Source organism: Actinophytocola sp. NPDC049390, from assembly GCF_044466355.1.
Classification (GTDB): domain Bacteria; phylum Actinomycetota; class Actinomycetes; order Mycobacteriales; family Pseudonocardiaceae; genus Actinophytocola.
In genome coordinates this window covers 1-56379 of the sequence record NZ_JBITMQ010000022.1, presented here as the reverse complement: position 1 = coordinate 56379, position 56379 = coordinate 1, and the positions used below count along the sequence as shown (strand labels likewise).

Below are 56379 nucleotides of genomic sequence, written 5' to 3'. Positions count from 1 at the left end.
CGGTCGGGACGTCGGGCGTCCCGGTGGCCTGGAGCCGGCGCAGCAACGGCAAGCCGGCCACGATCTGTGCGGCCTCCCGCCTGCCCGCACGCATTGCCCGGCTGCATGCGTAGTCGCGCAGCAGGATCGCGCGGTCGTCGTCGCTGATCTCCGAGGAGATTCCCCGCGGAAAGGACATCCGCTCGATCAGCCGGGTCGCCCCGATCATGGCCAGCACCGACATGACGCGGAACGAGGCCGCGTTCACTCTCGCGAGCGTCGGGGACATGACCTCGGCGAGTGTCGCGTCGACGAAAACCAGGCCGGCGACGCGCTGCGGATGGTGGTGGGCGAAGGTCCGCAGGATCGGCCCGCCCCAGCTGTGCCCGACGAGGACGACGGGCTCGGTCTCGTCCAGCGCGTCGAGCAGGGCGGCCAGGTCGTCGGCGAGGTGTTCGAGTGAGCGGTCGTCGGTGGCGTCGTCGCTGCCGCCATAGCCGGCGCGGTCGTAGCTGACCGTGCGGGCCCGCTCGCTGACTTGCCGCTGGGTGTGCACCCACTCCGCGGCCGGCGCACTCATACCGGCCTCGAAGACGACGAGCGGACCGCGTGCGTCACCGGCCACAACCGCGCGAAGGCGCCGTCCGCCGGGAAGCTCCACGAGCCGTTCGGTCAGGCCCCGGCCTGGGGCGAGCCCCGGGGGCGTGCCGCGCGAGAAACCGTCTACTGCCATGACGCTCGACCTTTCACAGATACCAGCAGGGCGGGTGGGTGTCGGCCCACAGGCCGGCGCGTTCGAGCTGGGCGGCGAGCGCGAGCAGCCGGCCGTCGTGCCGTGCGCGGCCGACAAGCTGCACGCCGACGGGCAGCCCGTCGCGGTCCTGGTGCGACGGGAGCGCGACGGCCGGTGCGCCGGTGAAGTTCGCCCACGGCGTGTGACACGACCAGGCCAGCATCCGGTCGGGAACCTGCTCGATCCCGTCCGCGAGGTAGTGGCCGAGTGGCACGGCCGGACCGTTGGTCGTCGGCGTCAACGCGACGTCGAAGTCGGCGAGTGCGTCGAGGAAGGTACTGGCGTACTGCGCGAGAGTCGCCTGCCCGAGTTCGACGTCGACGGCGGATCGCGTCTCGCCCGCCGCGAGCAGATGGCGTGTGTACGGCATGAGCAGGTGCCGTCGCTCGGGCGGGATGAGAGCCGGGACCGAGGCCGCGGTGCGGGTCTCGAACCACTGGAAGATCGCCTGCCGCACCGACTCGGTGTAGCGGGCGGGGATCGCGATCTCCCGTACCTCGTGCCCGAGTTCGCGGAGCAGGGTCGCCGCGCGCTGGACGGCACGAACCGACTCCGGGTGCGAGTCGATCCCGTCCAGCCCGGTCTGGGTCCACATCGCGATCCGCAGCCCTCCGGGCGGCTGCTGCCCGATCGCGTCCGCGAAGCTCCGCGCGGGACGCCAGCCGTGGAGATCGCCCGGCCACGGCCGCGCCATGACGTCCAGCAGCAACGCCGCGTCGGACACCGTACGTGCGATCGGCGTCTCGATGCCGGGACTGAAGAAGGAGGTCGCCGGAGCCATGCTCACCAGGCCGCGGCTCGGCTTCACCGCGACGAGGTGGCAGCAGGCGGCCGGCGTACGGCCCGAACCGGCGCCGTCGCTGCCATGAGCTATCGGCAGCATCCCGGCCGCCACGGCGGTGGCCGCGCCGCCGCTGGAGCCACTCGAGTAACGGCTGGGGTCATACGGCGTGACCGCGGGGCGCGGGGTGACGTCGTTCTCGGTGAAGCAGGTGACGCCGAACTCCGGCACATTGGTCTTGCCGAGCACGACCGCGCCGGCCCGGCGCAGCAGGCCCACGGTCCATGAGTCCTCTGCCGGCACGTTGTCGGCGAGTGCGGCCGAACCCAACGTGGTTCGGATGCCCGCGGTCGGGTTGGTGTCCTTGATACCGATCGGCAGCCCGCGCAGCGGTGACCACTCGCCGCGCCCCAGCAGCTCGTCGGCACGGGCGGCTTCCTCGAGGGCGAGTTCCGGAGTGCGGGTGACGAACGCGCCGAGCTCGTCGTCGAGCTTGTCGATGCGGTTCAGGTAGTGCTGCGTCAGCTCGCGCGAGGAGATGTCCCGGTCGCGTAGCGCGCGCAGCTGCTCGGCCGCGGAGAGTTCGTGCGGCTCGGTCATCGGGTCACCCGCGTCCTGGTGAGCAGCCAGTGGGCCGACTGCGCGATCAGGTCGAGGTCCTCGGACGTGATCGGCCGCCGCGTGAGCATCTGACGGTGCATCAGTGGACCCTCCAGGAGGTCACCTGGCAGGTACGGGTTGACTGGCTCGGGGATCTCGCCGCGGTGCACGGCACGCTCGATCACCGCGGCCACGACACCCCGCCGCCGGCCGGCCATCGCCTGGAAGGCCGCTTCGGCCTCGGGGTCACGGCGCAGGTCCGCCAGCAGCCCGACCAGCCCGTCCATCCACGGCGCGGACCATGCCGTCGCCAGGCCGTCGACGATCGCCCGCAGGTCGAGGTAGAGCGAGCCGGTGTCCACCTCCGGGATCGGTGGCAGATGCTTGGCCAGCGCCGCGGTGACCGCCTGCGCCTTGGTCTGCCATCGCCGGTAGACGTCGCTGCGATGGGCGTTCGCGTCGGTCGCGATCCGCGCCAGGGTGAAGGCGTCGTAGCCCTCACTGGTCAACAGCAGCCACGCCGCGGAGAGCAGACGCTGCTCGAGTTCTGGATCGCGTGGACGTCCTGACATGACACCTTCCTACTTACGCTTCACGAGGAGCGATATTACGCTAGAGCGCTCTGCGGGAAGATGGCAAGCATCGCGGGCTAATACGCGGAGGTAAGTGTTGCGAGAAGGCTGCACGCGGTGTGGAACCTTGCCTGCTCATATCGCTACGTGATGCTGCTTAACGTTGTGCACGCGGCGATCGAGGTCGGGGCGATGCAGTAGGCCAGGTCCTCGCGGAGCTGGTGTCCGCCGGGCTGGTCGTGTCCCACGACGGTGACCGCTACGCCGTCCCGGACGACGTACGCGGAGTCGTCACCACGCGGATGGTCGGGGACCAGGGTTCTCGTGACGCGGAGCTCCGGCTCGCCGCCCATTACGGTCACGCCGCGATGGCCGCCGCCCGGCGGTTGTACCCGGACATGCTCGAACTCCTGGCAAGCACTCTGGAGTTGCGCTGGAGATCAAACTCGGTCGGCCAGCACCCCAGGGTCAACGAAGCTGTGGTTGGCGAGCTGTTGTTGATCTTGCTCTCCGCCCATGCCCGCCGCTGAGCACCCATCAGGCGACGGTGGACGGTCGGAGCCAGCGCGGAAGCGACCTGTAAAAAACAGAACCGCAGGTCAGCGCGTATGCTGACCTGCGGTCCCGTGGTACGCCGCCAGGGACTCGAACCCCGAACCCGCTGGTTAAGAGCCAGCTGCTCTGCCAGTTGAGCTAGCGGCGCGCGTGTCGGAGAGGATCTCTCCGGCGCGACGTGAAGAACGGTATCACGTGGTCTGGAGACCCCTGAAACCGGATTCCCCATTGATGCGGATGGCCTGCTCCAGGGCGTTGGACGCATCCGGCACACTGTGCATGACGATCACGGGCAAATGGGGCGGTGTGTGATGGGCTGGGGTGGTCGGCGGCGGGGGCCGCTGATGGGCGGGGTGCTGGGCCTCGCAGTGTTGATGATCACGTCTTGTACGACCGGTGCGGCCGAGTCCGCCCCCGCGACGGACAAGCCGACGACGTCGTCGAGTGCGAAACCGGCGCCGCCGAAGAAGCCGGTGAGGCTCGCGATCACGCCCGCCGACAAGGCCGCGGACGTGGTGCCGGGCAACCCGGTCACGATCGCGGCGGTGGACGGCATGCTCACGCAGGTGCGCGTGGTCAACGAGCAGGGTGAGCAGGTCAAGGGCCAGTTGTCGCCGGACAAGACGACGTGGCAGACGACCGAGCCGCTCGGGTTCGGCAGGACCTACACGGCGACCGCGTCGGGCAAGGGCTCCGACGAGAAGCGTGCGACGGTGAAGTCGGTGTTCACCACGGCCACGCCGCGGCTGAGGGCGGACGTGTCGATGAACCCGCTGGACGGGCAGACCGTGGGCGTGGGGCAGCCGCTGGCCTTCTACTTCGACGTGGACATCGAGAACAAGGCGGCGGTGGAGCGGGCCGTCCAGATCGCGACGACCCCGCGCACCGAGGGCGCGTTCTACTGGTTCTCCGACAGTGAGGTCCACTGGCGACCGAAGACGTACTGGGCGCCCGGGACGAAGATCACGATCAACGCGGCGATCTTCGGCAAGGACTTCGGCAACGGCGTGTTCGGCAACGAGAGCCGGGTGGTCAACGTCACCGTCGGAAAGGCCATCGTCGCCACGGCGGACGGCGGCACCCACAAGATGACGGTCACGGTGAACGGCAAGGTCGCGCGGACGATCCCGATCTCGATGGGCAAGCCGGGCCACGAGACCCCGTCGGGCACCTACGTGGTCATGAGCGAGCACACGAACTACACGATGGACTCGAGCACGTACGGCGTGCCGACGGACGCGGCGGAGGGCTACCGGACGACGGTGGCGGTGGCGAGCCGCATGTCGAACAGCGGCATCTTCTACCACTCGGCCCCCTGGTCGGTGGGCGACCAGGGCCACCGGAACGTGAGCCACGGCTGCATCAACATGACCACGGAGAACGCCGCCTGGCTGCAGGAGATCAGCCAGAAGGGCGACGTGATCGTCGTGAAGAACAGCGGCGGCCCGGTCCTGGAGTCATGGGACGGCCTGGGCGACTGGCAGATCCCGTGGCCCCAGTGGACGAAGGGCGGCAAACGCTAGCACCGACAACACCCCCCCGGGAGCCCCGCTTCCGGGGGGGGGGGGCGTGTGTCAAGGACGGCCACACCACACCACACCGTGGGGGCCACCAAACGGGGTCGTCCTGTTGAAAAGCCAGCCACGCAGTCAGGCCGAACCAACGGCACCGTGGGGGGTTTGGGGGGGCTCGGCCCCCCAACATGATGACGAACCCGCCCGGGAAGGTGGCCCCGAAGGGCCACCGAACAGGGTCATCCACGGGTGAGTGACGGGACTTGAACCCGCGACATCCTGGACCACAACCAGGTGCTCTACCAGCTGAGCTACACCCACCATCGCCGCCGCAGCGGGCAGCGCACATATCGTAACGTGCCCGGTGGACGGTCCGACAGCAGGTCAGGGCTTGCGGTTCATCAGGCCCTCTGCCACGGCTTTTGCCTGGTCGCTCGTCGGCCCGGGGGCCGGGACGAACGCGGTGCCCCGGTAGTACTCCAGCTCCCGGATCGACTCCCTGATGTCCGCGAGCGCGCGGTGGGTGAGGCCCTTGTCGGGCTGCGCGTAGTAGATCCGCGGGTACCAGCGCCTGCACAGCTCCTTGATGGAGGACACGTCGATCATCCGGTAGTGGAGGTGGGCGTCGAGGGCGGGCATGTCGCGGGCGATGAAGCCGCGGTCGGTGGCGATGGAGTTGCCGCACAGGGGTGCGGTGCGGGCGTCCGGGATGTGTTTGCGCACGTAGTCGAGTACCTGGGTCTCGGCTTCGGCGATCGAGACCGTCGACTGGCGCACCAGCGGGGTGAGGCCGGACGCGGCGTGCATCTCGCGCACGACGTCCGGCATGGCGTCCAGTGCCGCGTCGTCCGCGTGGATGACTATGTCGACGCCCTCGTCGACGATGTTGAGGTCCGAGTCGGTCACGAGCACCGCGATCTCGATCAGTGCGTCCTTGCTCAGGTCGAGGCCGGTCATCTCGCAGTCGATCCACACCAGGTTGTCCGTCACCCGAAGGAGCTTATCCCGGTACGCTGGTTTGATCTCGCAGCTTGCGGGGGTAAAGGCTTGGCGCGAGGCTTCCCGGTACGCGAGATCACCTAGTGGGGCGATGCGGATGGGCAAGGATGTCGAGCGGACCGAGTTCACCCGCGCCGACAGGCAGCGGTTCCGGGAGAAGGTGCGCCTGTGCCTGGACGTGTTCGCGCAGATGCTGAAGCAGTCGGCCTTCGACACCGACCGGCCGATGTCCGGGCTGGAGGTCGAGCTGAACCTGGTCGACGCGGCAGGCGACCCGGCGATGAGGAACGAGGACGTCCTGGCCGCGATCGCCGACCCGGACTTCCAGACCGAGCTGGGGCAGTTCAACATCGAGATCAACCTGGCCCCGCGTGAGCTGGGACCGGACGGGCTGTCCGGTTTCGAGGAGAGCCTGCGCGCGTCGCTGAACGCGGCGGAGGTCAAGGCCGGGACGGTCGACGCGAACATCGTGATGATCGGCATCCTGCCGACGTTGCAGCACGATCACATGAACGCGGACACCCTGTCGGCGAACCAGCGCTACAAGCTGCTCGACCAGCAGATCTTCGCCGCCCGCGGGGAGGACCTGGAGATCGACATCGCGGGTGAGGAGCGGCTGCGCACCCAGGCGGACACGATCGCGCCCGAGTCGGCCTGCACCAGCGTCCAGTACCACCTGCAGGTGGCGCCGGAGCGGTTCGCCGACTTCTGGAACGCGAGCCAGGTCGTCGCGGGCATCCAGGTCGCGCTGGGCGCCAACTCGCCGTACCTGTTCGGCAAGCAGCTGTGGGCGGAGAGCCGCATCGCGTTGTTCGAGCAGTCCACCGACACCCGGCCGGACGAGCTGAAGGCGCAGGGCGTGCGGCCGCGCGTGTGGTTCGGTGACCGGTGGATCACGTCGATCTTCGACCTGTTCGAGGAGAACGTGCGCTACTACTCGGCGCTGCTGCCGCTGTGCGACGACGAGGACCCGGCGCAGGTGCTGGCCGACGGCGGCGCGCCGCAGCTGAGTGAGTTGCGCCTGCACAACGGCACGATCTACCGCTGGAACCGGCCGATCTACGACGTGGTCGACGGCCGCCCGCACCTGCGGGTCGAGAACCGGGTGCTGCCCGCGGGCCCGACGGTCGTGGACGTGATGGCCAACGCGGCGCTCTACTTCGGGCTGGTCCGGGCGCTGGCCGACCAGGAGCGTCCACTGTGGACGCAGATGAGCTTCTCGGCGGCGGAGGAGAACTTCCACGCCGCCGCGAAGGGTGGGATCGGGGCCAGGGTGTACTGGCCGGGGATCGGCGACGTGCCGGTCACCGAGCTGGTGCTGCGCAGGCTGCTGCCGCTCGCGCACACCGGCCTCGACACGTGGGGCGTCGCGCCCGCCCAGCGGGACCGCCTGCTCGGCGTGATCGAACGGCGCTGCATCTCGGGGCGCAACGGTGCGACGTGGCAGGTCGACACCGTGCGCGCGCTGGAGGAGACCCGGTCGGTGACGCGTGAGCAGGCGTTGCGGGAGATGACCCGCCGCTACGCCACCCACATGCACACCAACGAACCCGTGCACACCTGGCCAGGGGTGTAGCCGAGGTGTCAGTTCTCCTGTGTCCTGGCCGCGTCGACGACCGCGTCGCGGAGCACCGCACGCAGCCGGCCGACGTCGAGCGGGTTGAGCACCGCCGTCTCGCCTGGTGGGGCTACGAGCACGATCCGGCCCTGCCGGACGAACACCGTCAGGTCACGTCTGCGGCCAGCAATGTCGCGACACGTGATCGACCACTCCTTATGGTTGGTCACATTCCCATCCTCCGGCCGTCGGCTGGTTCGCCGCTCAATTATTCGTTCGGCACAGAGACGTCGCGGCGACGGGGTCGTGACGCGCGTACACCATCTTTCATCGACGAAAGGCTTGACCGACCATGGCTGAACCGCGCCGCATCGTGATCGTGGGGACCGGGCTCGCCGGCGCCTCGGCGGCTGGTGCGTTGCGTGAGCAGGGCTTCGAGGGGGACGTGCTGCTCATCGGTGAGCAACGGCACCGGCCCTACGAGCTGCCCGCGCTGTCCAAGGGCATCATGCTCGGGGACACCGACGACCCGGACTGGGTCCACGACGAGTCGTTCTACGCCGAGAAGAACGTCGAGCTGCGCCTGCGCACCAAGGCCACCGCCGTCCACGTCGGTGACCGGACCATCGACGTCGGCGGCGCGACCGAGCCGTGGGACCGGCTGGTGCTGGCCACCGGCTCCACGCCGCGACGCCTGCGGGTGCCGGGCGCGGACTACCCGAACATCCGCCGTCTGCGCCGCCTCGACGACGCCCGCGACCTGCGGGCCGAGCTGACCGAGGGCAAGCGCGTGGTGATCATCGGCGCGGGCTGGATCGGCTGCGAGGTCGCGGCCGCGGCACGCAAGCACGGCGCGGCGGTCACCGTCATCGACCCGCTGCCGCTGCCGCTGCACCGCGTCCTCGGCGACACGGTCGGCGCGGTGTTCCGCAAGATGCACGAGACCGAGGGCGTCACGTTCCACCTCGGTGTCGGGGTCGCCGAGTACACCGGCGCGGACGGGATCGCCACCGGCGTCCGGCTGGAGGACGGCACCGAGGTGCCCGGTGACGTGCTGCTGCTGGCGGTCGGCGCGCGGCCGAGGACCGAGCTGGCACACGAGGCCGGGCTGGCGCTGTCCGAGGGCGCGGGCGTCGACGTCGACGCGACGCTCCGCACCTCCGCGCCGGACGTGTACGCGGTGGGCGACATCGCCGCGCACTTCCACCCCAGGCTGGGGCAGCGGATCCGCGTCGAGCACTGGGCCAACGCGAAGGACCAGGGCGCGCACGTCGCGAAGAACCTGCTCGGCGCGGGTGAGCCGTACACGGCGAGCCCGTACTTCTTCTCCGACCAGTACGACCTCGGCATGGAGTTCCGCGGCCTCGCCGACCCGTTCGCCGACGAGCTGGTGGTGCGCGGCGACCTGGAAGGGCGCGAGTTCATCGCGTTCTGGCTGCGCGACGGCGCGGTGCAGGCGGCCATGAACGTCAACATGTGGGACGACGGCGACGCGCTGCAGGCACTCGTGGACGCCCGGGCGCGGGTCGAGCCCGCGAAGCTGGTTGACGCCGATCTGGCGAGCCTGATGGGGTAGCCGCCGGGGAGGACGCATGGCGGACGGCTCGATCGACGCGGTCTTCGTGCGGGCGGAACGGCTGGCCGACGAGGGCAGGCCACGAGCGGCGATCGCCGTGCTGGAGTCCGCGCTGGAGACCTGCCCCGGCAACGCGACCGCGTGGTGCCGGCTGTCCGCCGCGTACCTGGAGGTCGACGAGGCACGCGAGGCGCTGGCGGCGGCCAAGCGTGCCATGGCGCTGGGCGAGCCGGCGTGGGCGAACCGGCTCGCGAGCCTCGCGCTCGTCGAGCTGGGCCGGTACGAGGAGGCCGTGGTCTCCGCCGGTGAGGCCGTCCGCCGCGCCCCAGACGACTGGCGTGGGCTGGTGACGCTGTCCGAGGCACTCGCCCACGCCGAACCGGAGCAGGCGGTGCGTGCCGCGCGCTCGGCGGTGGCGCTGGCGCCCGAGGAGGCCCGCGCACACGAGGTGCTCGGCGACGCCGCCATGCTCGCCCACGACTGGATGCTCGCCGAGCAGGCCTACCGCGACGCGCTGCGGCTCGACCCGGGCAACACCGAGGTCGCGGTCAAGATCGAGCGGCTCGAGTTCCGCCCCGCCGACGACGCCCGCCGGCGCAGGCAGCCGGTCCGGTCCCGGGGCGAGCCGGGGTTCGAGCGGGTGCAGCGGGTGGCGTGGTACCTGGCGCTGCGGCGGTCGGCGGTGTGGCAGGCGGTGGCGGCGGTCGTGCTGGTGTTCGCGTCGCTGGCGTGGGTGGGGCTGGGGGCGCTGCTGTTCGTCGGGGTGCTGGCGTGGCGGGGGTACGCGACGCTGCCGCTGGGGGCGCGGGCCCGTGCGGGGGTGCTGTGGCAGCGGGCGCCGCTCGTGGTCGTCGGCGGGGCGGCGCTCGCCGTGTCGTACGCGGCGCTGCTCGTGTGGACGGTGGCCGCCGCGCTCGGTGGCGTGTTCGTTCCCGTGCTGGTCGTGGCGTTCTGTGGGGCCGTGGTCGCAGTCGCGAACAGTTGGTTGGGGCTGTGGCGGATGTGGCGGCGCAGTCGTTAGTGTTCGCCGGAACCGCGCGGGTCCGGGGCGCGTCGGTGTGACAAGGCATCTTTTCCGAACGAGGGGACGATTATGACCCGCCTCGGCGCCATCCTGGCCTTCTTCGGGTTCGGTTCGGTGGTACTGCACCTCATGGGCCGTCAGTTCCGTGTCCTGATGTGGACGGAGGAGTGGCAGCCGTTCCTCGGGCTCGGCCTCGGCGCGCTCGGTGTCGTGTTCCTGCTCATCCCGACACTGATGAACAAGGACAAGCCCGCGGAGCCCTCGCCGGGATACGGCCCGCCGCCCGCTGCGCCCGCCGGTCCGCCTCCCGCCGGTTACGGTCCGCCGCCCGCGAGCCCGCCAGGTGGACTTCCGCAGCAGCCCGGCTACGGCCCGCCGCCTGCCAACCCGGCCGGTGGGTTCCCGCAGCAGGCCACGCCCGCGGGGCCGCCCGGCGGCTACCCGCCGCCGATCCCGCGGCAGGGCCCGCAGTTCGGCCCGCGGCCACCACAGGGCCCGCCGCCGCCGCGCGGGCCGGGTCAGGACTTCGGACCACAGGGCGGGCCGCCGTTCGGTCCGCATGGCCGGTAGGCCACAACCATCACGATTTCCTAGGAGCGGCAGCGTGGCTGGTCAGTACGGCGCTTACCAGAACGAGATCTTCTGTGTCCGGGTCCGCCCCGTCCAGGATTTTGCCGCTCTGGTAGCCTGCTGACCTGCGGAAACGCATCGCATCAGTTCTCGCCGGTTCTCATCACTGGTGGACGTGCAACGACCTGGAGATGGCCGGGACTTGATCTTCGTCCTGCCCGTCGGTTAGCGCCGGGTCGTCGGTGTCAGGCGTGGGCGTGTCTCATCGACGGGGCCGACGCGAGGGACGAGCGCCCAGCCGATGTCGAGAGTCAGTCGTTGTCGTATGTAGTGCGGCAGAGATGCCCTGGGCACGACGGTTTTCTACGTGTGTTTCGATCACCAGGGGACGCAACGAAGCCCTCTGAACACGAAAAACAACCGATGTCAGAGGGCTTCGTACGACCGTCGGGCTGGCACGATTTGAGCCTGCGACGAGCGACTCAATCAGGAGAGAACGAGATCGGAGTGTTGTAGCGCGTCACGATCCACCTCACTGGTCGAGACGTTGACATCGTGATCGACGAAGTCGGCCACCAGCTTGAGGCGGCCTCCAAGGGCAAGAACGTACCGACTCAAGGTGTCGACTTCCATCTGTCCGACATCGCCACTCTCAAGCTGGCTGACACGAGGTTGGCTGATACCCATACGCTTCGCGACTTCACCCTGGGAAAGCTTGAGCTCCTGACGGAGTTGGGCGAGTCGAAACCCGAGTACGTACGCCTGAGTCCGAGTGCGAGCCTCGACACGAGCCGCGTCGACATCTCGCCCGTTGTCCTTGTCGCGCCGAGCCTTCTCGGCCTTGACGTCCTTCCACGAACGGGTCATGTCTCAGCCCTCCTTCTCGTCACCTTCGAGGCGTGCCAGATGCTGGCTATAACGCTCATCGGCCAAGGGGATGTTCCGCTGGTACCAACCCGTCCAATCACCGGCTTTGTCACCTGCAGTCAACAGGATCGCCTGGCGCTGGGGGTCAAAAACGAACAAGATCCGCACTTCGGAGCCACCTGCGGAAGCAGGCCGCAGCTCCTTCATGTTGTGATAGGCAGACCCTTTGATCCTGTCGACAAGGGGGCGACCCAACGTCGGGCCGGTGGCCGCAAGCATGTCGATCGCCTCCTCGATCAGATCGGCGGTCTGGGGCTCTTCCTCTGTCAACCCCAAGAGCCACGCATCAACACTGTCGTGCAGCTCGATCTCCCACTGACCCACGCTGCAACAATAACCTTAACCTTATAATCTGCTAAACACCAGGGATGACTCCGTCACATTCAGACGTGTCGCTACAGGTCAACTACTCAAAGTGATGGGCGCCCGCGCGGGCGAGGAAGGCGATTGATCGCGTACTGGGTAGCGACGACGACTCGGTGACCATGGAAGATGGGCGCGCATCGGGGCATGAGTCGGACGGCCTGGAGACGGCCTGAGGCGGTTGGGAGCGGCAAAGTGGCTGGTCAGTACGGTTCTTACCAGAACGAGATCTACCTGCAGGGACTCGGCGACCAGGTGCCGCCGTTCACCACGGACGGGACTCGGCTCGAGGCGGCCGCGCGGGAGAAGCTCGACGACGGGCCGTACGGGTACGTCGCCGGTGGTGCCGGGTCCGGGGCGACGATGCGGGCCAACCGGGGGGCGTTCGACCGGTGGCGGATCGTGCCGCGGATGCTCACCGACGCGACCAAGCGGGACCTGGCCACCACCGTGCTCGGCACCGAACTGCCCGCGCCCGTGTTGTTGGCGCCGGTCGGGGTGCAGTCGATCGTGCACCCGGACGGCGAGTTGGCGACCGCGCGTGCCGCGGCCGCGGTCGGGGTGCCCATGGTGTTGTCGACGGCGTCGTCCAACACGATCGAGGACGTCGCCGCCGCCAACGGGGACGGGGCGCGTTGGTTCCAGCTGTACTGGCCCAACGACAACGAGGTGACGATCAGCATCCTGGCGCGGGCGAAGGCGGCCGGGTTCACGACCCTGGTGCTGACGCTCGACACCTGGACGCTGGCGTGGCGCCCCAACGACCTCGACCAGGCCTACCTGCCGTTCATCCGCGGCATCGGCACCGCGATCCCGTTCTCCGACCCCGCCTTCCGCGCGAAGCTCGCGAAGACGCCCGAGGAGGACCCGACCGCGGCGATCCTGCAGTGGATCCCGATGTTCACCGGCACCGACCACCACTGGGACCAGCTGCCGTTCCTGCGTGAGCACTGGGACGGGCCGATCGTGCTGAAGGGCATCCAGCACGTCGACGACGCCTGGCGTGCCGCCCGTGCCGGGATGGACGGCATCGTCGTGTCCAACCACGGCGGCAGACAGGTCGACGGCGCGGTCGGTGCGCTGGAGGTCCTGCCGGAGATCGCCAACGCGGTCGGCGACCAGCTCGACGTGCTGTTCGACTCCGGGGTGCGCACCGGCGCCGACGTGCTGAAGGCGGTCGCGCTCGGCGCCAAGGCCGTGCTGCTCGGGCGCCCGTACGTCTACGGCCTGGCTCTCGGCGGTGAGGACGGTGTCCGGCACGCGGTCCGCGGGATCCTCGCCGAGCTGGACCTCACGCTCGGCCTGTCCGGCAACCGCACCCTCGCCGACCTGTCGCCGGACACCTTGCGCCGGACCTAGCTACTTCGCGTCCGCGTAGCAGGCCACCACCGTCGCCTCAAGCGGGAAGTGGACCGGGGTGTCGCCGAACACGAGGCGGGACGCCGTCAGCGCCGACGCGCGGACGGCGTCCGCCACCCGGTCCGCGATCTCCGCCGGGCAGTGGACCATCACCTCGTCGTGCTGGAAGAACACCAGCTGGGCGGCCGTGTCCGCGATGCGTTGCCGCAGCATGGCCAGCAGCGTCAGCGCCCAGTCCGCGGCGCTCGCCTGCACGACGAAGTTGCGCGTGAACCGGCCCCAGTCGCGGGCGGCCTGGCGGGAGCGGCGTTCGTCGGCGTCCGGCGAGCCCATCAGCGCACGCCACTTCTCGCTCGGCGGCGGCGACGTCCTGCCCAGGCGGGAACGCACCACCTGGCCCTCCTCGCCGGCGCGGGCCGCGGCCTCCACGTACTCCACCGCCTGCGGGAACCGCTTGCGCAGCTTCGCCAGCAGCGGACCGGCGCCACCGCTCGTGCCGCCGTACATGGCCGACAGCATGGCGATCTTCGCGTGGCCGCGGTCGCCGTCGAAGACCTCCTCCGCCAGGCCCGCGTACAGGTCGACGCCACGCGACACCTCGGCCAGCTTCCGGTCACCGGCCAGTGCCGCGAGGACCCTCGGCTCCAGCTGTGCCGCGTCCGCGACCACCAGCGACCAGCCCTCGTCCGCGCGGACCGCCGTGCGCAGCTGTTTCGGCAGCTGCAGCGCCGCGCCACCGCGCGTCGCCCAGCGGCCGGAGACCACGCCGCCCACCACGTACTCCGGGCGGAACCGGCCGTGCGCGACCCAGGAGTCCAGCCACGACCAGCCGTGCGCCACCCACAGCCGCGCCAGCTCCTTGTAGCGCAGCAGTGGGGCCACGGCAGGGTGGTCGACCTCCCTGAGCACGTGCGCCCTGCTCGACGGCACGTCGATGCCCGCGCGGGCGAACGCGCGGACCACGCTCGCCGGGTTGTCCGGGTTCACCTGCCGCGACTCGGGCGCACCGACCAGCCCGAACGCCTCGGTGATCTCCTCGGCCAGCTCCGCGAGGACCTTCGGCCGGGTGCCGGCGGGCGGTTTCGGGCCCAGCAGCTCCGTGAGCAGAGCCGTGTGCACGTCCGCACGCCACGGGAGCCCGTGGTGCGTCATCTCCGCGGCCGCCAGCGCGCCCGCGGACTCCGCCGCCACGAGCAGGCGTAATCGGTCCGGGTGCGCGGTGGCCGCGATGCGTTTCTGCTGGTCGTCGTACACGGCGGCCGCCGCCGTCAGCGGGTCGGTGCCCGCCGGGGCCGGTTCTCGTTCCGCCTCGAACAGTGCGGGCTGCTCGGTGCGTGCGGCGGGGCGGGGATCGTCCGGTTCCGGCAGGTCACGCATGCGTGCCCAGGCGGCGGCGAGGTTGCGGGGGCGGCCGGGACGCTCCTCGGCGCCCAGCAGGATGCCCTCGGTGAGCGCGAGGTCGTGGCAGCGGTCGATGCGAACGCCCGCGCGCAGCAGGTCGGGGTAGAGCGCCTCCACGGAGGGCAGCACCCAGCGCGCGTCCCGCCCGGCCATCCAGGCGGCCAGGTCCGGGACGCGTTCCGGCACGCCGGAAGGGCCGAGCACCTGCCCGGCGCCGTCCGCTTCCGGCACGACCACGACACGCATGCCCGCATTGTGCGCCCGAGCACCGACAATTTTGGGAGATGCCCCTTGGCCCCTTAGTTAACTAGCCAGTAGGTTCGGGGTCAGCGACGTGACGAGGAGGTCAGCGAGTGTTCAGGGCGCTCTCCCAGGTACCGGCCGCGATCCGTGGGTTCGACGTGCTCAGGCGCGCCGGGCTGGCCCCGGTTTCCCGTCCCGACCAGGCACTTCGCTCCTTGTTGACGTTGCGGCGGCTCGGTCCGATCGCGGGTGCGGCGCAGGTCGCGGCCGACCGGGACGACACGGCGGTCGCGATCGTCGACGAGCTGGGCTCGCTCACCTACCACCAGCTCAGCACTCGCGCGAACGCGCTGGCCAGGGCGTTCGCGGACCGCGGACTCGGGCCGACGTCGGTCATCGCGCTCATGGCGCGCGACCACCGCGGCGCCGTGGACACCATGATCGCGGCCGGGAAGCTCGGCGCCCGCATCCTGCTCATGAACACCGGGTTCGCGAAGCCGCAGCTCGTGGACGTCGCGCGTCGGGAGAAGGTCGAGGCGGTCGTCTACGACCAGGAGTTCACCTCGTTGGTGGACGCCCTTGACGACGACGTCCAGCGCGTGCTCGCGTGGGTCGACGAGGACGGGCACGACGTGCCGACCATCGAGGAGCTGATCGCCAGGACCGACGACCGGCCCGTCCCGAACCCGCCGAACCCCGGCGGTCTGGTGCTGCTGACCAGCGGAACCACCGGCACGCCCAAGGGCGCGCCGCGCACGGTCCGCTCGCCGCTCGCCGCCGCCCAGTTCCTCGACCGGATCCCGCTGCGGACCGGGGAGTGCACGGTCATGGCCGCCCCGCTCTTCCATGGGACCGGTCTTTCACAGTTCTTGCTGTCGCTCTCGCTCGGCTCGACCGTGGTGCTGCGCCGCAAGTTCGACCCGGAGACGACGGTCCGCGCGATCGCCGACAACAGGGCCACCGCGCTCGTGCTGGTGCCGACCATGTTGCGGCGCATCCTCGACCTCGGCGGCGAGGTGCTCGCGAAGTACGACACGTCGTCGCTGCGCATCGTCTTCTGCGCCGGTTCCGCGCTGCCGCCCGAGCTGGGCAACCGCGCGACCGAGGCGTTCGGCGACGTCGTGCACAACCTGTACGGGTCGACCGAGGTCGCGGTCGCGACGGTCGCGACGCCGGCGGACTGGCGGAAGGCGCCGGGCACGGTCGGTCGCGCACCGGTCGGCTGCCGGGTCGCGCTCTACGACGACAAGGGGCGCAAGATCACCGCGCCGCACGTGACCGGCCGCGTGTTCGTCGGCAGCATGCTGTCCTTCGAGGGCTACACCGACGGCAGGCACAAGGAGATCATCGACGGCCTGCTGTCCAGCGGGGACGTCGGCCACTACGACGAGGACGGCCTGCTGTTCATCGACGGCCGCGACGACGACATGATCGTCTCCGGTGGCGAGAACGTGTTCCCCGGTGAGATCGAGAACCTGCTGCTGGAGCACGACGGCGTCGCCGAGGCCGCGGTCGCCGGGGTGGCCGACGACGAGTACGGGCAGCGGCTCGCCGCGTACGTGGTGCGCAGGCCCGGGGTGAGTGTGGACGGCGAGGAGCTGAAGGCGTACGTGAAGGCCAACCTCGCGCGGTTCAAAGTGCCGCGCGACGTGGTGTTCGTCGACGAGCTGCCGCGCAACGCGACCGGCAAACTGCTCCGCGACAAACTTCGTTGAGTTATCACATCCAGATTTCTCGCGCAACCGTAGATCGTCGGTAATGTCGTCCCATAATGCGGGCGAATTCCGTCATGGTAATTCCAGACGATCGTCGGGTCTCGTTGTTCACGCAGGTCACGGGGCTGTCGCTAGTCCGTTCGGGCTAGAACTGGTAAGGGTCAGTCATTGCTTCTGGTTGTGGCCCGGAGGTTGCATGGCCATTGGACGGCCGTATTAGGGGCAGCAATTGCGCAGTGCGGTTTGTCCTTTATCAGTCGGGGACTGGAAGGGTGAGCAATGAAACTCACGGGTCGGGGCCGGCTCATCGTCGGCGCGGGAGTGGCGGGTGCGGTGGCGGTCGCCACGGCGATCGCGGCGATGCCCGCGCAGGCGGCCGAGGGGCAGATCCTGCTGGCCGGCAGCGAGAACGCGGTGGCCGACAGCTACATCGTGGTGCTCAAGGACCAAGCGCGTGGTGCGTCCGTCGCCGCGGAGGCGTCGGGCCTGTCGGCGAAGTACGGCGCGCAGGTCAGCCACACCTACTCGAACGCGATGAACGGGTTCGCCATCCACGCCACGGAGGCGGAGGCGAAGAAGCTCGCCGCGGACGGTGCGGTCGAGTTCGTGCAGCAGAACCAGAAGTTCACCATCAGCGACACGCAGGACAACCCGCCGTCGTGGGGGTTGGACCGCCTCGACCAGCGCGACCTGCCGCTGGACGACTCCTACACCTACAACAGCAAGGGTGACGGCGTCACCGCGTACGTGATCGACACCGGCGTCATGGTCGACCACCCGACGTTCGAGGGCCGGGCGACCGGCGGCTTCGACGCGATCGACGGCGACAACGACCCGGCGGACGGGCACGGGCACGGCACGCACGTCGCGGGCACCATCGGCGGCGCGGAGTACGGCGTGGCCAAGGGTGTCGACATCGTCGGCGTCCGCGTGCTGGACGACAGCGGTTCCGGCACGACCGAGCAGGTCGTCGCGGGCATCGACTGGGTGGCCCAGAACGCGAGCGGCCCGTCGGTGGCGAACATGAGCCTCGGCGGCGGCGTCGACGAGGCACTGGACGAGGCCGTGCGCGGCGCCATCTCGGCGGGCGTGACCTTCGCGATCGCGGCGGGCAACTCGTCCGCGGACGCGAACGACTTCTCCCCGGCCCGCGTGACCGAGGCGATCACGGTCGCCGCGTCGGACGACGCGGACGGGCAGGCGTCGTTCTCCAACTACGGCGAGGTCGTGGACCTCTACGCGCCGGGCGTGGACATCACGTCGTCGTGGAACGACGGTGCCACCAACACGATCAGCGGCACCTCGATGGCCACCCCGCACGTGGCGGGCGCCGCGGCGCTGTTCCTGTCGGCCAACCCGGACGCCACGCCGGCGGACGTGGCCACCGGCCTGACCGGCGCGGCAACCCCGGACAAGATCACCAACGCGAGCCCGGGCACGCCGAACCTGCTGCTGTACACGGGCGAGTGACCCACTTGTCCACAACCCACTGAGTTGTCCACAACCAACGCCGAAACACCCGTCACTGTCGGCACCCCCTGGTAGACTGGCACGGCGGGACGCCCCCGGGATCGGGTGGGGGCTGGGCATCGCGCGCGAGGCGATGTGCGTCGTCGGTGTTGTGCGGGCATTGGGGTTTGCGGAGCGCTCGATCGGGATTTCCGGTCGGGCGCTCCTTTTTTTTTGAGTGGGCTGGGTTCGCCCGCCGGGGCCGGTGGCCAGCGGGTCTACATAGGACTCCGCAGGTCCAGTGCGGCTCTCGTCCCCAGCACCTTGGGCGCGCTGACCACGGAGCTTTGGGCAGTGACGCAGGTCTCAGGCGAAGACGACCGGTTCTGCATCGATGAACTCGGTTTTTCGCGGCTAGGGTGCCATTCGTGGACTTCTCGCATTCGGCCACGGCGGCCGACTACCTGAGTCGGGTGTCCGACTTCGTGCGGACCGAGATCGAGCCGGTCGAGCCCGAGTACCACCGGGCGTTGCACGCCAGCGCGGACCCCTGGACGGTCCTGCCCGTCATCGACGAACTCAAGGCCAAGGCCCGCGAGACGGGGCTCTGGAACCTCTTCCTGCCCGGCACGGAACGCGGCGCGGGCCTCACCAACGTCGAGTACGCGCCGCTCGCCGAGCAGATGGGGCGCTCCTTCATCGCCCCGGAGATCTTCAACTGCAACGCGCCCGACACCGGGAACATGGAGGTCCTCACCCAGTACGGCAGCCCTGAGCAGCAGGAACAGTGGCTCGAACCCCTCCTGCGCGGCGAGATCCGCTCCGCCTTCTGCATGACCGAACCCGCCGTCGCCTCCTCCGACGCCACCAACATGGCGGCCACCGCCGTGGTGAAGGGGGACGAGGTCGTGATCAACGGGCGGAAGTGGTGGAGCACGGGCGTCGGCCACCCCAACTGCAAGGTCGTCATCTTCATGGGGCTCACCGACCCCGACGCCGACCGTCATCGGCGTCACTCGATGGTGCTCGTGCCGATCGACACCGAAGGGGTGAAGGTCGAGCGCATGCTGTCCGTGTTCGGGCACCGCGACGAGCCGTACGGGCACGGTGAGGTCAGCTTCGCCGACGTCCGCGTGCCGCTGAGCAACGTGATCGCCGGGCCCGGGCGTGGGTTCGAGATCGCCCAGGGCAGGCTCGGGCCGGGCCGCATACACCACTGCATGCGGCTCATCGGGCTCGCCGAGCGGTCGCTCGAGCTGGCGTGCGCGCGGGCCAGCCGGCGGGAGGCGTTCGGCAAGCCGCTCGCCAACCTCGGTGGCAACCGGGAGCGCATCGCCAAGGCGCGGATCGCGATCAACCAGGCGCGGCTGCTGGTCCTGCACACGGCGTGGCTGCTCGACACCAAGGGCCTCGCAGGTGCGCGCAGCGAGGTGTCGCAGATCAAGGTCGCGGTGCCGAACATGGCGCTCGAGGTGATCGACATGGCCATCCAGCTGCACGGCGCCGCCGGGCTGTCCGAGGACTTCCCGCTCGCCGCCGCCTACACCAGCGCCCGTTCGCTGCGGCTCGCCGACGGGCCCGACGAGGTGCACATGGGCCTCGTCGCCCGCCACGAAATGGCCGCCTACAAGTAATGGCCGACCGCGTCCTGGTCACCGGCGCCGCGTCCGGGCTCGGACGGGCGATCGCCGCGCGCTACGCGACGGCCGGGTGGCGCGTGCTCGTGTCCGATGTGGACGCCGAGGCGGCGGTGCGTGCCGCGGCGGAGATCGACGCCTCGGCGATCGGGCTCGACGTCACCGCCGAAACCGACTGGGCGGATGCTCGCGACTGGTGCGAGCGCGAGTGGGGCGGGCTCGACGTGCTTGTCAACAACGCGGGCGTCGGCGCGGGCGGCCGGTTCGAGAAGATCGGCACCGCCGACTGGGACTGGATCTGGGAGATCAACGTCAAGGGCGTCGTCCTCGGCGCCCGGACGTTCGTGCCTGACTTCAAGGCACGCGGCAGCGGGCACCTGGTGAACGTGGCCTCGCTCGCCGGGATCATGAACCTGCCCGGGATGAGCAGCTACAACGTCAGCAAGGCCGCCGTGATCGCGCTCTCCGACACGCTCCGCCTCGAACTGGAGCCCTACGGGGTGCACACGACCGTCGTCTGCCCCGCGTTCGTGCGGACCAACCTCGGTGACCGGCTGCGCAGCCCGGACCCGGCGCTCGCCACGCTGATGGACCGGCTGATGACGTCGTCGAAGGTCACCGCGGAGAACGTCGCCGACCAGGTGTTCGACGCCGTGGCGCGGAAGAAGTTCCTCCTGTTGACTCATCCTGACGGGCGCCGCTCCGCGTTGCTCAAGCGGCTCGGGCTGACCGACGGGCAGGTGCGGAAGTACTGGACGCGGCTGCGTGCGGCCGTGGAGAAGGGAGAACGGTGAAGGACGAGCCGGGTGCGCTGCGGGACGAGGACGCGTTCGACACGGCGGCCGTGCACGAGTGGCTGTCGTCCCGAGCGGACGGGCTGACCGGGCCCCCGGCGGTGCGCCAGTACCCCGGCGGTGCCTCGAACCTGACCTACCTGCTGTCCTATCCGGACCGCGAGCTGATCCTGCGCCGCCCGCCCAAGGGGCACAAGGCCGCCTCCGCGCACGACATGCGCCGCGAGTACACCGTGCAGGACAAGCTCAAGCCCGTCTACCCGTACGTCCCGACCGTGCTCGCGCTGTGCACCGACCACGACGTGCTCGGCTCGGACTTCTACGTCATGGACCGCATCGACGGCATCATCCTGCGCGGCGACCTGCCCGAGGGCCTCACGCTGTCGCCGCACGAGGCGTCCTCGCTCGCGTACCGCACGTTCGACCGGCTGATCGAGCTGCACGAGGTCGACCCGGACGCGGCAGGCCTGTCCGACCTCGGCAAGGGCGCCGGGTACGTCGCCCGCCAGGTGCGGGGCTGGTCCGACCGCTACCGCAAGGCACGCACCCCGGACGCGCCCGACGGCGAGACCGTGATGCGGTGGCTGGACGCGAACCAGCCCGACGACGTGCGCACGTGCGTGATCCACAACGACTTCCGCTTCGACAACGTCGTCCTCGACAGAGACGAGACAGGCGAGCTGAACGTCGTCGGCGTCCTCGACTGGGAGATGGCCACGCTCGGCGACCCGCTCATGGACCTGGCCGGCTGCATGGCGTACTGGATCCAGGCCGACGACGACGACGTCGCGCAGCTGTCGCGCCGCCAGCCGTCGCACCTGCCCGGCATGCCCAAGCGCGGGGAACTGGTCGCCTACTACTGCGACCGCATGGGCCTCTCCGCCGAGAACTGGGTGTTCTACGAGGTGTTCGGTTGGTTCCGGCTGCAGGTGATCATGCAGCAGATCTACTACCGGTACCACAGTGGACAGACGCACAACGAGGCGTTCGCGGGCTTCCCCCGGTTCGTCGCCTACCTCGACGAGCGCTGCCGGAAGGCGATCACGTGACCGCGGTCTACCTGCTGCGCCACGGGCAGGCGTCGTTCGGCGGGCCCGACTACGACGTGCTGTCCGCCACCGGCAAGCAGCAGGCCGTCGTGCTCGGCGAGGAGCTGCGGCGGCGTGAGCTGACGGTGCACGCGGTGTGGAGCGGCACGCTGCGCAGGCAGCTGCAGACCGCGTCGGCGTGCCTCGCCGAGGCCGGGATCGAGCTGCCGGTCCGCGAGGACACCAGGTGGAACGAGTACGACCACCTCGGGCTGGTGCCTGCCGGGCAGCCGGTGGCCGAGCTGGAGGACGCCACCCGCGAGTTCCAGCGGCAGCTCGACGCGGCCATCGAGGCGTGGATCAGCGGTGGGCACGCCGCGGGCTCGACCGGCACGTGGGCCGAGTTCACCGGCGGCATCCGCGACGCGCTCGGCGAGGTGCTCGCCGGGCTGCCGCGGGGCAGCGCCGCGCTCGTGTTCACCTCGGCGGGCGTGATCAGCGCGATCTGTGCGACGCTGCTGTCGGCACCGGCCGCCGGGTACCTCGCGCTGAACCGCACGATGGCGAACGCGAGCATCACGAAGCTGGTGCGCGGCCGGTCCGGGGTGAGCCTGGTGTCGGTCAACGAGCACGGTCATTTCGACGGTCCCCACCGCGACCTGCTGACCTACCGGTAGGAGGACGCATGGCACGTCCGAAGATCAACCCGCGGGTGTGGCGCCCGCCCGCGGCGCCCAAAGCCGACCCCGACCCGCTGCCCGCCCTGACGGTGGTGCAGGTCAACGGGTTCGGCGCCGAGGACGTGCTGGTCGACAAGGGCCACGTGTTCACCGGCGTCGACGACGGGCGGATCCTGCGGCTCACCCCGGACGGCCGCAGGCTGGACACGATCGCCGACACCGGCGGCCGGCCGCTCGGGCTGGAGTTGTACCCGGATGGTCGCCTGCTCGTGTGCGACTCGAAGCGTGGTCTGCTGCTGGTCGACCGGCAGAGCGGCGACGTCGAGGTGCTGGTGCCGCGCGGGCCGGACCTGCGGGTGTGCAACAACGCGGCGGTCGCGGCCGACGGGACGGTGTACTTCACCGACTCGACGTCCCGGTTCGACCTCGACCACTGGAAGGCCGACCTGCTGGAACACAGCGGCACCGGCCGCCTGCTGCGCCGCGACCCGGACGGCACGCTCGACGTGCTGCTGACCGGCCTGCAGTTCGCGAACGGTGTCGCGCTCGCGCCCGACGAGTCGTGGGTGGTGGTCGCGAGCACGGGCTCGTACCGGCTCGACCGGGTGGAGCTGCCGTCCGGCAGGCACACCACGCTGGCGGAGAGTCTGCCCGCGTTCCCCGACAACATCGCGACCGGCTCCGACGGGCTCGTGTGGATCGCGATGGCGTCGCCGCGGCTCGCCGTGCTCGACCTCGCACACCGGCTGCACCCGGCCGTCCGCAAGGCCGTGTGGGCGCTGCCGGAGCCGTTGCAGGTCAAGGAGAAGCGGGTGGTGTGGGTTCGTGCCATCGACGGCACCTCCGGCAGGGTGGTGCACGACTACCGGTCCGTGCGCCCGGACTTCCACATGGTGACGGGCGTCCGCGAGGCCGACGGCGTGGTGTACCTGGGCAGCCTGAACGAACGCGCGGTCGCCTGGTTCACGCTGCCGTAGCGGCGGCGCACGGGGACGGGACGGGTTCTGACAGGATCGGCCGCGATGACGGACGAGTTCGGGATCGAGCCGAAGGGCAGGCGGCGGGTCGCGTGGTGGGCGGCCGCGCTCACGCTGCTGGTCGTCGTGGTGGTCGTCGCGATCGTCCAGGACCGGTCCGCGGACCCTGAGGGGGCGTTGCTGACCGGTGCCGACTTCGGGGCCGGGTACGAGGTCGCGGTGCTGACCCCCGACCAGGTCGCCCGGACCGACACCGGTCTCCCCGCCGGCATCGAGCCCGCCCAGTGCACCGGCCTGCTGCGGGCGCGGCCGGAACCTGTCACCACGGCCGACGCCGTCTCCGCGCGCCGGGACGGCGCCGCCTATCTCGAGGTGGTGATGCCCGCCGACGGGGTACGTGCCTGGGACGCGGACCGGCTCGACGAGATGGTGGGCACCTGCGCGACCACCACCTTCGACGAGGGCACCGTCGAGTTCAGCCGGCTCGACGCGCCTGCGGACGGGTACGCGTTCGCCGCACGGGTGTCGTCGGGTGACGGAGTGGTGACGGTCGGTGTCGCCATGGCGCGGGTCGGCGAGCACGTCGTCGTGCTGACCGGGATCGCGCGGGGTGATCTCGACCGCCGCGAGTTCGCGCGGCTCACGCGGGTGGCCGGCGAGAAGGTGTCGGCTCACCTCTGACCGGCCGCTGACGGCCCTTCGTTGCCGAATAGCAACCACCGATGAGGACTGCGATCGCACGAGGGTGACCGCCGCCGTTCGGCGGTGCGGATACCGACATCCGGCGGCCGCTTCGCGATGTCGGGAACTCCCCGGACCATAGATCGGACTGGGTCGTCGGCGCGCTCTGAACTCGCGTCCGCTCCATAACAATTGCGGGGTTGACACTCGCGCGGACCCTGGTCCACGCTTGGCCGCCGTTAACCGATCAAGTTGGCGAGTAGTGTGCCAGCCGTAGCTGGTCACAGTCAGGTCTGGTCCGAAATGGACCGGCGAAGAGGAGTCGAGGATGACTCGGGACACGAGCCGCGCAATCGGCTTGGCCTCAACGCGCCCCCGTGCCGCCGTGTCCTCATCGCTCCGCCACTTTCCGGTATACCGTGTTCCGCCCAGGTTCCCAATGGCCCAGGGGCCCGGGCGGGTGTGTGTTCCGTTTTGATCGACAGGAGAGAACGAGATGATGGGTAAAGCAAGGGTGCGCGGTGCCGCCTTGCTTGCCGTCGCGGCGGTCGTGCTGGCCGGTTGTGGCGATAGCGGTTCCGGCGGCGACGGCGGCGGCGGGGCCGCGGCCGGAGCGCTCGAGGGGCGTGGTCCGATCAAGTTCGCGACCGGCAAGGACACCTCGGGCAACATGCAGAAGCTGGTCGACCAGTGGAACAAGGACCACCCGGACGAGAAGGTCGAGATCGTCGAGCTGCCGGAGGCGGCTGACGAGCAGCGCAACCAGATGATCCAGAACGCGCAGGCGAAGTCCAAGGAGTTCACCGTCCTCAACCTGGACGTCGTGTGGACCGCCGAGTTCGCCGCGAACCGCTGGGTCGTCGAACTGCCCCAGGACGAGATCGACCTCGACAGCCTCCTCGAGCCCGCCGTGAACACGGCGAAGTACCGCGACAAGCTGTACGCGGTCCCGATGTACTCCGACGGTGGCCTGCTCTACTACCGCAAGGACCTCCTCGACGCCGCGGGCGTGGCCGAGCCGCCCAAGACGTGGGCCGAGATGAAGGACGCCTGCGCCAAGGTGCAGGCCAAGAACGCGTCGATCGGCTGCTACGCGGGCCAGTTCGACAAGTACGAGGGCCTCACGGTGAACTTCTCCGAGGCCGTGCAGTCCGCCGGTGGCTCCATTCTCGACGAGTCCGGCAAGCCGACGGTCAACACCCAGGAGGCCAAGGACGGCCTGAACTTCCTGGTCGAGGGCCTGAAGTCCAAGGAGATCCCGCAGGCCGCGATCACCTACAAGGAGGAGGAGGGCCGTCGCGCCTTCCAGGACGGCCAGCTGGTCTTCCACCGTCAGTGGCCGTACCAGTACGCGCTGGCCAACGCGACCGACGGTTCGTCCAAGGTGGCCGGCAAGTTCGCGGTGGCGCCGCTGCCCGGCAAGGACGGCCCCGGTGTGTCCACTCTGGGTGGTCACAACTTCGCGATCTCCGCGTTCGCCGACAACAAGGCGACGGCGCTGGACTTCATCAAGTTCTTCAACAGCGAGGAGGCGCAGCGGTCCAACCTGCTGGCGACCTCGCAGGCCCCGACGCGGGCGAACCTGTACGACGACGCCGAGCTGCAGGAGCAGTTCCCGTACCTGCCCACGCTGAAGGAGTCGATCCTCAACGCGGTGCCGCGGCCGCAGGCCGTGAAGTACGGCGACGTCACGGCGGCCATGCAGGAAGCCGCGTACGGCGCGATGACCGGTGAGAAGAGCACCGACGACGCGCTGAACGAACTCCAGTCGAAGCTCGAGTCGCTGACCGCGCAGTAGCTCCGGAAACCGCCGGCCGGGCAGGCCCTTCTCAGGACTTGCCCGGCCGGCTTCCCTGTATCACGACCTTGGAGTGCTGACGTGACAGCGACTGACGCGCCGCCGCAGGCCGCGGCAGGCGCCCCCAAGAAACCACCCACAGCGAAGGCCGACCCGCAGAAGCACGGCAAGCTCGCGCTGTTCCTGCTCACCCCCACGTTCCTCGTGCTGGGGCTCGTGATCCTCTACCCGCTGATCGCGGCGGTGCGCGAGTCGCTGTACCAGAAGGCCGAGGGGGTGGACGAGGACGGCTTCGTCATCGAGGGCGAGCAGTTCGTCGGTATCGACAACTACGCCGCCATCTTCACGGGCGAGTCGGCCGAGCGGTTCTGGAACGCCTTCTTCAACACCACCTTCTTCACCGTCACCACGCTGATCCTCGAGATCGTCATCGGTGTGTCGATGGCGCTGGTGATGCACCACGCGTTGCGTGGGAAGGGGCTCGTCCGGGCCAGCATCCTGGTGCCGTGGGCCATCCCGACCGCCGTGTCGGCGATCATGTGGCAGTTCATCTTCCAGGCCGACGGTGTGGCCAACGAGGTGCTGAACTCGCAGGTCCTGTGGACCACGGAGGGCTTCCAGGCGAAGGTCGCGGTCATCATCGCGGACGTGTGGAAGACCGCGCCGTTCGTCGGCCTGCTCGTGCTCGCCGGGTTGCAGATCATCCCCAACGACGTGTACGAGGCCGCACGGGTCGACGGCGCGTCCGCGTGGAAGCAGTTCTGGCGCATCACGCTGCCGCTGGTGAAGCCCGCGCTGCTGGTCGCGGTCCTGTTCCGCGGTCTCGACGCGCTGCGCATGTTCGACCTGCCGTTCGTGATGATCGGGCAGCGAAAACAGTCCGTGGAGACGTTGTCGATGCTGGCCCAGGAAGAGGCGACACAGCTGAGAATCGGGCCCGCCGCCGCGTACGCGGTGGTGCTGTTCGTCTACGTGGCGTTGGTCGCGTACGCGTTCGTCAAGCTGCTCGGTGCCGACGTGATCGGTGAGGCACGCACGCGTGCCAAGGAGACCAAGCAGCGCAAGGCGAAGGTGGCCGTGGCATGAGTGAGCAGACGAAGGCTCCCGGCGGACGCCGGTGGCTGCTGAACATCGGCATCGCGATCATCGTCATCTACTGCCTGGTGCCGTTCTACTGGATGGTGGTCTCGGCGTTCCGGCGGCCGAACGACGTCGGTGACAACTCGCCGTTCCCGAGCCCGTGGTCGATCGAGAACTTCACGGCCGTGTTCGGCCCGAGCGTCGGGTTCTGGCGTTCGCTCGGCAACAGCGTGGTCGTCGCGGGCACCACCACGGTCGTGACGCTGATCATCGGCACGTTCGCGGCGTACACCATCGCGCGGCTGGACTTCCGCGGCAAGAACATCGCCGCCGGGGTCATCATCGCGACCTCGATGTTCCCCGGGGTGTCGCTGATCGTGCCGCTGCTGAAGCTGTTCACCGACATCGGCTGGATCAACACCTACCAGGCGATGATCCTGCCGAGCCTCTCGTTCGCGCTGCCGCTCGCGGTGTGGACGCTCGCCACGTTCTTCCGGCAGATGCCGAAGGAGCTGGAGGAGGCGGCCATGGTGGACGGTCTCACGCGCGGGCAGGCGTTCCGGCAGGTGATCCTGCCGCTCGCCGCGCCGGGCATGTTCACGACCGCGATCATCACGTTCATCGCGGCGTGGAACGAGTTCATCATCGCCCTGTCCATGGTGAACGAGAAGGAGATGAAGACCGCGACGGTCGCGATCTCCCAGTTCACCGGCATTTCCGGGTACGACAGTCCATTCGGGACCAAGATGGCCGCTGGTGTGATCGTGACGGTGCCGCTGGTCATCGTGGTGCTGATCTTCCAGCGACGCATCATCGCCGGTCTTACCGCAGGAGGCGTCAAGTAATGAGGAAACGGCCGGTCTTACTCGGCTCCGCACTGGCACTCGTCGCAACCGCGCTGGCGGTACCCGCCGGTGCGGAGGTGAGATCGGACGCCGGTTTGGCGGGTGGCGCCTTCGACGGGCGCCACCTCGCCGAACTGTCCGAGACGACACGACTGGCCGACCGGCGGGCACTCGTCACGGGTGACCGCACCATCGCGATGGGCGACGCCAACGGGTTGTACCCGGCGAGCGGCTGGCACATCCGCGGTGAGATGGGTGGCGTCTGGGCACCGCCCGTGAAGCTGCTCGACGGCATCTGGTTCGCCGTTGACGGCGCGTGGCTCGGGGCGGACGCCCCGGCCGAGGAGTACACGACCGGCTGGGGCTACCACCGCTTCGCGTACGCACCGGCCGGGCTGTCCGTCGACCGGGTCGACTTCGCCCCCGACGGGGTGCGGGCCAACGTGATCGGCCTGACGTTCCGCAGCGACACGGCCAGGACCGTGGACCTGGCGATGGACGCGCACTCCGAGCTGATGCCCGCCTACCCGTGGGGCTGGACCACCCCGAACGCCGGGCAGACGAACCTGCCGGACAGCGGCGCCTACGCCGAGGGAACCCTGCGTTTCCGCGAGCAGGGCGACGGCCACGACTACGCGGCCGTGGTCGGTTCGTCCGCGCGGCCGGTGAACCACGCACTGGGACCGGACCACCGCGGCCCGCAGGACCCGGCCGTCGTGTGCCCGGCCGACGGTGCCGCGCCGCCGCGCTGCGACGACTCCGCGTTCGGCAAGGGCACGGGCGGGCGCCTCGACTACTCGGTGCCGCTCACACCGGGGAAGCCCACCACCGTCTGGTTCACCGTCGCGGGCTCGGACAAGGGCCCGGCCGCGGCGCGCTCGGAGTACGCGAAGGCGTCCAGGAACCCGGTGGCCGCCCTGCGGTCCAAGGTGGACAGTCGCGGTGCGCTGGCCCGCAACACGGTCGTCGACCTGCCGGGTGACCCGGAGTTGCGGCAGAGCATCGAGTGGAGCAAGCAGAACCTGGCCGACTCGGTGCAGGAGTCGCACGACCTGGCGCTGCGGGACACCGACGAGGGCCGCGCGTACCCCGACCCGGCGGGCACGCTGGACGAGGCGCGCTGGTTCGGCGCGGGATTCCCGGACTACCCGTGGCTCTTCGGCACCGACGGCGAGTACACGTCGTTCGCGGCCGTCGCGGCCGGGCAGTTCGAGCCGATCAAGGCGCACCTGCGGGCGTTGCGGGACGTCAGCGAGGTGATCAACGACGGCAGCGGCAAGCTGGTCCACGAGGTCGTCTCCACCGGTGACGTCTACTTCGGGGCCAACGACGACGCGGGCAACACCGACGAGACCGTGAAGTTCCCGAGCGCGGTCGCGCTGGTGTGGCGGTGGACGGGCGACAACGCCTTCCGCGACGACCTGTACGACTTCACCGTCCGCAACCTGCGGTACGTCGACGCCAACCTCGACGCCGACGGCGACGGCTGGCTGGAGGGCCTCGGCAACGTCGAGCGGTCCGGTATGGGCGTGGAGAAGCTGGACAGCACCGCCTACTACATCCGCGGCCTGCTCGACCTCGCCGACATGGCGACGTCGAAGGGCGACACGGCGACGGCGGACTGGGCCACCTCCCGTGCGGCCACGTTGCGGGAGCGGTTCGAGGCGGTCTGGTGGGCGGGCGGTGACGCGAACGGCTACTCCGAGTCGATCGACGACCCGGACGACCCCGCGAACGACAACCGCCCGGTGTTCCAGCGGCACTGGACCGGTGTGACGCCGATGGAGATCGAGCTGCCCGACGGCAACGCGCTCGCGTCGCCCACACACGGCCCGGTCGCGTTGGCACAGCGGGAGAAGCCGTGCTACACGGGCGAGTTCGGCCTGTACCACACGGGCTCCGGCCCGACGTCCGCGCCGGAGGGCAACCCGGGGCCGTCGTGTGACAGCGTCGTGTCCACGGTGAAGAGCGAACGGTCGACGTACTCGCTGAACACCGCGGTCATGGCGGTCGCCGAGGGCAACTTCGGCCGCCTGACCCAGCAGCGGACGTACATCGACGGCAACGTCCGCATCCAGCTGGACCCGAGCGTGTGGGAGACCCCGGGCGCCATGCCCGAGGTGGCCCCGTCCCCGGACTTCGTGGCGAACATCGACCGGCCGTTCTACGACCGGTCCATGTCGCTGCAGGCGTGGGGCACGTACGGGACGCTGTGGCCGGTCGTGCACCAGTGGCTGGGCGTGTCGCCGTCGCTGGGCACGGGGGAGCTGTCCGTGGTCCCGCAGCTGCCGGCGGGCCAGAAGTCGGTGTCCGGCAAGCACATCCGGCTCGGCGCGCACGGGTCGGTGGACGTGTCGGCGACGGCGAAGGGCAACCGGCTGACGACGACCGTCCGGCTCGACGACGTGCGAGCCGACCTGACGGTGGGCGCGGTACTGCCCGCCGGGAAGCAGCCCGTTTCGGTGACGTACAACGGTGAGCGGGTCGCCTTCGAGGTCGTCCAGACGACCAGGGGCGCCGAGGTCCGCGCCGCGGTCGGCGGGTCCGGCAGCCTGATCGTGGCCTGTCGGTAGTAACGCCCGACCCCACCTTCGCGATCTTGCTCGCGGAGGTGGGGTCTTTGCGTGGTGTCGTGGCGGGGTTGTCGGCCGTCCTGGTCCTGTCGGCCTGTTCGGTGGCGGAAGAGGGACCGGAGCCGGAGCCACCCGCCAAGCTGCGCACGACGGACGTGTCGTCGTTGCGTGTCAGCGGGCAGCAGGAACAGGAAACGGCATTGTCGGTGTCCCTGTCGCCCGACGGGAAGACGGTGATGTCCCTCGGGCGGGACGGCAGGTGTCTGCGTGGCGTCGACGGCTCGTACAAGCACTGCCCGGTCAAGGCATTCGAATTCGACATCGACGACCCGGCGTGGTCGCCCGACGGGCGCATGGTGGCGATCACCGAGGAGTACGCGTTCGGGGTCGAACCGGACGTCTGGGTGATCGACGTCGCGTCCGGTGACCTGACCAATCTCACCGACGACGGCGTCGAGTCCGACGGCATCAGCCTGACGTCCCGAGAGATGCCGGAGGGCGCCCAGGTAGATGTGTCCCCGTCGTGGTCCGAGGACGGGAAGCGGATTCGCTTCCTTCGCAGGGAATCCGCGAACTCGGCCGGCGTGATGTCGGTGTCCCCGGCCGGTGGCGAGCCCGAACGGCTGGGCACGATCGACACCTCCTGGGAGAAGTTGCAGACGGTCGCCTGGGCGGAGGACTCGGTCGCCTGGCTGTCCGGCCCGCCCGACGACAGGGGTGGCGAGGTGTTCGTGGCGGGGTTGTCCGGCGAGTCCCGCAAGGTGCTCGACGGGGAGTACCGCGTGTTGTCGTTCTCCTCAGACGGGAACTTCCTGCTCGCCGACCAGCGGGACGCGGACGGCAACCCGGGAGTCGGCACGGCGCGGGTGGTGCCCGCGCGGGGCGGCGACCCGGTCCCGGTGGCGGACGGTCAGGTCACGTATCCGGGATGGGGGCCGGAAGGGCACGCGATCGCCTACGTCGAGGCGCCGGGCACGCTGCGGGTCGTCGGCAAACCGGGCGGCACACCCCACGACCTGTACCAGCAGTCGGACATCAGTGCGCGCGATGGCGTCGCATGGGTGCCGGGCCGGATGGCCGTCGTTCTCGACGGGAACCGTCCCGTCGTGCTCGCGGTCGACGGATCGTAAGCGGATGGTCACTTTTGCCACCTTCGGCGGTTGACCCGCACTGATCACCCCCGCTTACGTTGATTGCGTCATTCCCGCGATCAATGGAGAGGGCCCTGCGATGCGTGGAAGAAGAGCGGCGTTCGTCGCCGTGACCGCCACCCTGCTCACGATCCTGATCCCCGGCGTCGCCTGGGCGGACCCGCCCCGGGCGCTGCCCGCGAGCTACGCCGCCGCCGACGGGAAGTGGCAGCCCGCCTTCGACTACGACGGCGACGGCTGCTACCCGACCCCGGCCATCGGCCCGGACGGCACCATCGCGCCCGGGTTGAACAACTCCGGCGCGCTCAACGGAAACTGCCACGACCAGTCCGATTTGGACAACACGAACTCGTACTCACGAAGCAAGTGCGACAACGGCTGGTGCGCCTACCTGTACGACCTGTACTTCGAGAAGGACCAGGCCGTGCCCGGCTGGGACTGCTGCGGCCACCGCCACGACATCGAGCACGTCGTGATCTGGGTGCAGAACGACCAGGCGATGTACGTGTCCGTGTCCGAGCACGGGGACTACTCGACCTATCCGCGTGACCAGGTCGGCTGGGTGGGCACGCACGCGAAGGTCATCTACCACAAGGACGGCGTGTCCACGCACTGCTTCCGCATCGCGAGCAAGACGGAGGTGCCGGAGAACCACTACGGCACCTGGCAGTACCCGGACCTCGTCAGCTGGGACAACTACCCGGCAGGCATCCGCGACCGGCTCGTCTCCGCCGACTTCGGCAGCGCGAGCCTCGCGATCAAGGACAGCGCCTTCGCGGGCAACCTCGCGAAGGCCAAGCCCGCCGGGATCCCCTTCAACCCCTACGCATGAGTAAAAGGGGGCGGCCCCCAGGACCGCCCCCTTTCACCTCACACCGTCCGGCGCCGGAACAGGTACCCGGTCGCCGCGACCGACACGGCGAGGATGCCCGCGCACCAGGCGAGCGCGACCCATGCGCTGTTGCCCACCGGCGTCCCGAGCAGGAACCCGCGCAGTGCCTCGATGAGCGGCGTGAACGGCTGGTTGTCGGCGAACCCGTGGATCCACGACGGCATGGTCTCCACCGGCACGAACGCGCTGCTCGGGTACGGCAGGAACATCACGAAGAACGTGAACCCGCTCGCCGCCTCCGGGGTCTTCGCGAGCAGGCCGACCGCCGCGGACGCCCACGACAGCGCCAGGATCGCGACCAGCAGCAGCCCCGCGGCCGCCAGCCAGTCCACAAAGGACGCCGACGGGCGGAAGCCGATCAGGAACGCGACACCGAGCACCAGCACGGTCGACACCAGGTTCCGCACGGTGCTCGCGACGACGTGCCCGCCGAGCACGGACACCCCGCGCACGTCCATCGACCGGAAGCGGTCCATGATCCCGTTCGTCATGTCGTTCGTGACGGCGACCGCGGTGAGCGAGGCGCCGAACGACGCGCACAGCATGATCACGCCCGGCACGACGTAGGTCACGTACTCGGTGCCGGTGTCGATCGCGCCGCCGAACAGGTAGACGAACAGCAGCATCAGCATGATCGGCAGGGCGAGCGAGGTCATCAGCGCGTCGCCGTTGCGGATGGTCAGCGTGGTCGCGCGGCGGACCATCGCCCCGAGGTCGCCGAGCGGCGAGGCGGGGCGCAGTGCGAGATCAGACAACTGCGGGCTCCTTCGTGGTGGCGTGCCCGGTCAGCGCCAGGAACACGTCGTCGAGGGTCGCGGAGTGCACCGAGAAGCGCGCCACCGCGGTACGGGTGGGGTCGAGTTCGTCGAGCAGCGCGCGGATGTGGCCCGCGCTGCCGTCGGTCGCGACCGACAGCGTCAGCCGCGCACGGTCGGGCAGCAGCGTCCTGCCGCGGAGGTGGGCCGTCAGCGCGTCAAACGCGGCCGTGCCGGTGAGCGTCAGGTCGAGCCGGTGGCCCGCGACCTGCTGCTTGAGCTGCGTCGCGGTGCCCTCGGCGACGATGCGGCCACCGTCGACGAGCGCGATCCGGTCGGCCAGCTTGTCGGCCTCCTCCAGGTACTGGGTGGTGAGGAAAACCGTTACACCGGTGCGCGTGAGGTCGATGATCACGTCCCACATGGCCGCGCGGCTGCGCGGGTCCAGGCCGGTGGTCGGCTCGTCGAGGAAGATCACCGCGGGCGGCACGATCAGGCTCGCGGCCAGGTCGAGGCGCCTGCGCATGCCACCGGAGTACGTGCCGACGCGCCTGCTGCCCGCCTCGACGAGGTCGAACCGTTCGAGCAGCTCGTCGGCGCGCGCGGTGGCCGCGCGGCGGGACAGCCGGGTGAGCCTGCCCATCATCCGCAGGTTCTCCGCGCCGGTCTGCATCTCGTCGAGCGCGGCGTCCTGGCCGGTGAGGCTGATGCTGCGGCGCACGAGTGCGCGCTCGCGGACCACGTCGTGGCCCGCGACCCTGGCCTGGCCCGAATCGGGCGCCGACAGCGTGGTCAGGATCCGCACGGTCGTGGTCTTGCCCGCGCCGTTCGGGCCGAGCAGCGAGAAGACGCTGCCGCGCGGCACGTGCAGGTCGACGCCGGTGAGCACCCGCACCGCGCCGTAGGACTTCGTGAGGCCGGTAGCCTCGATCGCTGGTTCGCCGGGCATTGGTTCCCCCTGTTGGAGTTCGGCGAGCTTACTGCGTACGAGATAAACTGTACTGCGTATGACATAAACAGTGACATCAGGGATGTCCCTGAGTTGGGGTCAGGGTTGATGAGCGACGAGACGGAGACCGGGCTTCCCGCGAGCTTCGAGCTGGCCTGGGGCGTGCGTGACCGGCCGACGAAGGGGCCCAAGCGCGGGCTGTCGCTGGAGCAGATCGTCGACGCGGGCGTGCACGTCGCGAACACCGAGGGCATCGGCGGGGTGTCGATGGGCCGGGTCGCGAAGGAGCTGGGCGCGTCGGCCATGTCGCTCTACCGCTACGTCGCGTCGAAGGACGAGCTGCTCGCGCTGATGATCGACGGCGCGTTCGGCAAGATCGACGTCGAGGTGCCCGCCGACGGCACGTGGCGCGAGCGGCTCAAGTGGTGGGCCGAGGTCGAACTGGCCGCGTACCGCAGGTTCCCGTGGATCCTGCGCATCCCGGTGTCGGGCCCACCGATCATGCCCAAACAGCTGTGGTTCATGGAGCAGGGGCTGCGCGCGCTCGGCGGCACCGGGCTGCGGGAGGACGAGAAGCTGTCGGCCATCCTGCTCGTCACGAGCTTCACCCGCAGCTTCGCGACGCTCAACAGCGACCTGTCCGAGGCGGTCGGGAACGAGGACCCCACGATGGCCCGGGTCATGCCCCGCTACGGCGAGCTGATCAAGAAGCTGACCCCGGCCGAGGACTACCCCGCCCTGCACGCCGTGGTCGACGCGGGCACCTTCGACGCGGACGAGGAGTTCGAGGACCTCGACTACGACTTCCGCTTCGGGCTCGAACGCGTGCTGGACGGCATCGAGGCGCTCATCCGCAGCCGTGAGTGACCGATTTGTCTTCTTACGTTCTTCTCATGTTCCGCGGTTAGCCTCGGATCCATGCCCTCCAGAAGCGCGCTGGCGAGCGTCGTGACGCTCCTGCTCGGCATCGTGCTGATGCTGTCCCTGCACGTGGTGCCGCCGACGAACGAGATCAACGTGGTGCGCAGGACGCTGTCCGAGTACGCGCTCGGGCCCAACAAGTGGCTGTTCGACCTCGCGGTGCTGCTGGTCGCGATCGGCTCGGCCCTCGGGTTCTTCGCCGCGGTCCGGCACCGGGTGGTGCGCCCGTACTCCGGCACGGTCGTGCTCGGTGCGCTGTGGATCGCGAGCCTGCTCGTGATCGTGGCGTTCACGAAGACCGACTGGACGGTCGGCCCCAGCATCGGCGGCACGATCCACCGGTACGCGAGTGTGGTCGGGTTCGTGTCGCTGCCGCTCGCCGTGCTCCTGGTGGCCCACAAGGTGTTCCCGGACCGGTCGGCGTGGCGCTGGGTGGCACGCGGGTTCGCCACGGTGTCACTCGGGTGGTTCGGGTTGATCCTCGTCGGGGTGGTCCGCATGGGCATGGGCTACGGACCGTGGTGGCGGTTCGTGCCGCTCGGCCTGGTGGAGCGGGCCATGGCGTTGACGGCGGTCGCCGCGATCCTCGTGCTCGCGCTCGGACTGGTGCGGGTCGCAAAACCACGCGACGTGGTCCTGGCCCCGGTCTAGCCTCGGCGACGTGATGTCGCTCAGCCAAGTACTCGCGTTCGCCCTGCTGTCGGTGGTGGTCGTGGCCGTGCCGGGGCCGAGCGTGCTGTTCACGGTCGGCCGTGCGCTGACCGTCGGCCGCCGCGAGGCGCTGCTGACCGTGGTCGGCAACGCGATCGGCGTGTACCTGCAGGTCGTGGCCGTCGCCATCGGCATCGGCGTGATCGTGGAGCGGTCGGCCGCGGTGTTCACCGTGATCAAGCTCGTCGGCGCCGCGTACCTCGTCTACCTGGGGGTGCAGGCGATCCGCCACCGTCGCAAGGTCACCGAGGCGCTGGCTGAGGGTATGCCGACGGTGCTGCCGTCGCGGCGCGCCCTGCGGGACGGGCTCGTCGTCGGCGTCGCCAACCCGAAGTCGATCGTGTTCTTCGTGGTGGCGCTGCCGCAGTTCACCGACCCGGCCGCCGGCGGCGTGCCGCTGCAGATGCTCGCGCTGGGCGCGCTGTTCCCGGTGATCGCGCTGGTGCTCGACAGCGTGTGGGCCGTGCTGGCGGCGACCGCGCGGGCGTGGTTCTCCCGGTCGCCGCGCAGGCTGGCGCTGGTCGGCGGCGCGGGCGGGCTGATGATGATCGGTCTCGGCGCGTCCATCGCCGTGACCGGCCGCAAGGACTAGAGCGGCGGCAGTTCGGGCCAGACCCGCTCGGCGAGCTGTTTGGCGGCGGCACACCCGTCGCGACCGCGGCGCGGCGCCGTGACCACGCGCAGCAGCGCGTACTCGTGCGTGCCCGCGCCGGGCGCGAACTGGACGTGCTCCGTGACCGCCGTGCAGGTGCGGTCGGTGTGCTCGACGAGCCACGTCGCCCGGCCGCCGACCAGCTCGGCGTCGGTCCCGGCGGGCACGCCCACGTCCTCGGCCGACTCGGCGACCCGGAACTCCACGTCCACGCCCGGCGAGTCGCGGTCCGGGGCGCCCCAGCGGCACCGGTGCCCGGCCGGGAACGGTGTCTCGTCGACGGCGTCGAGGTCCAGCGCGGCCTGGACGTGGCGGATCATCACCACGTCGCAGGCGTCGAGCACGGCGAGCGAGCTGACGGGCGGCACCCAGTGCTCGACCCGGCCGCCGTCGAGCACCTGGTAGGCGCCGCGCAGGGCGCCCTCGGTGAGCGCGCAGAGCGTGGTGTCGTCGAGGGGCGAGCCGTAGGCGGGCTCGGCCCAGGCGGTCAGCGCGAGCCCGTCGGTGAGCACGAGCGCCGCGTCGCAGGTGCCGCCGAGGCTGCCGATGGTGGTGCCCCGCCCAGGTCGGTCGCGCGGCTCCAGGTCGTCCCGCAGGGTCGTCGCGTCACGGAGCAGACCCACCCAGACGTACGCGTGGCCGTCCGGTGCGGCCACGGTCACCCGGCAGTCGTCGAAGGTCGGCATGCCCGGCATCCGCGCCGAACCGACGTCGGCGAACGCGGCGGGCCCGGTGAGACTGCACGGGTCGACCGATGTCAGGTCACCGAGCGCCGCGGCGGTCAGCGGCGCCTCGCCCGCGGGTACCGGTGTGCCGTCGACCCCGGCCGTGCACGCCGCCAATACCAGGGCGGTCGCCGCCACACACAGCCCGACCCGCACTTTCCCCACGACGTACAGACGCGATGATGCGCACGGAGGTTCCCGACCCCACCGGGGATGCGCGAGCCGAACGCGTGTTCTAATATTCGTTCTCCCGCGGTGTGTCCCGTGACGAAGGAGCGTGATGGTGTCCCCAACGAGCGAGGCCCCGGCCAAGGCAGAGGCCGAGGCTGAGACCGTGCAGCCAGCCCCCGCCGCGGCGCCGGAGCCCGCCGCCGCCCAGGAGCCGGCGCCGGAGCAGCCCGCCAAGCGCGGCCGCAAGGCGAGCACGGCCCGCAAGACCCGCACGGTCGAGCTGACGCTGACGGTCACCGGCACCCTGGAGGGCGAGTGGCAGGCCGACCTGTCACACGGTGGCAGCCGAGTCGTGCAGGGCCTGCAGATCCCGGCCGCGGCGGTGTCCCGCGCGGCCGCCGAACTGCACGAGGACATCTCGAAGGCCATCGAGTCCGTGCTCGACGTCGCTCGCCAGCAACACCAGGCCCGCCTCGCCGAGTTGGAGGCCGAACTGTCCAAGGTCAAGCAAGCCCTGGCCGACCTCCAGGACGGCTGACCTGTCGCAGCGAAAGGCGCGTCCGGGTGTCCCGGGCGCGCCTTTCGCGTGCGTTCGAGGCCGCACCAAGCCGCGATGTCGTATTGTCGACTACCGGACGTGCATGAACGCACACAGTCCGACCGCAGGGGGACCGATGACCGGCGAACCACGCCGCGGCTCGACGATGAGGGGCATCGTCGGCGGCAGCACCGAAGGCACCATCACCACAGGCGGCTTCTCGTACGACGAGGCCACACTGGAAGGCTTGATCACGGAGTGGCTCGCTCTGTCCGACGATTACGACAGGTCGTTCCGAGACTCGCAAGACCTCGTGAGGGTGGTCGGGCCGGGTCTGGACTTCGCCAGCAGATCCGTGGCGAAGGCGGCGGCCTCGTACGGCAGGAACTACCTGTTGTACCTGCGACAGAACCGTGACTACTGCATCGAGCAGGCACAGTTGTGTCAGAACGCGTTGGACGATTATCTGGGCCTCGAGCGCCGGAACGTGGCCGAGATCCATCGAGCAGGGGAGCCCGACAACGACGAACGTTCAGGACAGGAGATTTAGTGTTGCCGAGTCGCGCCATTCGGCACTTCATCCTGGTGGCAACGTTGATGCTGGCGGCTGGCTGCACCACCACCAGCGTGGGAAGCCCCTTGCCTGTCCCGAACGGGGATCCGAGTGAAGGTTCCAGCAGCGTGCCGCCGTCGTCGGACAGTGAACTGCCTTTCGCCGGCGCACCGAAAGTTGACGACCCCTTGGACACCTCCCAGTTCCAGGATGACCCGTGCAAGGCTCTCGTCGCCGCACAGGCCGACGACCTGAACGTGCATTTCCCAGGAGAACCGGGGGAAGGCCCGTTGGGAAACACGTGTGGGTTTCGCGGAAAGTCGGACAGGCGCGCACTCGTCGATGTCCGTTCCCTGGACAAGTACCCCTACGGGCTGAGCGCCACCTATCAAGCAGAGGAAGACGGAAAATGGGCACACTTCGCGAAGTTGCCTCTGGTTGAGGGGTATCCCGCGGTCGCATACGGCGCTGTGGACCAGCGGGACACCGGCGGCTGCGTCGTCGACGTCGGTACCTCTGACGAGGTCGTGTTCGAGGTGAGCCTCCAGCTGTCGACGGACAACATCGGGAAAAAAGACCCGTGTGAAACCGCTGCGATGGTGGCCGGGATGGTTGTGCAGACCATGAAGGCGGCGCAATGAGTTTCTGGATGACGCCTCAGCAGATCTACGACGAGCTGACCACCGGGCCGGGGTCGGAGACGCTGCAGACCGCGCAAGGGATCTCCTACGACGAGTCCGCTGCCGAGCATGCTCGGGCTCAGCGGATCCGGCGGCTCATGTCGACCATCGAGAGCGGGTGGCAGGGCAGCGCCGCCGACGGAGCGCAGGGGGCCGCGCGCCCGTTGGCCCAGCACGCCGCCGAAGGCGCGGAGTACCTCTACCTCGCGCAGGACCTGCTCGACCGGCAGGCCGGGTCCTTCCACCGGGCCGCCGCCAGCGTCGAGCCCATGCCGCCCGACCCCGCCGCCGACCTGCTGGAGCAGGTGGTGCCGTTCGAGGTCGACACCGACGCGCAGACCCGCGAGTACCAGCAGAAGGCCCAGCACAACATCAGCGTCTTCGAGGGGTACGACAACGCCAGCAACCACAACGAGACGAACCTGCCCCAGCAGTTCACCAGCACCAACCACAGCGGTGGCGGCATCTCGGTGACGCCCGCCGACACCATCGAGGTCTCCGACGACTCCCCGCGCCGCGAAACCGGCCCCGGCGCGGGACCAGGGCCGGGCAACTACTCCGCCCCCGCCGGAGACGCCACCTGGAACCCGCCGCCGGGATACGAGACCGCGCCCAGTGACGTCCAGCCGGTGCCCGGTCGCGGGCCCGGCTCCTACCCGCTGCCGCCCGCCGCTCAGCTGCCCCCGCCCACCGCGCCGCCCGGCGGCATGCCGATCGTGCCGGTCGGGGGGCCTGGCGGCACCAGCGGGCCAGGCGGTGCCGGGCGCGGCGGCTCTTTCCGAGGTAATCCCGGTAGCACCGCCGGGGGACCCGGTGGCCGGGGTGGTGGCTTCGGCAGTGGTCCAGGAACGGGAGGAGGCACCGCCGGGCCAGGCGGGGTGGGCCGCGGCCCTGGGCTGGCGCCCGGTCTCGGCGCGGGAGCCGGGGCGTTGGCCGCCGACGAGGCGGCGGCTCGGCGTGCTCTCGCGGCCACGGCTCGTGGCGGTGGTCCCGGCGCGTTCGGCGCTCCGCTGGGCGCCGGCCGCAACCAGGACGAGGACGAGGAGCACAAGCGCAAGGTCCTCATCGAAGCCGACCCCGAAAGCACCTTCGGCAGCGACGTCCTGACGGCACCGCAGGTCATCGGCGACGACGAGTACGAGGACGACTGAGTCGGCTAACCGAGGCGTACGGCGCGGTTCATGATCGCGGGCAGTGCCCGGGCCAGGGCCGCGCCGCCCGCGAGGACCGTGAACAGCACGAACAGCACGAACACGGTGCGGGGCTGAGGCACGCGGACCAAGTCGAGCAGACCACCCGGGTTCGTCACCAGGTCCCACGAGTTGAAGCGGAACACCCGCCCCAGCACGATGCCCACCGCGCACAGCGCGTGCAGCGTCAGGTCCGTGAACAGCACGGCCCGACGCGACACGCCGTGGTCGGCGAGCCACCGTTCCAACCGGACCAGCGACAGCACGTACGCCGCGAACCCGATCGCGAACAACGTCAGGTACTGCGCGAGCAGCCCGGCCGCGACCCAGCCGTCGGCGTAGTGCAGGTCGCGCGGCAGGTGCAGCACATCGGTGAGGACGTACGGCGCGTTGGGCAGGAACGCCACGAACACGGCACCGCCGGTGATCAGCAGCCACCGCGGGCGTTCCCGGTGTCCGAAGAGGAACCTCGCGAGCATGAGCGGTACCAGGGCGAGGAACGCGTTCCACGCCATCCATCCAGCGTTCGCCACCAGCGCGGACATAACATCACGGTACCCGCGACTCGCTTCCGAGGAGACCGAAATGAGCATTCCGCCCGCCTACCAGGCAGCGGAGAACCGCTACGACGACGCGATGTCCTACCGGCGCACCGGCGACAGCGGCCTGCGCCTGCCCGCGATCTCGCTCGGGTTGTGGCAGAACTTCGGCACCGAGGTGCCCCTGGAGCAGTGCCGCGCGATCCTGCGCCGCGCGTTCGACCGCGGGGTCACGCACTTCGACCTGGCCAACAACTACGGCCCCCCGTACGGGTCGGCGGAAGCCAACTTCGGCACGCTCATGGCGCAGGACTTCCGCCCGTACCGCGACGAGCTGATCATCTCCACGAAGGCCGGCTACGACATGTGGCCCGGCCCCTACGGCCAGGGCGGCGGCTCCCGCAAGTACGTCCTGGCGAGCCTGGACCAGAGCCTGACCCGCATGGGCCTGGACTATGTCGACATCTTCTACTCGCACCGCTACGACCCCGACACCCCGCTCGAGGAGACCATGGGCGCCCTCGCGTCCGCGGTGCAGCAGGGCAAGGCGCTCTACGTCGGCATCTCCTCCTACTCGCCGGCCAAGACGCGCGAGGCGCACGCCCTGCTCGCCGGCATGGGCGTGCGGCTGCTGATCCACCAGCCGTCGTACTCGATGCTGAACCGCTGGATCGAGCCCGGTCTGCTGGACGCGCTCGGTGAGCTGGGTATCGGCTGCATCGGGTTCTCGCCGCTGGCGCAGGGCATGCTGACCGGCCGCTACCTGAACGGGATCCCCGCCGACTCCCGCGCCGCCCGTGACGGTTCGTTGTCGCAGTCGATGCTGACCGAGGAGAACCTGGGCCGCGTCCGCGCGCTCAACGAGATCGCCGAGTCCCGCGGCCAGTCGCTGGCGCAGCTCGCGCTCGCGTGGACGCTCCGCGACGACCGCATGACGTCCACGCTGATCGGCGCGTCCAGCGTCAAGCAGCTGGACGACAACCTCGGTGCGCTGTCCGGCCTGGAGTTCACCGACTCGGAGTTGGCCGAGATCGACAAGTACGCGGTGGAGAGCGGCATCAACCTGTGGGCCCGCTCCAGCGCGGAATAGCTCACAGCACCCGGCCTTGTTCGACCAGGCGCGCGAGCCGGTCCCGCCACCACTTGACCCGGGCGGGGTCACGCAGCTCGTAGCGGTCGAGCAGGGCCGGGTCGGGCGTCGGGGTGACCGGCGCGACCGGCAGGAACCCGTCCACGGGCGTCAGTGCGCGGGCCGGGCCGACCACGTCGCCGTCGAGCAGTGACAGCGTGCCCAGCCCGCACGCGAAGTCCAGTTCGGGCAGCGCCCCGGCCAGCGCCAACCCGGCACTGAGGCCCACGGAGGTCTCCAGTGCCGACGACACCACGCACGGCAGCCCGCACGCCTCCACGACCCGCAGCGCCCGCCGCACCCCGCCGAGCGGCGTGCACTTGATCACCGCGATGTCGGCGGCCCCGGCGAGCGCGACCTTCAGCGGGTCGTCGGCGCGGCGGATCGACTCGTCGGCGGCGATCCGCACGTCGACCTTCCGCCGCACCAGGGCCAGCTCGTCGACGGTGGCGCAGGGCTGTTCGACGTACTCGAGCCCGCCCGCGGCCCGGTCCAGCACGGGGATCGCACCGACGGCGGCGTCGACGTCCCATGCCCCGTTCGCGTCGACGCGGATCTGCCCGTCCGGCAGCGCGTCCCGCACGGCTTCGAGCCGCGCGACGTCCTCGTCGAGCGACCCGTCCGCGACCTTGACCTTCACGGTCCGGCACCCGGACGCGGTCACCATCTCGTGGGCCCGTTCGGGGCTGACGGCGGGCACGGTGGCGTTGACCGGGATGCGCCCGCGGACCGGGTCCGGCCAGCCCACGGTGCACGCCTCGATGGCGGTCGTCAGCCAGGAGGCGGCCTCGCGGTCGTCGTACTCGGGGAAGGCACAGAAGTCGCCCCACCCGGCGGGCCCTTCGATGAGCATGCCCTCACGCACGTCGATGCCGCGGAACCGCGTCACCATCGGGATCGCGTACACCCGGGCCTGCTCGAAATCGATCATGGTCTTCATCAGACCTCGAAGCTACTCCAGGAACCGGTCCACGATCACATCGACCGGCAACGCGAAGTCCACGACGACGCCCTTCTCGTCGTCCCCGAGCGGTTCGAGGTCGGCGTACTGCGAGTCCACCAGGGACTCCGGCATGAAGTGCCCTTTGCGAGACCCGACGCGCTCGTGCACGGTGGCCTTGTCGCCGTGCAGGTGCAGGAAGGTGATGCCGGGCGCGGCCTCGCGGAGCGTGTCCCGGTAGCCCCGCTTGAGCGCGGAACACGTGACGACCGCGCCGCTGCCGTGCTCGGCGAGCCAGTTCCCGATCGCGAGGAGCCACGGCCGCCGGTCGGCGTCGGTCAACGGCACGCCGGACCGCATCTTGGCCACGTTCTCGGGCGAGTGGAAGTCGTCCGCGTCCGCGAACGGCACCCCCATCCGCTCCGCGAGCGCGACCCCGACGGTGGTCTTCCCGGACCCGGTGACACCCATCACCACTACGAGCGACGTCATTCGTCCAATGTGCCACTCGTGGTCCACCGCGCGCCGGACGGCGGGCCGTGAACGGGCCGTGTCGGCGTCGGCGGCGGGAACGTGGGCGGGGGAGCAGGCTTCCTGCTGCGTTCTTCCACCTCGTGCTGCGCGGCGTCGGCAGCGGACAGCGACTCGCTGTTGTCGGCCGCCTTCGCCATCGACGGCACGTAGCTCTTCAACGCCGCGGCCGCCGTGGCTCTGGTCACCGGGCTGTCGAGGATCGCCGCCAGCTGCCGCAGCTTGCCGAACAGGCCGCCGAGGTCACGGGCGAGCGTGGTGAACAGGTCCGCGATGTTCCTCGCCGCTCGGGCGGACATGATCATCGCGTCCGTCAGCAGCGCGCTCACCGACGCGCCGCACGTGTAGGGCGCGCTCGCCACGGCGATCAAGGCTTTCTTGAGCAGCCACCAGGTCAGCTCGGTGAGGATGTCCCGCATCATGCCGCGGCAGGTGGACACCAGCATGCCCGCGAAGTTCATCGTGTGCCCGAGGCCGAGGCACTGCAGGCTCAGCGTGCGCAGTTCGTCGCCGCGTGGCCCGACCCTGGCCTCGAACGCGACCGCGGACTGGCTCTGCCCGGCCCGGTACGTCTGCACGTCGAGACCGAACGACGTGATCTGCGAGGCGGCCAGGCCGTCGAGGTCCTGTGCTGCCCGGAAGTAGGTCTCCGTCGCGTTCTGCACGGCGCCTGGATCACCGGTCGTCCAGTCGAGGAAGCCGTCGAAGATCGCGAAGTGTTCCCAGATCCAACCGATCACGGAGGTGGCGACGGCCTTGACCGGGTTGTCGATGACACCCAGCAGGTCCAGCGACGCCGCGCCGAGGTTGGCGCCGGAGGACAGCCAGTCGCCGTTCTGTATCGACGAGACGATCTGCGCGGCGCCGTCCGCGAGGCCCGCGCCCGCGTACTGCTGGTCCCCGTTCTCGGTGCTCGTCATCGCGGCTCCCTGTTCGTGAACCGGCTCGCCTGCGTGGTCTCGGTGTCGGTGAAGTCCCGCGCGTTGGCGTCGGCGGTGTCACCGTCCTGGGTCAGTGCGGCCGCGATCGCCCTGGCCTTCGTCACGATCTCGTTCTGGTCCGCGAGGAAGTCGTCGATGTTGCCCGCGTTGATGAGCCCGAGCACGTCCGGGCCGAAGTGAACGCCGTGCACCGCGTCCGCCACGCTCGTCGTGTCGGCGCCACGCTCACGCGCCGCCTTCCCGAACTTGTGCAGTTCCTCGGCGTTGACGTCGATGCCGTCGCCTGGCATGTCCCCTCCTCTCAGCGCAGCAGGCCGCCGCCGTTGTCGGGGCCTGACTGGGGTCTGCCGCCCTTGCGTTTGCGGAGGATCGCGCCGTCCTCGTCCTCGTCGTGGGCGCGGCGGGTGGGGGGCGGTTGGGGTTTCGGCATGAACTGGGTGATGAAGTCCATGGTCTCGGTGCCGCCGAACTGGTCGGTGAGGGACGCGCTGACGCGTTCGGAGACCGTGAGCTGCGCCGCCTGCACGGTCCGCATGACCAGTGGGCCGAGCTTCTCCGGCGGGACCTTCGACGCGGCGGCGGTGAACGTGATGTTCTGCAGCGCGCCCGTCGGCGACAGGGTGACCGTCACTGCGCCGTCCGGGGAGGTGGCCTTCGCCGTCGCGTTGGTCAGTTCCGTGCGTAGCTGGGCGGCCTTGGTCTCCAGGTCCTCCGCCTGCCTGCGCAGCTGCTCGAGTACGGCGTCCGGGTCGAGGCCGTCGAACGGGTTTGCCATGCGTCGGAGGCTAACGCACCAGGTCACGGTGCGTGGCAGGATCGCTACCGGAGGGTCCGCGCCGGCCGCGGTGGGGGCCACGGCCGGCGCGGAGCGAATCACCGTCCGGACGAGTACAGCTGCGTGACCTCGGCGTCGGTCAGCGCCCGGTCGTAGACGTGCACCTGGTCGATGCCGCCACGCCAGAAGTCGACCTGGTTGCCGCCGTACTTGGCGCGCCCGATCACGGTGTTGCCGTTACCGGCCGTGCCGACGCACGCGGACGCCGAGCCCGCGAGCTGGCCGTCCACGTACAGCTTCACGGAACCCGTCGCCACGTCCCGCACACCCACCAGGTGGTACCACTGGCCGGTGTTCGGCGGCGCCGGCGCGAGCGCCCGGACCCCGACGAAGCTGAACGCGAACCGGTTGTCCTGCCCCGAGTACTGCAGGAAGTACGCGCTGTTGGTGTCGCCGTCCTGGCTGACCGCGGTGGCGAACCCGCCGAGGCTGTCCAGCTTCACCCACGCGGCCACCGAGTAGTTGCCGATCGCGGTGTTCACCAGCGACGCGCCGGTGTCCACGTAGGTGTTGGCGCCGTTGAACTGCAGGCCGTTGCCGTTCTTGCCGGTCGTCCACACCGGACCGTTCACCAGCGTCGCGTCCTGGTCGCCGACCTCGTCGGCTGTCGTGGTACCGGTGCCCTCGCTGAACGGGTAGTACGCGATCCCGTCCGCGCCCGGCGTGCCCGGCGGTGGCGGCTCGGCGCCGGCACCTGACCCGTCCGCCTCCCGGATGATCTTCTCGTTGATCGCCCTGACCTGCGCGAAGTCCATCTTCTCCACCTGCCTGTCGTAGGTGAAGAAGCCGTTGACCTCGTGCTCGACGTCGGTGATCTGCGTGTAGATCGCGCCGGAGATGCCGCACCGCTGCGCCGAGGTGAGCACGTCCTCCTGGTTCTCCACGTACCGGCGGGTCAGCGTCGCGGAGTCGGGCGTCATCTCGTACGCGTGGCCCTCGCCGAACCACATGTGGCCGTCGACCTCGAGACCGAAGCCGCCGTGCTCACCGTCGGCCGACACGCGCCGCCCGTCCGGCGACGGGGTCGCCGGGCCCACGTACGCGTGGTGGTCGATCATGTCGCCGCGGCCCGAGTCACCGTGGGAGGCACAGCAGTTCACGCCGCTGTGCGCGTTGACGAGACGGCTCGGGTCCTGCGCCTTCACGTCGTCGGCGATGCGGCCCGTGTCCTGCTGGGACCACTCGCCCCAGCCCTCGTTGAACGGCACCCACACCACGATGGACGTCCAGCTCTTGTGCTGTTCCACCATCGTGCGCAGCTCACGTTCGAACTGGGTGCGCGCGGGGGGCGGCGCCTCCTCGTTCGACGTTTTCATCGACGGCATGTCCTGCCACACCAGCAGACCGAGCTTGTCGGCGTGGTAGTACCAGCGGTCGGGCTCGACCTTGATGTGCTTGCGGACCGTGTTGAAGCCGAGCACCTTGTGCTGCTCCAGGTCGAACTTCAGCGCCGCGTCGGTGGGGGCGGTGTGGATGCCGTCCGGCCAGAAACCCTGGTCCAGTGTGGACATGTGGAAGAGGATCTCGCCGTTCAGCGTCATGCGCAGCTTGCCGTCGGCGCCGGGCTTCGTGCCGATCTCCCGCATGCCGAAGTACGAGCCGACCTCGTCGACCCTCATGCGGCCGTCGTACAGCGTCACCTTGAGGTCGTACAGGAACGGCGAGTCCGGCGACCACAGCTTCGCGTTCGGCACCGGCACCTTCAGCTCCTGGTTCGCCGGCCCGCGGACCCGACCGACGACCTGGCCCTTGTCGTACGCGACGGCCTCGACCGTGCCCTCGATGTTCGAGCGCGCGGTCAGCCGCAGCGTGCTGTCGGCGAGCTTCGGCGTCATGTCGAGCTTGGTGACGTGCCGGGACCGCACGGGTTCCAGCCACACCGTCTGCCAGATACCCGAGCTGCCGGTGTAGAAGATGCCGCGGTCGGGCACCTGCCGCTGCTTGCCGACCGGCTGCCACGTCCGGTCGGTGAGGTCCTCGACACCGACCACGATCTCCTGGCTGCCGCGGGACCTCAGCGCGGACGTGATGTCCACGGAGAACGAGTCGTAGCCACCGCGGTGCGTGGTGACCTGCTTGCCGTTGACCCACACCCGCGTGTCGTAGTCGACCGCGCCGAAGTTCAGGATCAGCCGCTGCCCATGCCATTTCGCCGGCACGTCGAACGTGCGGCGGTACCACATGCGTTCCTCGGTGCGCTGGATGCCGGACAGCGCCGACTCCACCGGGTAGGGCACCAGGATGCGTTCGTCGAGTGACTCGCCGATCGGCGGTGCCTCACCCTCGGCGGCACCGGCGAACTCCCAGACACCGTTGAGGTTCTTCCACTCCGGACGGGTCAGCTGGGGACGGGGGTATTCGGGCAGGGCGTTGTCGGGACCGACGAGGTGGGTCCACGGGGTCGTGAGGGGCGGGGTTCCTGGCTGCCACACGGGGTCCGCGGCCGCGGGCAGCGCTGGGGCCAGCGCAGCCGCGACCAAGGACGCCGCCACGAGGGCGAGCGCTCTTCGAGACACGGATGACCTCCTTATCTTGACGCGCGGGACAGATATGCCTGTACGGCGACGACGACGGCGAGGAACGCGCCGCTCACCACCGACTGGTAGTGGGAGGAAAGGGTGCCGATCTGGTTGATGACGTTCTGGATGACGCGCAGCAGCAGGACACCGGCGAGGGTGCCCGCGACGGTGCCCGCGCCGCCGGTCAGCAGCGTGCCGCCGATGACGACGGCCGCGATCGCGTCCAGTTCGAGGCCCTCGCCGACGATCGTGACGCCGGACGCGGAGTAGGCGGCGGCCAGCGCGCCCGCGAGACCCGCGCACACCCCGCTGCCCAGGTACAGCAGCATCGTGTTGCGGGCGACGGGGAGACCCATGAGCGTGGCGGCCTCACGGCTGCCGCCGATCGCGAACGTCGCGTGGCCGAACCTGGTGCGCTGCAACACGAGCATCCCGATCGCGAACAGCACGACGGTGATCCACACCGGGATGCCCAGCCCGAGGAACGTGCCCTGGCCGATCTTCGTCAGCCAGTCCTCGCGCGGCATCAGCCGGGTCTCCGAGCCCTCGTCGGTGATCGCGAGCAGCAGGCCGCGCGCGCCGAGCAGCGTGGCGAGGGTGACGATGAACGGCGCGAGCCGCCCGTACGCCACGAGCCAGCCGTTGAGCAGCCCGATCGCGCCGCACACCACCAGCGGCAGGAGCAACCCGACGAGGCTGCCCCACTGGATGCCGTACGCGGCGAGCACGCCGCCGAGCGCGTACACCGAGCCCACGGACAGGTCGATGCCGCCGGAGATGATCACGAACGTCATGCCCAGCGCGACGATCGCGAGGAAGGAGCTCTGCATCGCGATGTTCTGGGCGTTGCCGAGGGTGGCGAACGAGTCGAACGAGAACGACGCGATCAGCACCACGAGTGCCAGCACCACGATCGACCCGCGGCGCTGCACGAGGCTCGCGACGCGTTCCCGCCTGGTCGTCCGGTTGGTCGCGACGGACTCGGCCACCGGTGCCTCAGTGGTCGTCATGATCCACCACCCGATCGGGAGCGCTGCAGGTAGACCGCGACGACGATGATCGCGGCCTGCACGATCTGCGCGGTCGAGTCGGGCAGGTCGTGCTTGATCAGCGTCGCTGTGATCATCTGCATCAGCACCGCGCCCGCGACCGTGCCGAGGATCCGCACCCGGCCGCCGGACAGCGGCGTGCCGCCGACCACGACCGCGGTGATCGCGGACAGCTCGAACAGGTTGCCGATCGCGGACGGGTCGGACGCGGTGAGCCGGGCCGTCGCCAGCACACCGGCGACGGCCGCGAGCACGCCGGCGATCACGTACGTCAGCATCAGCACGCGCCGCACGGGCAGGCCGGCCAGCTCGCTGGCCGACCGGTTGCCGCCGATCGCGACCAGCTGGCGGCCGAACGTGGTGTACCGGACGAGCAGCCACACCAACACGGCCAGCGCGGCGGCGATCAGCACGACGTACGGGACGCCGAGCGCCTTGCCCGCGCCCAGTTCCAGCAGCTCGGGGTTGCGGATGTCCTTGAGCTGGCCGTCGGCGAACACCAGCGCGAGCCCGCGCCCGCCGACCAGCAGCGCGAGCGTCGCGACGATCGGCTGGATGCCGACGACCGCGACGAGCGTCCCGTTCGCCATCCCGCACACCGCACCCGCCACCAGGGCGAGCGCGATCGCCGGGACGAGCCCGTACCCCAGGTAGAGCGGCAGGATCGCGGCGGCGATCGCCATGACCGAGCCCACCGACAGGTCCACGCCCTCGGTGCCGATCACGAGCGCCATGCCGAGTGCGACGATGAGTACGGGCGCGACCTGCACGAGCTGCGTGTTCAGGTTCGCGACGGTCGCGAAGTTGTCCGTGAACACCAGGTTGTAGACCACGAGCACGGCGATCGCGACGTAGACGCCGTTGTCCCGCAACCAGATCCGCGTGTCCTTCTTCTTCGCGGACGGTGCCCGCGGGTCTGTCGTCGTCGTGTCAGTCATCGGCGGGCTCCTCCGCGAGCGCGGACAGCAGCGCGGCCTCGTTGACGTCCGCGCCGTGCAGTTCGGTGACCACGCGGCCCTCCCGCAACACGACGATCGAGTCGGAACCCTCGATCACCTCGTCGAACTCCGACGAGATCAGCACCACGCCGAGCCCCTCGGCGGCCAGTTCGTCGACCAGCCCCTGTACCTCGGCCTTCGCGCCGACGTCGATGCCGCGCGTCGGTTCGTCGAGCAGCAGCACCTTCGGTTCCGTGCACAACAGCCGGGCCAGCAGCACCTTCTGCTGGTTGCCGCCGGACAGGTCGCCGACCCGCTGGTCCGGGCTGGACGCCTTGATGCGCAGGCGTTTCATGAACGTGTCCACGATCGCGTCCTGCCGCCTGCGCGACACGACACCCGTGCGGGACAGGCGGGGGAGCGCCGCGAGCACGATGTTCTCCCGCACGGACAGGTCGGGCAGGATGCCGTCGGCCTTGCGGTCCTCCGGCAGCATCACGACCCCGGCCCGCATCGCCGCGGCGACCGAACCGGTGCGCAAACGCTTGCCTGCCACGGTGATCTCGCCGCCGTCGAGCGGCAGCGCCCCGGCGATCGCCATCGCGGTCTCGCTGCGGCCCGCGCCGAGAAGGCCGCCGAGCCCGACGATCTCGCCGGGGCGGACGGTGACGTCCACGCCGTCGAGGCGGTGCTTGGCGGTCAGCCCGGTCGCGGCGAGCACGGGGCCGGTGGTGGCCGCGGTGTGCTCGCCCTCGAACTTCGTCGCGCCCTCGCGCCGGACCTCCTCCAGGTCGCGGCCGAGCATGAGCGCGACCAGCCGCAGGCGCGGCAGGTCCGCCATCGGTCCGGTGTGGACGCGTCGGCCGTCACGCAGGACGGTGACGCGGTCGCAGATCCGGTACAGCTCGTCGAGCCGGTGGCTCACGTACAGCACCGCGACCCCGTCGGCCTTGAGCGCCTCGACGATCCCGAAGAGCGTGTCGACCTCACGGGGTTCGAGTGAGGAGGTCGGCTCGTCGAGGATCACGACCCGCGCCTTCGTGGCCGCCGCACGCGCGACGGCCACCATCTGCTGCACACCCATCCCCAGTGTCCTGAGTGGACGGCTGACGTCGACGTCGATGCCGTAGGAGGACAGCAGCCGCCGCGCCTGGTCGCGCATGGCGCGGAAGTCCACGAGCCCGAACCGGGTCCTGGGTTCGCGCCCGAGGAACAGGTTGCTCGCGACCGACTGCAGCGGTACCAGGTTGACCTCCTGGTACACGGTCGCGATGCCGGCGTCCTGGGCCGCCATGGGCGAGCCGAAGGAAACCGGCTCGCCCAGGTAGGTCAGCGTGCCGCCGTCCGGGGTGTACACGCCGGTCAGCACCTTGATCAGCGTCGACTTCCCGGCGCCGTTCTCGCCGACCAGCGCGTGCACCTCGCCGGGCGCCAGTTCGAGGTCGACCTCGGACAGCGCGACGACGCCGGGAAACCGCTTGCCGACCGCTGTCGCGGACAGTACGGGCGCCATCAGTACGCGTTCGAGACCTCGGCGGCGGCGTTGTCCTTGCCGTACAGCTTGTCGCTGATGACGACGTTCTGGGACACGGCCTCGCCGTTGAGGAACTTCTGCAGGGTCTCGAAGGCCAGCGGGCCGAAGCGCGGGTTGGACTCGACGACCGCGTACATCTCGCCGTCGACGATCTTCTGCACGGCGTTGCGGGTGCCGTCGATCGAGACGACGTGGATGTCGGTGCCGGGCGTCTTGCCCGCGGACTTCAGCGCCACCAGCGCGCCGAGCGCCATCTCGTCGTTCTCGGCGTAGACACCGGTCAGGTCGGGCTGGGCCTGGATCAGCTGTTCCATGACCTGCTGACCCTTGTCGCGGGCGAAGTCACCGGTCTGCTGGGCGGCGATCTCGATGTCCGGCGCGATGCTCTTCAGTTCGTCGACGAAGCCGTTGGTGCGGTCGGTGGTGACGTTGTTGCCGGACGACCCGAGCAGGATCGCGACCTTGCCCTTGTTGCCCATGGCCTTCGCCATCTCCTGGGCCGCGCGCTTGCCCTGCTCGACGAAGTTGGAGCCGAGGAAGGCGACGTAGTCCTTGCAGGGCTCGGAGTTGACCTTCCGGTCGATGGTCAGCACGGGGATGTTCTTGTCCCGTGCCGCCTGCAGCGCGGGCTCGAGCCCGTCGGAGTTCAGCGGCGCCACGATCAGGGCCTGCGCACCCTTGTTGATCATGTCCTGGATGTCGGAGATCTGCTTCGACAGCTGCGAGTTCGCGTTGGTGGTCAGCAGTTGCTTGACCCCCAGCTTCTGCGCCTCGTCCTTGATCGACTGCGTCTCCGCGATCCGGAACGGGTTGGCTTCCTTCTCCGACTGCGAGAACCCGACGATCGCGTTCTTGAGGTCGAGCTTCTCGCCGCCGTACTGCTCGAGTGAGCAGGTGGGGCCGCTGTCGCTGCCTTCCTGCGCGACCTGTGCACCGCCCGTGCCTTGTGTGCTGCCTCCGCCGGAGTCCTCCGACTTGGTGCAGCCGGCAAGCGTGAGAGCCGCGGCCAACGCGGCGATGCCGGCGAGACGAACAGGGCGAAGTGAACGGGATGCCGCCATTGGCACTCTCCTGGCCGATCAGAGGTCGCGCCCTAGCCGGCGACCTAGCCGATCAAATTCAGTCACAACCGAAACTTATCTGTCAAGACTTCGCAAAGCCGCGCAGTTTGTCCACAGCCCGAACATTTGTCCACAGGCAAGATCAACATCGCCCCCACTGTCGGCAGGCACCGGTAGACTGGCCAGCGGGGAGCCCCCGGGAGTGGTGGGGGCCGTCGTTACGTCCTGGGGGCGGGCGTTACAGCGATTTCGGGTGAACTTGGCTGTGTTGGCCGGGTTTCGGCAGGTGACCGATCGGTCGTGGGCCGGCGCCCGCATCACACGGGCGGTCGGGCGGTCAGGGGGTCGCGCCTCCCTACGAGGCGTTCGCCGCTGTCGCCGCCACGTGGACCGTGATGCCCAGTTCCCGCAGCGCGTCCAGTTCCGCCGGGTCCGACGCGTCGTCCGTGACCACGTGCTGGATGTCCTCCGGAGCCACCGTCTGCAACAGCGCTTCCGTGCCGATCTTCGTGTGGTCCGCCAGCACGACCACCTCGTCCGCCGCCGCGGCCAGCGCCCGGTCCACGCCCGCCACGGTCAGGTTCGGGGTCGACAACCCGCGCGCCGCCGTGAGGCCGTTGCCCGAGATGAACGCCCGCGTGCCCTGCACCGTCGCCAGCGCCTGCTCCGTCGTGCCGCCCACCAACGCGTGGATCGACCCCCGCAGCGAACCGCCCGTCACCACCACGTCCACGCCTCGCGCGCCCGCCAGACCCGTCGCCACCAACAGCGAGTTGGTCACCACCGTCAACTCGTTGTGCCTGGTCAGCCTGGCCGCGAACGCTTGCGTCGTCGTGCCCGCGCCGACCACGATCGCGTCGCCGTCGCTCACCAGCTCCGCTGCCATCGCGGCGATCGCGGCCTTCGCGTCGGCCGCGACCAGCGCTTTCTCCGAGTACGTCGGCTCGTGGGACAGGCCGCCCGGTAACGCCGCGCCGCCGTGGTGCCGGTCGAGCAGGCCCTGTGCGGCCAGTGCGCGCAGATCCCTGCGCACCGTGACTTCTGACGTCTCGACCTGCCGCGCCAGCTCACGCAGGGAGATGGCCCCGCTTGACCGGACGAGGTCGAGGATGCGCTGGCGACGTTCGGCGGCGAACACGGGACGAATCTAACCCGAAACCGCCCCGAGGCTGATCGAACCTGTCCGAAATTGACCGATCGGGGACGTGCGCGATCGGGGACAGCGGAGCCTTGCGTGCGGGCGGAATCCGTCGGTAGGGTCAGGAAAGCGCTTGCCGGAAAGCGCTTTCCCGACCACGTCGAACCCACACGGAAGTGGGCGGATATGTCGAATCCCAGACGGTGGCTGGTGGCGATCGCCGGTGTGGTGGTCGCGGCCGGCCTTGCGGTGCCACCCATCGCGGCGGCACAGGCCGACGAACCCATCCAAGACCCCCTGCCGGATCCCGTCCCCTCGAACCTCGGGCTCACGGTCGCCGAGTTCGCGCAGCTGCCCCAGTCCCAGCTGACGCCACCGCCGCCGGACCCGCCGCCGGACCCGCGCCTCATCCGGCACAACCGGATCAACTTCCTCGGCGAGGTGCCGGACGGCTCCGGCCGCCTGTACGTGCCCGACCTCAACGGCACCATGTACCTGCTGGACCACGGCACCCAGCACGTCTACCTCGACATCAAGGCGCGGTTCCCGGACTTCTTCTCCGGTCGCGGCCTCGGCAGCGGCTCCGGGTTCATCACCTTCCACCCGGACTTCGAGCGCAACGGCAAGTTCTACACGGTGCACACCGAGAACGGAGCCGGGCTCACCAAGCCGACGACCTGGCCGTCGCACTCCGCGACGCCGTTCCTGCACTCCATCGTCACCGAATGGACCGCGACCGACCCGTCGGCCGACACGTTCTCCGGCACCCACCGCCAGATCATGCGCATCGCGGAGGCCCGCCAGGTCCACGCCATCCAGCAGATCGACTTCAACCCGTACGCACGGCCGGGAAGCCGTGACCACGGCGTGCTCTACATCGCCTCCGGCGACGGCGGCCAGGGCGCGTCGACGACCGAACCGCTGCTGCGCACCAACCCGTACGGCAAGATCCTGCGGATCAACCCGGCGGGCACGAACGGCACCGGCGGCCAGTTCGGCATCCCACGCGACAACCCGTACGCGGGTCAGGCCGGGGTGGTGCAGGAGATCTACGCCAGCGGCATGCGTGACCCGCACCGTTTCAGCTGGGACCGGGCGACCGGCCGGATGTACCTCGGCCACATCGGTGAGCACCGCGTCGAGGCGGTGTACGAGGTGAAGGCAGGCGACAACTACGGCTGGAGCGACCGCGAAGGGCCGTTCCTCTACAAGCGCAACGATCCGCAGTGCTCCGTGTACCCGCTACCGGCGGACGACGAGCAGTACGGCTACACCTACCCGGTCGCCGCGTTCGACCACAACCCGCCGCCGGGGCACCCGCTGTGCTCCGACTCGGGCCACGCGATCAGCGGTGGATTCGTCTACCGCGGCGGCATCCCCGAACTGCGCGGGAAGTACGTGTTCACCGACCTCGTCGACGGCCGGATCTTCTACACCGAGGCGAGCGAGATGCGCCGCGGCAGGCCGATGGCGACGATCCACGAGTTCCAGGTCTACGCGAACGGCCAGCGGACCGACTTCCGGCAGCTCGTCGGCCACACGCGCGTCGACCTGCGGTTCGGCCAGGACCGGCGCGGCGAGCTGTACCTCGTCGCGAAGGCCGACGGCAAGGTCTACAAGGTGACCGGCACCCAGCGGTTCGCGAGCTGCGCGACCGGACACACCCGGGTCAGCGGTTCCGGTGGCGCCGACTCGTGGGCGCCGGTGACCCCGGACAAGTGGCGGTTCCGCGGTGACGACGTGATCCTGGCCGAGGCGGGCGCGGCCCGGCCGGGACCGCGCAGGCCGTTCGAGTACGCGGTGCTGGACAAGGGCCCGGAGTTCGGCAACGTCCGCATCGACTCGCAGGTCCGGCTGGACACGCCGGTCGAGGTGACGAACCGCGACGTGATCGTCGTGTTCGGGTACCGCTCGGACACGGAGTTCTACTACGCGCACCTGTCGACCGACAACACGATCTACCCGCACAACGGGATCTTCGTGGTGAACAACGCCGACCGGCTGCGGATCGACGACCAGTGGAGCGAGGTCATGTCGCGCGGTGCGCCGCCCGCGGTCACCGACGCGGCCTGGCACGACGTGAGCGTCACCCACTGCGCGGACAGCGGCGAGATCGCGGTCCGGGTGGACGGGAAGCTGCTCATGACGGCCGTCGACCGCACCTTCGACGCGGGCCGGACCGGGTTCGGGTCGTTCGACAACGTCGGCCGGGCACGGGACTTCCGCGTCATCGGCTCGGCGGCGTGACCGCCATGCGCCGACTGTTGATCGGACTGTCGTGCGTCGCGATGGCCGCGACGCTGTCCGGCACGGTGCCCGCCTCCGCCACCTCCGCGGGGTCGGGTCACCGCCCGGGCGTGGTCCCGTCGCTCGCGGGGAACCTGGTGGCCTACTACGACTTCGAGCACCCGGCGTCGGGTGGCGCGGTCGAGCGGGACCGTGGCCGGTCGGGCACGGACCTGTGGCTGGTCAACGGCGCGCCGCGGGTGTGGGACGGGTTCCGGCACGCTCTGCAGACCGGGCAGAACTCCGACGTCGCGAGCAATGACGACTGGAAGGCGGGCGTGTACTCGCCGACCGGGGTGCCGTCGCTGCGCGCGTTCAACGCGGCCCGCGAGATCACGGTGATGGGCTGGTTCAAGACGACCGGGGTCAACCCGAGCCCGAACACGGTGACCGCGGACCCGGCCGACCGCTACAACGCGATCGGGCTGGCGGGTGTGCTCACCGGTGACTCCGACGGGCACGCGGTGCGCGCGCTGCTCGAGGTCATCAACGTGAACGGCGAGCTGAAGGTGGTCGCGCTGGGCAGGCGGGTGGACGGCGGTTCGTCGCAGACGTTCGCGGCGTCGGCGCCGTGGCAGGAGATCCTGCCGCCAGGTCAGTGGGTGCACCTGGCGGCGACGTTCGACTACGACACGGGCGAGATGGCGCTGTACCGCAACGGCCGCGCGCTCGACGGCTTCTACACGGTCACCGGCGACCCGTGGCTGGTCGAAGGCGACCCGGAACCGGACCTGACGACGGCGAACGACCCGCGCGGCATCAAGATCGGCGGCAGCTTCCCGCAGAACACCGTCGAACGAAACCCGTGCAACTGCCGCATGGACGAACTGATCTTCCTGAACCGAGCGGCAACCCCACAGGAAATAACCCAACAGTCCCACCGCCACTAACCCCAATGCCGGGAAGTTAGGGCTTATGGGGCGCGTGTCAACTCGGTGATGATCGTGATGGTGATCTTTGCTTGGTAGTTGGTGCGGTCG

54 protein-coding genes and 2 tRNA genes (1 of these 56 only partly in view) are annotated in these 56379 nt (G+C 69.9%); 31 read left to right on the top strand and 25 right to left on the bottom strand.

All coding sequences use genetic code 11. The annotated features are described in order from the left end of the window. The 3 genes in view from ACIBVP_RS41610 to ACIBVP_RS41600 are tightly spaced (at most 13 nt apart) and all read right to left on the bottom strand, a layout consistent with a single transcriptional unit that may run on beyond the window. Positions 1-712: the 5' portion of an alpha/beta fold hydrolase gene (locus ACIBVP_RS41610; RefSeq protein WP_396112111.1), read on the bottom strand. Its footprint begins 197 nt before the window's first position; 712 of the gene's 909 nt are visible here — the first part of the coding sequence; its start codon is at positions 710-712; its stop codon lies off the left edge, out of view. Between the two features lie 13 nt (positions 713-725). Then, positions 726-2153 (bottom strand): amidase, encoded by a 1428-nt coding sequence (locus ACIBVP_RS41605; protein WP_396112110.1) that lies wholly within the window; start codon positions 2151-2153, stop codon positions 726-728. Continuing rightward, complete coding sequence (locus tag ACIBVP_RS41600; protein WP_396112109.1) at positions 2150-2725, bottom strand: TetR/AcrR family transcriptional regulator C-terminal ligand-binding domain-containing protein; 576 nt, start codon at positions 2723-2725, stop codon at positions 2150-2152. Before ACIBVP_RS41600 ends, ACIBVP_RS41605 begins: the two co-directional genes overlap by 4 nt. Before the next feature lie 221 nt (positions 2726-2946). On the opposite strand from ACIBVP_RS41600, the gene ACIBVP_RS41595 reads away from it, so the two are divergent. Beyond that, positions 2947-3255 (top strand): hypothetical protein, encoded by a 309-nt coding sequence (locus tag ACIBVP_RS41595; protein ID WP_396112108.1) that lies wholly within the window; start codon positions 2947-2949, stop codon positions 3253-3255. Between the two features lie 97 nt (positions 3256-3352). Here ACIBVP_RS41595 and ACIBVP_RS41590 read toward each other — a convergent pair. Then, positions 3353-3428: transfer RNA gene (locus tag ACIBVP_RS41590), tRNA-Lys, on the bottom strand. Positions 3429-3591: 163 nt separating this feature from the next. Here ACIBVP_RS41590 and ACIBVP_RS41585 point away from each other — a divergent pair. Next, entirely contained in the window at positions 3592-4803 is a 1212-nt protein-coding gene (locus ACIBVP_RS41585; protein ID WP_396112106.1) for an Ig-like domain-containing protein, read from the top strand. Between the two features lie 239 nt (positions 4804-5042). On the opposite strand, the gene ACIBVP_RS41580 is transcribed toward ACIBVP_RS41585, so the two are convergent. Together ACIBVP_RS41580 and orn are read right to left on the bottom strand one after the other, a co-directional pair. Next, positions 5043-5115, bottom strand: a tRNA-His gene (locus ACIBVP_RS41580). Between the two features lie 63 nt (positions 5116-5178). Next, on the bottom strand, positions 5179-5784 hold the full coding sequence (orn, locus tag ACIBVP_RS41575; protein WP_396112105.1) for an oligoribonuclease: 606 nt from the start codon (positions 5782-5784) through the stop codon (positions 5179-5181). Positions 5785-5890: 106 nt separating this feature from the next. On the opposite strand from orn, the gene ACIBVP_RS41570 reads away from it, so the two are divergent. Further along, on the top strand, positions 5891-7369 hold the full coding sequence (locus ACIBVP_RS41570) for a glutamate--cysteine ligase (protein WP_396112104.1): 1479 nt from the start codon (positions 5891-5893) through the stop codon (positions 7367-7369). A gap of 8 nt (positions 7370-7377) precedes the next feature. Here the strand turns inward: ACIBVP_RS41570 and ACIBVP_RS41565 are convergent, their stop codons facing one another. Then, positions 7378-7581 (bottom strand): hypothetical protein, encoded by a 204-nt coding sequence (locus tag ACIBVP_RS41565; RefSeq protein ID WP_396112103.1) that lies wholly within the window; start codon positions 7579-7581, stop codon positions 7378-7380. A gap of 122 nt (positions 7582-7703) precedes the next feature. On the opposite strand from ACIBVP_RS41565, the gene ACIBVP_RS41560 reads away from it, so the two are divergent. From ACIBVP_RS41560 to ACIBVP_RS41550, 3 genes are all read left to right on the top strand, one after another. Continuing rightward, the gene (locus ACIBVP_RS41560) at positions 7704-8927 is read left to right on the top strand and encodes an NAD(P)/FAD-dependent oxidoreductase (protein ID WP_396112102.1); all 1224 of its coding nucleotides are present in this window, start codon (positions 7704-7706) and stop codon (positions 8925-8927) included. A 16-nt stretch (positions 8928-8943) separates the two neighbouring features. Then, positions 8944-9948 (top strand): tetratricopeptide repeat protein, encoded by a 1005-nt coding sequence (locus tag ACIBVP_RS41555; RefSeq protein WP_396112100.1) that lies wholly within the window; start codon positions 8944-8946, stop codon positions 9946-9948. Between the two features lie 72 nt (positions 9949-10020). Continuing rightward, entirely contained in the window at positions 10021-10521 is a 501-nt protein-coding gene (locus ACIBVP_RS41550) for a hypothetical protein (protein ID WP_396112099.1), read from the top strand. 486 nt (positions 10522-11007) lie between these two features. On the opposite strand, the gene ACIBVP_RS41545 is transcribed toward ACIBVP_RS41550, so the two are convergent. Together ACIBVP_RS41545 and ACIBVP_RS41540 are read right to left on the bottom strand one after the other, a co-directional pair. Continuing rightward, a complete protein-coding gene (locus ACIBVP_RS41545; protein WP_396112098.1) occupies positions 11008-11388 on the bottom strand; it encodes an XRE family transcriptional regulator in 381 nt (126 codons plus the stop codon). A 3-nt stretch (positions 11389-11391) separates the two neighbouring features. Beyond that, entirely contained in the window at positions 11392-11772 is a 381-nt protein-coding gene (locus ACIBVP_RS41540) for a type II toxin-antitoxin system RelE/ParE family toxin (RefSeq protein WP_396112097.1), read from the bottom strand. A gap of 186 nt (positions 11773-11958) precedes the next feature. Between ACIBVP_RS41540 and ACIBVP_RS41535 the strand changes: the two genes are divergently transcribed. Then, positions 11959-13170 carry a lactate 2-monooxygenase gene (locus ACIBVP_RS41535; protein WP_396112095.1) on the top strand — a complete coding sequence of 404 codons (1212 nt, stop codon included), beginning with the start codon at positions 11959-11961 and terminating at the stop codon, positions 13168-13170. On the opposite strand, the gene ACIBVP_RS41530 is transcribed toward ACIBVP_RS41535, so the two are convergent. Then, entirely contained in the window at positions 13171-14817 is a 1647-nt protein-coding gene (locus ACIBVP_RS41530; protein WP_396112094.1) for a bifunctional 3'-5' exonuclease/DNA polymerase, read from the bottom strand. Between the two features lie 107 nt (positions 14818-14924). On the opposite strand from ACIBVP_RS41530, the gene ACIBVP_RS41525 reads away from it, so the two are divergent. From ACIBVP_RS41525 to ACIBVP_RS41460, 14 genes are all read left to right on the top strand, one after another. Then, complete coding sequence (locus ACIBVP_RS41525) at positions 14925-16529, top strand: AMP-binding protein (protein WP_396112093.1); 1605 nt, start codon at positions 14925-14927, stop codon at positions 16527-16529. A 279-nt stretch (positions 16530-16808) separates the two neighbouring features. Then, complete coding sequence (locus tag ACIBVP_RS41520) at positions 16809-17999, top strand: S8 family peptidase (RefSeq protein WP_396112092.1); 1191 nt, start codon at positions 16809-16811, stop codon at positions 17997-17999. 407 nt (positions 18000-18406) lie between these two features. Continuing rightward, entirely contained in the window at positions 18407-19612 is a 1206-nt protein-coding gene (locus ACIBVP_RS41515; RefSeq protein ID WP_396112091.1) for an acyl-CoA dehydrogenase family protein, read from the top strand. Continuing rightward, on the top strand, positions 19612-20409 hold the full coding sequence (locus ACIBVP_RS41510) for an SDR family NAD(P)-dependent oxidoreductase (protein WP_396112090.1): 798 nt from the start codon (positions 19612-19614) through the stop codon (positions 20407-20409). Before ACIBVP_RS41515 ends, ACIBVP_RS41510 begins: the two co-directional genes overlap by 1 nt. After that, positions 20406-21458 (top strand): phosphotransferase family protein, encoded by a 1053-nt coding sequence (locus ACIBVP_RS41505; RefSeq protein ID WP_396112089.1) that lies wholly within the window; start codon positions 20406-20408, stop codon positions 21456-21458. The genes ACIBVP_RS41510 and ACIBVP_RS41505 overlap by 4 nt, the downstream gene beginning before the upstream one ends. Next, complete coding sequence (locus tag ACIBVP_RS41500) at positions 21455-22114, top strand: histidine phosphatase family protein (RefSeq protein WP_396112088.1); 660 nt, start codon at positions 21455-21457, stop codon at positions 22112-22114. The genes ACIBVP_RS41505 and ACIBVP_RS41500 overlap by 4 nt, the downstream gene beginning before the upstream one ends. 8 nt (positions 22115-22122) lie before the next feature. After that, complete coding sequence (locus ACIBVP_RS41495; RefSeq protein WP_396112086.1) at positions 22123-23094, top strand: SMP-30/gluconolactonase/LRE family protein; 972 nt, start codon at positions 22123-22125, stop codon at positions 23092-23094. 45 nt (positions 23095-23139) lie between these two features. After that, a complete protein-coding gene (locus ACIBVP_RS41490) occupies positions 23140-23775 on the top strand; it encodes a hypothetical protein (RefSeq protein ID WP_396112085.1) in 636 nt (211 codons plus the stop codon). A 496-nt stretch (positions 23776-24271) separates the two neighbouring features. Further along, complete coding sequence (locus ACIBVP_RS41485) at positions 24272-25573, top strand: ABC transporter substrate-binding protein (protein WP_396112084.1); 1302 nt, start codon at positions 24272-24274, stop codon at positions 25571-25573. A gap of 81 nt (positions 25574-25654) precedes the next feature. Then, positions 25655-26659 carry a carbohydrate ABC transporter permease gene (locus ACIBVP_RS41480; protein ID WP_396112083.1) on the top strand — a complete coding sequence of 335 codons (1005 nt, stop codon included), beginning with the start codon at positions 25655-25657 and terminating at the stop codon, positions 26657-26659. Further along, positions 26656-27498, top strand: coding sequence for a carbohydrate ABC transporter permease (locus ACIBVP_RS41475; protein WP_396112082.1), 843 nt, complete (start codon positions 26656-26658; stop codon positions 27496-27498). The genes ACIBVP_RS41480 and ACIBVP_RS41475 overlap by 4 nt, the downstream gene beginning before the upstream one ends. Further along, complete coding sequence (locus ACIBVP_RS41470; protein WP_396112080.1) at positions 27498-30071, top strand: hypothetical protein; 2574 nt, start codon at positions 27498-27500, stop codon at positions 30069-30071. The genes ACIBVP_RS41475 and ACIBVP_RS41470 overlap by 1 nt, the downstream gene beginning before the upstream one ends. 47 nt (positions 30072-30118) lie before the next feature. Next, positions 30119-31201, top strand: coding sequence for a TolB family protein (locus ACIBVP_RS41465; RefSeq protein WP_396112079.1), 1083 nt, complete (start codon positions 30119-30121; stop codon positions 31199-31201). Positions 31202-31301: 100 nt separating this feature from the next. Further along, positions 31302-32054, top strand: coding sequence for an NPP1 family protein (locus ACIBVP_RS41460; protein ID WP_396112078.1), 753 nt, complete (start codon positions 31302-31304; stop codon positions 32052-32054). 38 nt (positions 32055-32092) lie between these two features. On the opposite strand, the gene ACIBVP_RS41455 is transcribed toward ACIBVP_RS41460, so the two are convergent. Together ACIBVP_RS41455 and ACIBVP_RS41450 are read right to left on the bottom strand one after the other, a co-directional pair. Then, positions 32093-32869: an ABC transporter permease gene (locus ACIBVP_RS41455; RefSeq protein ID WP_396112077.1), complete on the bottom strand. Its 777-nt coding sequence runs from the start codon at positions 32867-32869 to the stop codon at positions 32093-32095. Then, positions 32862-33818: an ATP-binding cassette domain-containing protein gene (locus ACIBVP_RS41450; protein ID WP_396112076.1), complete on the bottom strand. Its 957-nt coding sequence runs from the start codon at positions 33816-33818 to the stop codon at positions 32862-32864. The genes ACIBVP_RS41455 and ACIBVP_RS41450 overlap by 8 nt, the downstream gene beginning before the upstream one ends. Before the next feature lie 108 nt (positions 33819-33926). Between ACIBVP_RS41450 and ACIBVP_RS41445 the strand changes: the two genes are divergently transcribed. The 3 genes from ACIBVP_RS41445 to ACIBVP_RS41435 are packed head-to-tail and all read left to right on the top strand — an operon-like array spanning position 33927 to position 36042. Continuing rightward, the gene (locus ACIBVP_RS41445) at positions 33927-34685 is read left to right on the top strand and encodes a TetR/AcrR family transcriptional regulator (protein ID WP_396112075.1); all 759 of its coding nucleotides are present in this window, start codon (positions 33927-33929) and stop codon (positions 34683-34685) included. A 51-nt stretch (positions 34686-34736) separates the two neighbouring features. Then, entirely contained in the window at positions 34737-35390 is a 654-nt protein-coding gene (locus tag ACIBVP_RS41440; protein ID WP_396112074.1) for a DUF998 domain-containing protein, read from the top strand. Between the two features lie 10 nt (positions 35391-35400). Next, entirely contained in the window at positions 35401-36042 is a 642-nt protein-coding gene (locus ACIBVP_RS41435) for a LysE family translocator (protein WP_396112072.1), read from the top strand. Here the strand turns inward: ACIBVP_RS41435 and ACIBVP_RS41430 are convergent. Beyond that, positions 36039-36992 carry a hypothetical protein gene (locus tag ACIBVP_RS41430; protein ID WP_396112070.1) on the bottom strand — a complete coding sequence of 318 codons (954 nt, stop codon included), beginning with the start codon at positions 36990-36992 and terminating at the stop codon, positions 36039-36041. The two genes, ACIBVP_RS41435 and ACIBVP_RS41430, sit on opposite strands and share 4 nt — an antisense overlap. Positions 36993-37107: 115 nt before the next feature. On the opposite strand from ACIBVP_RS41430, the gene ACIBVP_RS41425 reads away from it, so the two are divergent. From ACIBVP_RS41425 to ACIBVP_RS41410, 4 genes are all read left to right on the top strand, one after another. Further along, a complete protein-coding gene (locus ACIBVP_RS41425; RefSeq protein ID WP_396112069.1) occupies positions 37108-37536 on the top strand; it encodes a DUF6319 family protein in 429 nt (142 codons plus the stop codon). Between the two features lie 136 nt (positions 37537-37672). Next, positions 37673-38086, top strand: coding sequence for a hypothetical protein (locus tag ACIBVP_RS41420; RefSeq protein ID WP_396112067.1), 414 nt, complete (start codon positions 37673-37675; stop codon positions 38084-38086). A 35-nt stretch (positions 38087-38121) separates the two neighbouring features. Next, positions 38122-38730 carry a DUF3558 domain-containing protein gene (locus tag ACIBVP_RS41415; protein ID WP_396112066.1) on the top strand — a complete coding sequence of 203 codons (609 nt, stop codon included), beginning with the start codon at positions 38122-38124 and terminating at the stop codon, positions 38728-38730. Between the two features lie 8 nt (positions 38731-38738). After that, entirely contained in the window at positions 38739-39920 is a 1182-nt protein-coding gene (locus tag ACIBVP_RS41410) for a hypothetical protein (RefSeq protein WP_396112065.1), read from the top strand. A 5-nt stretch (positions 39921-39925) separates the two neighbouring features. Here the strand turns inward: ACIBVP_RS41410 and ACIBVP_RS41405 are convergent, their stop codons facing one another. Continuing rightward, positions 39926-40504: a DUF1361 domain-containing protein gene (locus ACIBVP_RS41405; protein ID WP_396112064.1), complete on the bottom strand. Its 579-nt coding sequence runs from the start codon at positions 40502-40504 to the stop codon at positions 39926-39928. A 40-nt stretch (positions 40505-40544) separates the two neighbouring features. Here ACIBVP_RS41405 and mgrA point away from each other — a divergent pair, with 40 nt between their 5' ends. Further along, on the top strand, positions 40545-41588 hold the full coding sequence (mgrA, locus tag ACIBVP_RS41400; RefSeq protein WP_396112062.1) for an L-glyceraldehyde 3-phosphate reductase: 1044 nt from the start codon (positions 40545-40547) through the stop codon (positions 41586-41588). Position 41589: 1 nt separating this feature from the next. On the opposite strand, the gene ACIBVP_RS41395 is transcribed toward mgrA, so the two are convergent. The 11 genes from ACIBVP_RS41395 to ACIBVP_RS41345 form a co-directional block, all read right to left on the bottom strand. Next, positions 41590-42567 (bottom strand): o-succinylbenzoate synthase, encoded by a 978-nt coding sequence (locus ACIBVP_RS41395; RefSeq protein ID WP_396112061.1) that lies wholly within the window; start codon positions 42565-42567, stop codon positions 41590-41592. Between the two features lie 12 nt (positions 42568-42579). Continuing rightward, positions 42580-43059, bottom strand: coding sequence for a gluconokinase (locus tag ACIBVP_RS41390; RefSeq protein ID WP_396112060.1), 480 nt, complete (start codon positions 43057-43059; stop codon positions 42580-42582). Next, complete coding sequence (locus ACIBVP_RS41385; RefSeq protein WP_396112059.1) at positions 43056-44018, bottom strand: hypothetical protein; 963 nt, start codon at positions 44016-44018, stop codon at positions 43056-43058. The genes ACIBVP_RS41390 and ACIBVP_RS41385 overlap by 4 nt, the downstream gene beginning before the upstream one ends. Then, positions 44015-44329 carry a hypothetical protein gene (locus ACIBVP_RS41380; RefSeq protein WP_396112058.1) on the bottom strand — a complete coding sequence of 105 codons (315 nt, stop codon included), beginning with the start codon at positions 44327-44329 and terminating at the stop codon, positions 44015-44017. The genes ACIBVP_RS41385 and ACIBVP_RS41380 overlap by 4 nt, the downstream gene beginning before the upstream one ends. Positions 44330-44340: 11 nt before the next feature. After that, complete coding sequence (locus ACIBVP_RS41375) at positions 44341-44814, bottom strand: YbaB/EbfC family nucleoid-associated protein (protein ID WP_396112057.1); 474 nt, start codon at positions 44812-44814, stop codon at positions 44341-44343. Between the two features lie 98 nt (positions 44815-44912). Further along, entirely contained in the window at positions 44913-47390 is a 2478-nt protein-coding gene (locus ACIBVP_RS41370) for a LamG-like jellyroll fold domain-containing protein (protein WP_396112056.1), read from the bottom strand. An 11-nt stretch (positions 47391-47401) separates the two neighbouring features. Beyond that, positions 47402-48403, bottom strand: a complete 1002-nt coding sequence (locus tag ACIBVP_RS41365) for an ABC transporter permease (RefSeq protein WP_396112055.1) — start codon at positions 48401-48403, stop codon at positions 47402-47404. Next, positions 48400-49380 (bottom strand): ABC transporter permease, encoded by a 981-nt coding sequence (locus tag ACIBVP_RS41360; protein ID WP_396112054.1) that lies wholly within the window; start codon positions 49378-49380, stop codon positions 48400-48402. Before ACIBVP_RS41360 ends, ACIBVP_RS41365 begins: the two co-directional genes overlap by 4 nt. After that, positions 49373-50893: a sugar ABC transporter ATP-binding protein gene (locus tag ACIBVP_RS41355; RefSeq protein ID WP_396112053.1), complete on the bottom strand. Its 1521-nt coding sequence runs from the start codon at positions 50891-50893 to the stop codon at positions 49373-49375. Before ACIBVP_RS41355 ends, ACIBVP_RS41360 begins: the two co-directional genes overlap by 8 nt. After that, positions 50893-51975, bottom strand: coding sequence for an ABC transporter substrate-binding protein (locus ACIBVP_RS41350; RefSeq protein ID WP_396112052.1), 1083 nt, complete (start codon positions 51973-51975; stop codon positions 50893-50895). Before ACIBVP_RS41350 ends, ACIBVP_RS41355 begins: the two co-directional genes overlap by 1 nt. Positions 51976-52330: 355 nt before the next feature. Continuing rightward, the gene (locus ACIBVP_RS41345; RefSeq protein WP_396112051.1) at positions 52331-53113 is read right to left on the bottom strand and encodes a DeoR/GlpR family DNA-binding transcription regulator; all 783 of its coding nucleotides are present in this window, start codon (positions 53111-53113) and stop codon (positions 52331-52333) included. Positions 53114-53299: 186 nt separating this feature from the next. Here ACIBVP_RS41345 and ACIBVP_RS41340 point away from each other — a divergent pair, with 186 nt between their 5' ends. Together ACIBVP_RS41340 and ACIBVP_RS41335 are read left to right on the top strand one after the other, a co-directional pair. Further along, positions 53300-55360, top strand: coding sequence for a PQQ-dependent sugar dehydrogenase (locus ACIBVP_RS41340; protein ID WP_396112050.1), 2061 nt, complete (start codon positions 53300-53302; stop codon positions 55358-55360). Positions 55361-55365: 5 nt separating this feature from the next. Further along, complete coding sequence (locus ACIBVP_RS41335) at positions 55366-56289, top strand: LamG-like jellyroll fold domain-containing protein (protein WP_396112049.1); 924 nt, start codon at positions 55366-55368, stop codon at positions 56287-56289. Positions 56290-56379 lie beyond the last annotated feature (90 nt).

Bases quoted from the DNA above. Each gene is read 5' to 3' on its own strand.
- ACIBVP_RS41605 (WP_396112110.1), bottom strand. From the start codon at position 2,153: ATGACCGAGCCGCACGAACTCTCCGCGGCCGAGCAGCTGCGCGCGCTA.
- ACIBVP_RS41600 (WP_396112109.1), bottom strand. From the start codon at position 2,725: ATGTCAGGACGTCCACGCGATCCAGAACTCGAGCAGCGTCTGCTCTCC.
- ACIBVP_RS41585 (WP_396112106.1), top strand. From the start codon at position 3,592: ATGGGCTGGGGTGGTCGGCGGCGGGGGCCGCTGATGGGCGGGGTGCTG.
- ACIBVP_RS41570 (WP_396112104.1), top strand. From the start codon at position 5,891: ATGGGCAAGGATGTCGAGCGGACCGAGTTCACCCGCGCCGACAGGCAG.
- ACIBVP_RS41560 (WP_396112102.1), top strand. From the start codon at position 7,704: ATGGCTGAACCGCGCCGCATCGTGATCGTGGGGACCGGGCTCGCCGGC.
- ACIBVP_RS41555 (WP_396112100.1), top strand. From the start codon at position 8,944: ATGGCGGACGGCTCGATCGACGCGGTCTTCGTGCGGGCGGAACGGCTG.
- ACIBVP_RS41550 (WP_396112099.1), top strand. From the start codon at position 10,021: ATGACCCGCCTCGGCGCCATCCTGGCCTTCTTCGGGTTCGGTTCGGTG.
- ACIBVP_RS41545 (WP_396112098.1), bottom strand. From the start codon at position 11,388: ATGACCCGTTCGTGGAAGGACGTCAAGGCCGAGAAGGCTCGGCGCGAC.
- ACIBVP_RS41535 (WP_396112095.1), top strand. From the start codon at position 11,959: ATGAGTCGGACGGCCTGGAGACGGCCTGAGGCGGTTGGGAGCGGCAAA.
- ACIBVP_RS41530 (WP_396112094.1), bottom strand. From the start codon at position 14,817: ATGCGTGTCGTGGTCGTGCCGGAAGCGGACGGCGCCGGGCAGGTGCTC.
- ACIBVP_RS41520 (WP_396112092.1), top strand. From the start codon at position 16,809: ATGAAACTCACGGGTCGGGGCCGGCTCATCGTCGGCGCGGGAGTGGCG.
- ACIBVP_RS41510 (WP_396112090.1), top strand. From the start codon at position 19,612: ATGGCCGACCGCGTCCTGGTCACCGGCGCCGCGTCCGGGCTCGGACGG.
- ACIBVP_RS41495 (WP_396112086.1), top strand. From the start codon at position 22,123: ATGGCACGTCCGAAGATCAACCCGCGGGTGTGGCGCCCGCCCGCGGCG.
- ACIBVP_RS41490 (WP_396112085.1), top strand. From the start codon at position 23,140: ATGACGGACGAGTTCGGGATCGAGCCGAAGGGCAGGCGGCGGGTCGCG.
- ACIBVP_RS41485 (WP_396112084.1), top strand. From the start codon at position 24,272: ATGATGGGTAAAGCAAGGGTGCGCGGTGCCGCCTTGCTTGCCGTCGCG.
- ACIBVP_RS41475 (WP_396112082.1), top strand. From the start codon at position 26,656: ATGAGTGAGCAGACGAAGGCTCCCGGCGGACGCCGGTGGCTGCTGAAC.
- ACIBVP_RS41470 (WP_396112080.1), top strand. From the start codon at position 27,498: ATGAGGAAACGGCCGGTCTTACTCGGCTCCGCACTGGCACTCGTCGCA.
- ACIBVP_RS41460 (WP_396112078.1), top strand. From the start codon at position 31,302: ATGCGTGGAAGAAGAGCGGCGTTCGTCGCCGTGACCGCCACCCTGCTC.
- ACIBVP_RS41450 (WP_396112076.1), bottom strand. From the start codon at position 33,818: ATGCCCGGCGAACCAGCGATCGAGGCTACCGGCCTCACGAAGTCCTAC.
- ACIBVP_RS41445 (WP_396112075.1), top strand. From the start codon at position 33,927: ATGAGCGACGAGACGGAGACCGGGCTTCCCGCGAGCTTCGAGCTGGCC.
- ACIBVP_RS41440 (WP_396112074.1), top strand. From the start codon at position 34,737: ATGCCCTCCAGAAGCGCGCTGGCGAGCGTCGTGACGCTCCTGCTCGGC.
- ACIBVP_RS41425 (WP_396112069.1), top strand. From the start codon at position 37,108: ATGGTGTCCCCAACGAGCGAGGCCCCGGCCAAGGCAGAGGCCGAGGCT.
- ACIBVP_RS41420 (WP_396112067.1), top strand. From the start codon at position 37,673: ATGACCGGCGAACCACGCCGCGGCTCGACGATGAGGGGCATCGTCGGC.
- ACIBVP_RS41410 (WP_396112065.1), top strand. From the start codon at position 38,739: ATGACGCCTCAGCAGATCTACGACGAGCTGACCACCGGGCCGGGGTCG.
- ACIBVP_RS41405 (WP_396112064.1), bottom strand. From the start codon at position 40,504: ATGTCCGCGCTGGTGGCGAACGCTGGATGGATGGCGTGGAACGCGTTC.
- mgrA (WP_396112062.1), top strand. From the start codon at position 40,545: ATGAGCATTCCGCCCGCCTACCAGGCAGCGGAGAACCGCTACGACGAC.
- ACIBVP_RS41395 (WP_396112061.1), bottom strand. From the start codon at position 42,567: ATGAAGACCATGATCGATTTCGAGCAGGCCCGGGTGTACGCGATCCCG.
- ACIBVP_RS41390 (WP_396112060.1), bottom strand. From the start codon at position 43,059: ATGACGTCGCTCGTAGTGGTGATGGGTGTCACCGGGTCCGGGAAGACC.
- ACIBVP_RS41385 (WP_396112059.1), bottom strand. From the start codon at position 44,018: ATGACGAGCACCGAGAACGGGGACCAGCAGTACGCGGGCGCGGGCCTC.
- ACIBVP_RS41380 (WP_396112058.1), bottom strand. From the start codon at position 44,329: ATGCCAGGCGACGGCATCGACGTCAACGCCGAGGAACTGCACAAGTTC.
- ACIBVP_RS41375 (WP_396112057.1), bottom strand. From the start codon at position 44,814: ATGGCAAACCCGTTCGACGGCCTCGACCCGGACGCCGTACTCGAGCAG.
- ACIBVP_RS41365 (WP_396112055.1), bottom strand. From the start codon at position 48,403: ATGACGACCACTGAGGCACCGGTGGCCGAGTCCGTCGCGACCAACCGG.
- ACIBVP_RS41360 (WP_396112054.1), bottom strand. From the start codon at position 49,380: ATGACTGACACGACGACGACAGACCCGCGGGCACCGTCCGCGAAGAAG.
- ACIBVP_RS41355 (WP_396112053.1), bottom strand. From the start codon at position 50,893: ATGGCGCCCGTACTGTCCGCGACAGCGGTCGGCAAGCGGTTTCCCGGC.
- ACIBVP_RS41350 (WP_396112052.1), bottom strand. From the start codon at position 51,975: ATGGCGGCATCCCGTTCACTTCGCCCTGTTCGTCTCGCCGGCATCGCC.
- ACIBVP_RS41340 (WP_396112050.1), top strand. From the start codon at position 53,300: ATGTCGAATCCCAGACGGTGGCTGGTGGCGATCGCCGGTGTGGTGGTC.
- ACIBVP_RS41335 (WP_396112049.1), top strand. From the start codon at position 55,366: ATGCGCCGACTGTTGATCGGACTGTCGTGCGTCGCGATGGCCGCGACG.